The organism is Bradyrhizobium sp. USDA3516 (assembly GCF_057651995.1).
The window spans coordinates 278925-333184 of record NZ_JBYGYN010000004.1 but is presented as its reverse complement, the minus strand read 5'-3'; the positions used below and the strand labels follow the sequence as shown (position 1 = coordinate 333184).

Here is a 54260-nt window from a genome sequence, read left to right as displayed (position 1 = left end):
TGGGCGAGATCGCGCGCACGGTCGATCCGATCTTGAGCAAGCACGGGCTATCCTACCGCTTTCGCGTGGCCTCGGAACTCAATCAGCCCGTCAAGGTGACGTGCATCGTCTCGCATCGCGACGGGCATTTCGAGGAAACCACCCTCACGGCCGGGCGCGACGATAGCGGCAAGAAAAACGCCATTCAGCAGGTGGGATCAACCATCACCTATCTGCAGCGCTACACGCTCAAGGCCGCCCTTGGCCTTGCCGCCGCCCAGGATGACGACGGTCGCGCGAGCGAAGCGGAGGAAGAGGCGCCCGCGGTGCCAGAGGGCTCAATCACCGAAGAGCAGGCGGCATTCCTCCGCGAGGCTTTGGAAGAGAAAGGCGCCAGCGCCACCGCCTTCCTGCAATGGGCGGCCACCAAGGGGTGGTTCAAGGATCGCGAGCGCAAGCTTTCGCACCTGCCCGCTGTCCATTACGCCGCCGCCGTCAACGCAATCGCCAGCTTCAAGAAGGCCTGAGCCATGAACGCTATCGTCACGCTCGAATCGATCCTTGAGCCGGTTGCGGCTCCCCTCACCGCCGAGACCCTGTTTGGCAATGGCAGCATCGAAAACATCCTCAGCGCGATCGAAACGCAGGTTCGTGGCGAGGTAATCGACATTTCGACGGCCGCCGGCCGCGAAGCGGTGAAGTCGCTCGCCTACAAGGTCGCGCGGTCGAAAACGATCCTGGACGATATCGGCAAGGAGCACGTTGCCGAGATCAAAAAGAAGTCAGCGGCGATCGATGCCGAGCGCCGCACCATCCGCGACCGGCTGGACGCCCTCAAAGAGGAAGTGCGCCGGCCAGTGACAAAGTGGGAAGAGGCCGAGGCAAACCGCGTGAGCGGGCACGAGCGCGCCCTGATCTCCGTCATCGAATGGGGCCAGATCGGCGGCGTTCCGCTGGAAGGCCTCCGCAATCGCCTCGCAAGTGTCTCAGCGCTTCACGCCGGCCGCGACTGGCAGGAGTTCAGCGACCGCGCAAATACCGCGGTGCTTGAGACGCTGCAGAAGCTTGGCGCGGCGATCACCGCAGCCGAACAGGCGGAACGCGACCGGCTCGAGCTCGAAGCGCTGCGAGTCGAGGCGGAAGCGCTCCGCGCCGAAAAGGCCGCACGAGACGCCGCCGCCGAGCAGGCACGGAAAGACCATGAGGCCGCCGCGCGCGCCGAGCAGTTGCGCCAGGCTGAAGAGGCCCGGGAGAAGGCGCGCGCCGAGGAACTCGCGAAGTGGAAGGAAGAGCAGGCTGCCAAGGCGGTGCGCGATGCGGAGGAAGCCGCCGCGCGTGCGGTCGAGCAGGAACGCCAGCGCGTCGCCGCCGAGCAGGCCGCGGATGCTGCAGCCGCGCAGAAACGCGCCGAGAACAAGCGCCGCCGCGACAAGGTGCGCGCTGAGATCGCAAACGCCATCACCATGGAGGGCGGCTTGACCGAAGAGCAGGTGAATTGGCTGCTCGACGCGCTCCTCAATGGCCGCGTCCCCCATGTCACCATCAATTTCTGAGGCTGATCACATGCAGATTTTCGACGTCGAACAGAACTCGCCCGAGTGGCTCCGCGCTCGCATGGGCATCCCGACCGCGTCGCAATTCGCGACTGTTCTTGCCAAGGGCGAAGGCAAGACGCGGCGCACCTACATGCTCAAGCTGGCCGGCGAGATCATCACGGGCGAGCCGATGGAGAGCTTTTCCAACGAGCACACCGAGCGCGGCCACGCGATGGAGGATGAGGCCCGCGACCTCTACGCCTTCCAGACCGGCGCCGAGCTGCGCCGCGTCGGCCTCATCCGCAACGGCCGCGCCGGCTGCTCGCCCGATTCGCTGAGGGGAGAAGACGGCGGGCTCGAGATCAAGACGAAGCTGCCGCACCTGCTCATTGAACTGATGCTCAGGGACGAATTTCCGCCCGAGCACAAGGCCCAGGTGCAGGGAACGCTTTGGCTCACTGAGCGGAGTTGGTGGGATTTGACGGTCTACTACCGCGGGATGCCGCTGTTCACGAAGCGCGCGACCCGGGACGAGGCCTATATCCAGCGGCTCGCAACCGAAGTCGATCGGTTCAATGACGAGCTTGACACCGTCGTGGCGGAGATCCGGCGGCGCGGCGAGGCTCTCGCAGCATGAGCAGCCCGGTCCAACTCGTCTTGAACGACATCGACACCCGGCGCCGGGCGATCAACTGGATCAGCAAGGCACCGCCGGCAACCCGCGTCGTGTTCAAGGCGCCTCAGCGGACCATCGAGCAGAACGACCGGATGTGGGCGATGCTGACGGACATCGTCACGCAGCATCCGCGATTCAACGGCGCGGACGGCCGCAAGTACACCACCGACGAAGCCAAGGTGGTGTTCATGCACGCTTGCGGCAACGAGGTGCAGATCCTGCCCTCGCTCGATGGCCGAACCTTCATCCCCTACGGTCAATCATCGTCGGACTTGAGCGTGCGCCAGATGTCCGACCTCATCGAGTTCATGTTCGCATGGGGCGCGGAAAACGGCATCGTCTGGAGCGACCCGAAGGAAAAGGCGCTGATGGCAGCCGCGGAGGCTGCCGCTTGAGCTGGACCGATCGCGCCCGCGACCACATTCGGACCATTACGGCCAACCTGCCGGCAGATACGCGCTTCGCCGATCGTGTGAAGCTTCTGCGGGATAACTACCCGTTCGCCCAGCGCCAAGGCTGGGCCTACAAGGCGTGGCTGAAGGAACAGCGCATCTATCTGGCGCAATTCCAGCCGCCGACCGACAACAAGCGTTTTCCGCTTTCGCCGATGGAACGGATGATGCTGCAAACGGCCAAGCACGAAGCGTTGCTGGCCCACTGCACGAAGCCAGCAAAGCTGGGAGGCTCGATTTGAGCCTCCGCGGAGAAAAGCGGACGGAATTCCCGCAATCAGTCCGGAAGAAGGCGTTCGCCCGGTGCTGCCTCGGCTGCTCGGTCGATGGCGTCGCGAACATTCCGGGCGTGCCGCAATGCGAGGGCTGCGGTGCGGTGCTGCGGCCCGGCGGCTTCATCTATGAGCATGACCAGGCGGACGGGCTCGGCGGCGAACCGACCTTCGAGAACTGCAAGGTTCACTGCACCGTCTGCAAAAAGACGAAGGACAAGGTGGACAACGCCGTCATGCGCAAGGCCGATGCCGTGCTGAAGGGCACGTTCGGCCTGAAACCCGCGCCTCGGCAGAAGATCAAAAGCCGGGGTTTCAACCAGGCGCCGCCGCAGCGGAAGGCGTCATCACCGGTCAACAAATGGAGGGGGTTTTGACGATCACAGCACAGACCAACCGGCCGCGCGAATTCCTCGCGTGGGCCGTCGAGACTTTCGGGCCCGTCGCGACGTCGCGGTCCGAGCGACTGATGCGCTTCATTGAAGAGGCGATCGAACTTGCACATGCCGAAGGGATGACGCCGGAGACCATCTCCGCGATCCGGCAGCGCGTTTACGGGCGTCCGCGCGGCGACACCAAGAAGGAAATCGGCCAGGTACAGGCGACCTTGGAAACCTTTGCCGAGAACATCGGCGAATCGGCCGGCGCTCTGGCGCAAGCCGAATTCGAGCGTGTGCAGGCGATCCCGCGTGCGGAATGGGCACGTCGGCATGCAGCCAAGCAGGCCATCGGCATAGCCGAGCCGGCGCGGGACTATGACTTCCCGATCGTCTCCGACCATGCAAGCCGTGCGCAGCCGGTGGAGATGGTCTCCCGGTACAAGGGCCCCTATTGATGCGGGTTCTGATCGGTTGCGAGACCTCGGGCGTGGTCCGCCGCGCCTTTGCCGCGCTGGGGCATGATGTCTGGTCCTGTGACCTTCTGCCGGCCGAGGACGGCAGCAATCGGCACATCCGCGACGATATCCGCAACGTCCTCAATGAGGGCTGGGATTTCCTCGCCGTCATGCACCCACCCTGCACCCGGCTTTGCAACAGCGGCGTGCGCTGGCTTACCGTGCCGCCGCCCGGTCGCACGCTGCAATCCATGTGGGATGAACTCGACGAAGGCGCGGCGTTGTTCTCAGCGTGCTGGAATGCGCCCATCGAGCGCATCGCCGTCGAAAACCCCGTGATGCACAAGCACGCGCGGGCGCGAATCGCCAACTACCGGCCGGCGACGCAGACGGTGCAGCCATGGTGGTTCGGAGATCCAGCTTTCAAGGCCACGGGCCTCTATCTGAAAAATCTCGAACCGCTGACGCCGACGAACAAGCTCACGCCGCCCAGGCCGGGCACCGCTGAGCACAAGGCCTGGTCTCAGGTTCACCGCGCTAGCCCTGGAGCTGACCGCTGGAAAATCCGCAGCCGCACCTATCCGGGGATCGCCAACGCCATGGCGTGGCAGTGGGGCGGCGACATCAGCGGGCAAGGAGAACTATTCGCATGAACCGCGCCGCGCTGATCGTGAAAATCAAAGCGCTGTTGGCAAAGACCGTCGCCAACGGCTGCACCGAGGCCGAGGCGCTGGCCGCGCTGGAGAAGGCCCGCGCCATGATGGCGGAATACGCCATCGGCCAGGACGATATCACCTTCGGCGGCGAGCAATGCGCCCGTGAAGGCCGCGTGGCGGAGGATCGCAACCGCATCCGGCAATCGCTCGCCGTCGGCGTAGGGAAGTTCTGCGAATGCCGGACATGGTCCGGGCCGCGATTCGAGCAGATCAACTTTTGCGGTCTCGAAAGTGACGTCGGCTTCGCGCACTGGCTGCTCGACATGCTGGCCGATTTCGTCGGCCGCGAGCTTGCACTATATCTTGAGCGGACGTGGAAGCCCGGAACGCCGCGCGTCCGCCGGCTCGAGAGCAACGGCTTTGTGAGCGGCTGTTGCCACCGAATCGGCGAGCGCCTCGCCGAGCTCGCGCCCAAGCCGCAGCCCGGCAATGGCCGGGACCTCGTGATTGCGAAAAACGCCCTCATCGAGCGCGCCATGTCGCAAGCCGGGATCAAGCTGAAGAGCAACAACTGGCGCAGCCAGCGCGTCGACAACCGCGCCCATGCAGCCGGCGAGCGGGCCGGCGATCAGGCGCAGTTTAACCGGCCGGTCGACGGCCGCGCTCCCGTGGCAGCGATCGGCCGCCGATGAAGGGCCGCCGTTGCAAAATTGCCGATGCGGTGGAAATCTTGGGCGAGACGCCCAGGACCATCCGCAACCACGCCGCCGCCGGCAAGATCCCCGGGGCGGCGAAGCCGTTCGGAACATGGACTTTCGACACTGCGCTGTTGCATGCCTTTGTCGCTGAGAAGGAGAAGGAACGGTGTCAAAGCGGCCCAAGGCCCCGCGCGGCTGTTACTGGCGAGGGGGCACCCTCTATGGACGCATTCAGGTCTCCGGCGGCCCGGACATCAGATGGTCACTACGTACGGACGATCCAGAAATTGCGCGCGAACGCCGCAAGAAAGAGCGCGGGCGCGTAACTGGCGCGCAGCGCTACGGGGAGCACCGCCGGACTTTCGCCGAGGCCATGGCGGCGTGGGGCGAAGCGACCGGGGACAATGTGAGCCCGAAGACGTTGACGCGATACCTGGGCTCGCTGGCCGTGCTGCAGTCCCAGCTGGACGGGCTCTATCTCGACGAATTCGACAAGCGCGCCCCGCCGGACGATCCGGAGGCGCCGAGCGGCGTGAAGCTGATCGGCGCCATCGTCAAGGCGCGGCGCGAGACCTTCTATGTCCCCACCGGCAAAAAGAAGCCCATCAAACCGACCATCGCCACCGTCAAGCGGGACCTCACCGCCCTATCGAGCGTCTTCGACTTCTGCATTGACGAAGGGTGGATGACATCGAATCCGGTGCGAGACTGGCTCAATCCAGCCGGCCGCCGCAAGTCGCGCCTCAAAGAGCGGCGCGACCCGATCGTGCTGCCCGAGCCCGGCCATATCCAGATGGTGATTGCGGCAGCGCCAGGCCTGTTCCGGAAAATGATCGAAGCCGCCTTAAAGACCGGCGCGCGGGAAGATGAACTCGGCAAGGGCCAGCGCCAGCACTTCGACCAGGACCGACGGCAGCTCACCGTCATAGGCAAGCGGAACAAGCTGCGCGTCATCGATCTTGAGGACGGCGGCGAGGACTATGGCTATGAGCTCTTCCGAACCCTGCCCGCCTCGATGGAGACGAAGGCCCTATTCTGGCACCAGCCACCGCCCGGGAGGGCCGCCAAGCCCGGCGAGCAGCCGAAGGCGCAACGCTATAAATCGATCGCCAGCAACTTCCGGCGCATCGTGGCGGCCGTCGCCAAGCAGGCACAGAAACAGGCACAGGATTTCCGGCCGTTCCGCTTCCATGACCTGAGGCACGTCCACGCAGTAAATTGGCTGAAATCAGGCCGCAGCATCTATGTTTTGCAACAGCGGCTCGGCCACACCAGCGTCAAGACGACAGAGATTTACCTGCAGTTCCTGACGCCCGAGGAGAAGCAAATAGCCATGTTCGGGCGTGTCCAGGCAGGCACAAATGCAGGCACAAGTGCAGCGGTGCAGAAGCGTCAAAAACGCAAGAAACCCGCATAAATTAGTCACTTCTCGCAACAGGCAAAGGCACAGCTTACGGGTTTTGTAAACCGAAGGTCGGGGGTTCAATCCCCTCAGCCGGCACCAGCTTCTGACGCGCAAATGTTCTCCGGCAGCTCATCCAGCCGCCACAGCCCGAGGCTCTTGTCGCGCCAGCCGCCATTGCCCTCCTCGCAACGCTCGTTGATCAGCGCCTGCGGTGCCGGCCAGTCGAACGGTGCCTTCTCCATGTTCAGCGCGCGCCAGTCGCCATCCTCGCAGTCGTGGTTGTCTTGCCATTCCGGAAAAGTCGTGACGAGCAGGAAGCGCGCGCCGCTCATCCGAAATTGCACGAGGGCGCGATAGATGTTCGCAAAGCTGAGATGCACCAGGCAATCCCGGCAGAGAATGACGTCGGCCTGCGGCAGCGCATCGCGCGTGATGTCGGCGACGAGAAACCGACCGGACGAACCGTCGGCTGCGACACGCCGGCGGTTTATCTCGATCAGCGACGGTACGATGTCGATACCGGTGTAATCGATATCGAGCTCGAGCCGGCCGATCCAACCTGCATCGCCGCAGGGCGCATCGAGCAGCGAGCGCGCGCCGAGCCGTTGCAGCAATGCAGGCAGCGCCTGCTGGAGCGCGGCGGTGGCGACATCCTCCGAGCCGAGGCCGGACACCGAAGTCGCCGCGCCCCAGAGGTTGGTGCGCTCGATCCGCGCGAAGCGCGCGGCGAGATCGAGGCCCGCGAAATTGTCACGGTCGGCAACGAAGCGTTCGTGCGCGAGCACGGGGGGACGATCGGCGATCATTGAGCGAGCCCTTTCGGCGCAGGCACACTATACAGCCCAGGCGAATTGTTGAATGTCTGGCAGCGAACCTACGCACGTCATTCGTCTCGTCGAGACCCATGCGCTCCACCAGCCCCAAAGAGAAGGCCAAGATCGTCGCCGGCGCGGTGACGGCCGTCGTCGCGACGGCCATGCTGATCGTGTTCGCGCTCGGCCCGGTGCTGGCGCCCTAGGCGATCCCGTTCGCGCATCGAATCGCCGGCCCGGAACCGGCTCCCGCGTCAGCCGTTGTCGGGGCATGCGCATCCGGGAAGAAAACCGAAACATGATTCTGCTGGCGACGGTGACGCTGTGCTGTAGCGCCGTGGCGGGGACGTTGGCGCTGTTCGAGCCGGCGCCTGGACGGACGCCCGATAAGCTGGTCGCCGATCGAGCCGTGATCGACCTCACCCCGCGCATGCCGGTTCAGATCCCGGTTCGGGTGGTCGGCGCGCCGTTCGAGCCCAACGTCAATCCGCGCGAGCGCTAGCCCTCACCTCAGCGAGGCCTTGGTTACCTCGGCGAGGCCTTGGCGCCCTCCTCGGGCCGGCCGTGGACACGCGCCAATTCCTCGACAAACGCGATCACCTCCGCCCGCTTGTCGGGCGGCAGCGTCAGGAACGCGCGGATGAGCCTCAGGCCCTCCGCCTCGTTCGGTCGTTCTTTCGGTGCATCCATCCGCCCAGTGTCGGGCTGCCGGGAAAAATATGCAATCCCCTTGCAAACAGCCTTGATTCGAAGCAGCCGCTTTGCTGGAATACGCGCGGCTGAGGTGGATCATGAAATGGATCAGGGAGCGCGACGCACTGATCGCGCAGACACTGGCCTTCGTCCAATCGGTGACCGGCAGGAAGGATGACGTCCTTCAGCCGGAAGCGCCCGCATCTGGCCCGGCCGTCGCGATGGAGATCGTCACCGTGGAGGCGGTCGCCGTCGAGATCGAACCGCCGCCAGCCCCCCTTCCGCCGCGGCCCGCACCTCTGCCGTTGCGGACGAGCGGCGATTTCCGCACCGAGATGCAGGCCCGCATCGCCAATTTTCGCAAGCACCAGGAGCGCTTCGAGCGCGAACGTGAGGAATATTGTGCGGCAACCCTGACCAAATTGCGTGCCGCCATCCGCGACGCCTCCGGTCCGCCGGCCGAAAAATAAAGGCCCGGCAGGGATCTATAGCCAGGACCAGACCAGCCAGAGATTGGCCGCGCAGGCTCCGAACAGCGCCAGCGTGAGCGGCAGGAGCATGTGCCCGCAGGATGTGTTCAGGTCGCTCGTCATGGGCGAAAACATCCGCTGATTCCGGCCGACGAGTCCCACGGATTCTTTTTTCCGGGATTCAGGACTCGTTAAGGACTCAAGGGCCGCCCAATCGATCACGCCCCCGTGATCGCTCCGGTGGTCGGAACCCTACCCCCCGTGAGCCCGTTAACGGGCATTCGTGGAGTCGGGATGCATGCCCTACGCCCTCTTCTGCAATGATGCCCAAATCAGCAAGGCCTATCCAAGCGAGGCCGACGTCTGGAAGCTTGCCGAGCGAAGTGGTCTCGTCGTGGACGTGACGGCGGACGACGAGCGGCCGGGACCGCGCCGGGTGCTCGACAACGATTACAAGATCGAGCCGTGCCAAGCGGCCAAGGGCGAGGACCCCGCCAAGAACAAGGCGGAGGCCGATCGGCAGTCGCGGATGGAACTCGAGCTGAATTCCTGAGCTCCGGCACGGGAGCCGAAGCCAAAGCTCAGGGGGTGGCGGCCACAAGCGAGGCCTGCTCGCCCGGCATAGTCACGCAGGCCTTGCGGCGGTGCAGTCCACGGATGGCGCCGGTGACCTTCATGACCTTGCCCGACGGACATGAGGCGTCCTTGACGAAGGCGACCTCGTACGGTGCCAACATCAGAGGCTCGGATCTGAGGATTGTCTGAGCAGAACACGGCAGGCAGGCGAAGCACGAGAGCACCACTGCCGACACCAAGATACGCATGTCCGTCGTCCCACCTGCCCGGTAATTGTCATATAACGCGTTCCGGAGCGCGAGTTCCGTAAACTGCAAAAATTATTTTTGCTTTACGCCAGCCCCATGACGCGCGTGAGAAGGCGCGCGCCAGTATCGTTTGCAAGCAAATGACGCGCCAGATGGTTCACGGAATGGAAAGACGGCGCCGGAGGCGGGAGGCCGGCAAACGAAAGGCCGGCGGAGCCGGCCTTTGTCAGGTCTTGGACCGTCAGGTCTTGGACCGTCAGGTCTTGGACTGTCAGGTCTTGGGTCGGCGCTGACCGTCAGTACCGCGAGGCCGCCGGGCCGCCCCAGCCGAACCGGTAGTTCACCCCGACCTTGGCGGTATGCTCGTCCTCCCGGCCACGAACCCCGACGATGTCGGCCGGACCGGAGGTGAAGGTGGTGCTGCCAAAATTGTAGTATTGGTACTCGGCCTTGGCCGACCAGTTTGGCGCAAACATGTATTCCAGGCCGGCGCCGACCGTATAGCCGTCCTTGTTGTTGCCGGTCGTGGTGAAAGCCTGCGGCACCCCCGCGATGTTCACGCCAAGGCCGTTATTGCGCCAGGCATAACCGCCCTTGGCGTAAAGCAGCGTCGGTCCCCAGGTGTAGCCGATGCGACCGGTCACCGACCCGATCTGGTCGGTGTTGGAGGTCACCTGGGTGCCCAGCGGGAAGGTGACACCGTTGTTGTTGGTCGGCAGCCAGGAATACTGGGCCTCGATACCCACCACCCAGTTGGGCGCGAACTGGTAGTCGAAGCCGCCCTGCACGCCGCCCAGGAAGCGAGCGTCGCTCGACTGGAAGCTGTTGTCGCCGGCAAACGCGCCGCCGAGATGGCCGCCGATATAGAAACCGGTCCAGTTGTAGATCACCTGCGGCGGCGTATAGGCCGGAGCCTTGGTATAGGTGCGCGGCTGCACGTCCGCCGCTGCGGCCGGCGCCGCCAGCGCCAGCAGAGCTGCTGCACCGATCAAAATCGACTTCATGATCATCCCCGTTCTTTCATTACGACACTCGGGAAACAACGTGGCGTGAATTGGGTTGCTCCGCGGCGATGCCGGAACGTTGATCGTTCGTTACTGTGACGGGGTGGCAACAACGCGATTTTGTTCCATCACGCCGCCCTGCTCCGACTGTTTTCGTCGCCAGAACAAGCCCCGCCGTAACGTTTTGTCGCAAGTCGGCACCACCCCGTTCAAAGCTCGCCAACATGTGATCCAGCGGCTTCGGTCTAACACCGGGCGATGAAGGCTGCCTTTGCGTTACCGCGTCATCTTTTCCAGTTCCGGAAAGGGTGCGTAAACCGCACCGCCGCAGAGATCGCTGGTCTGGTCGACCACGCGGTCCGCACGGCCGTTGACGAAAATTACGGCCCGCTCGCGCACGCCCTTGTAGCTGCCGTCGGTCTCGCGCGGGGTGAAGTGCAGGCAGCTCACATAGAACTGCCGGCCGCCGACCTCGCGCTGCACCGGCTCGGCCATGGCGGCATTGCGCACGCCGACCGGATTGTTGAGATAGGCCCGCATCAAGGCCAGCGTGTCGCTTCGGAAATTGTCGGGAAACGGCTGCGGCCCACCGGCCTGGGTCCCGCCCATGAAAGTCGGACGGTCAGCGTCGCTGCCGAAACATGCCGCAAGCGGCAACGCCAGGAATACCGCACATCTCGCCAATCGCCCCACAGGCCCCGCTCTCCGCTCGAACAGATCAGGAGACGTTCTAGCCCCTGGCCTGCATGAAGGGAATTCACTTGCAGAGGCTTAGAACAGCGCACCGGCCAGCCGCCGACACCTCGGGCTTTCGCACGAGGCATGGCGACGGGCCAGGCCTGACGTCCGCGCGCGGCGACGGGCAATGCCAGGGATGCCGCCGCGCGGGATCAGTCGTCAGTTGCGCTTGTCAGACGTCGCGGGCTTGGTCACATCCGGCTGCGCCTTGTGCGACTCCTTGGCCGTGACCTGCTTGTCGTCGTGGCGATGCTTGCTCACACTCTTGTGCTGGTCGGTGGTGACCGCGGCGTTCGCGTCCATTGCCTTCGGCTTGCCATCCGTCCTGGTGTCGGCAGCCTTCGCGTCCGTCGACTTCACGTCCGTCGTCTTGGCGTCCGTGGTCTTGGCGTCGGCCTTGACGCCGGCTTCCGGCTTCGCGGCGGTGGTCGCCGGCTTGGTCTGGCTCTGGTCGGCCTTGATCACCGGCGCGGCCGTGGTGGTCTTGCCGGCCTCGGCGGCGAACGCCGGGGCTGCGATCACGCAGGTTGCGAGCAAGGCTGCAGAAATGGTCTTCAACATGGTGGTCTCCTCTTGGAAGGATCATCCAGGCGGCGCCCTCTCTCGCCTACCCATCGATCGTGGGGAGGAGCCTAGGCGGGGGGCACTGAACCCAATCTGAAGTCCTCAGCAGGCTTCCGTTCATCTCGATGACAAGTTTGTCATCCGCGGCCGGGCGAATAGATCGTGCGAGGAGGGAATGTTTTTGCCCGAGAGGTGTTCCGGTCTTCGGGCAATCGTGTAGGATCGCCACGTTCCATACCGGAGAACTTAGATGCGCAAACTCTCAATGCTCGTTGTGCCGGGACTCGTCGCCATGACACTGGCGGCCGCGCCGGTGCTGTCCAGCGCGTACGCCGCCGGCGGCGACGACCCTTCGTCGCCACCGAAATCGGACACCTCGACCAAGAAGGGCAAGAAGAAGAGCTCTTCCGTCAGCGACCCCAAGTTCCTCGCGGCCTACCGCACCGCCTATGCCGCGATCTACGACAAGCACGATTACACGGGCGCGATCGACCAGCTGAAGTCGCTCAAGCGCAACGACGTCGCCGACGTCGCCAACCTGATCGGCTACTCCTATCGCAAGCTCGGCGACTATCAGTCGTCGAAGGTCTATTATGAGCTGGCGCTGAAGGACGATCCGAACCACGTCCGCACCTGGCAATATTACGGCCTCTGGCAGCTCGAGCAGGGCAACCGCGAGCAGGCGCAATATCACCTCGACAAGATCGCCTCGCTCGCCGGCACCGGCAGCTCGGAATATCGCTCGCTCGCCGAAGCGCTCGACAAGCCGACCGGCGCGACGCTCGTCTACTGAAGGCGTCGCATCTTCGAACGACGCGAACGGGCACGACCTTTCAGGTTGTGCCCGTTCTGCTTTCTCGGCTAGCCTTTCGCACCGTCTTCCCTCGCAAACCGGTAGCGCAATGGACACGTGGCTGCGATCCGCGATCGACTACATCGGCTCCTGGGTCGAATACCAACTGACGACGATCCAGCAGCCGGGCGTCATGGTGGCTTTCGCCCATCGCGGCGAGGTCGTCGCCGAGCACGCGTTCGGCCTCGCCAATCTCGACACCGGCGAGAAGCTCACCCCGCGGCATCGCTTCCGCATCGCCTCGCACTCCAAGAGCTTCACCTCGGCCGGCATCATGAAGCTGCGCGAGCAGGGCAAGCTCCGGCTCGACGACTATGTCGGCCAATATGTCGGCGGCCTCGATCCGCGCGTGGCCGAGACGACGATCGCGCAAGTGCTGTCGCACAGCGCGGGGCTGACGCGCGACGGCGCCGATTCCGGCCAGTTCATCGACAGCCGTCCCTATCTCGATGCGAAGGAGCTGCTTGCGGAATTGAAGCTGCCGACCGCGATCGACCCCGGCACACGCTTCAAATATTCCAATCACGGCTTTGGCCTGCTCGGCCTCGTGATCGAGGCTGTCGCGAAGGAGCCCTACTCCGTCTGGATCAAGCGCGAGATCATTACGCCGGCCGGCCTGCGCGAGACGGAGCCCGACGCACCGCTTCCGAAGGGCGCAGCGTTCGCGCGCGGCCACACGCGCAAGGTGCCCTTTGGCGAGCGCTGCGTGATCCCCGGCGACAATCCCGCACATGCAATGGCATCTGCAGCAGGCTTCGTCGCAACCGCCGCCGACACCGCCCGCTTCTTCGCGCAGCTCGCGCCCAACGCGAAGAAGAGCGTGCTGTCGGTCGCCAGCCGCCGCGAGATGACGCGAAACCATTGGCGCATCCCGCAGAGCTTCGAGGCCTATTACGGCTTGGGGGTCAATGCCGGAAAGACCGACGGCTGGGACTGGTTCGGCCACGGCGGCGGTTTCCAGGGCTATATCTCGCGGACCTGCACGATCCCGGCCTGCGAGCTCTCGATCAGCATGCTCAGCAACTCGATCGACGGCGCGGCGCCGTTCTGGATGGACGGCGCAATGCAGATCCTGCGCGTCTTCCAGAGCCGCGGCGCACCCGATCGGCGCGTGCGCGACTGGACGGGGCGCTGGTGGACAATCTGGGGCGCGACCGATCTGGTCCCCGCCGGCAACCGCGTGCTCGTCGCCAACCCGCAGTTCAACAACCCGTTCATGGATGCCGCCGAGATCGAGGTGACCGGCCGCGACACCGGCAAGCTCGCCTGGGCTGCCGGCTATTCCAGCCACGGCGAGCCGGTGCGCCGGGTCCGTGACAAGCGCGGCAAGGTGAGCGACGTCTGGATCGCCGGCGCGAACGTGAAGCCGGAAAAAGTCGTCGCACGCGAGATCGCGCGCCGGTATCCGCCGCGCAAGCGCCGGCCTACTCCCGAATGAGCGCCTCGACCTCGCTGCGGAGCGCCTGCCGCGATCCGTCGCGCGAATAGAACATGTGGCCGCCCGGATAGACCACGAACTTCACGCGCTGCGTCACGAAGGCCGGCAGCTGGTCGAGCACCCGCCTCGTTGCGAAATAGGGGGTGGCGAGATCGAACAGGCCGTGCGTGACCAGCACGTTTAGCTTCGCATCGGTGGCGAGGATCTGGCGTAGCTCGGAGACCGATTGCGGCGGGTTGATGCCGCGGCCGAAATCCCATTGACCTTCGACGGCACCGTTCAGGACTTCATACGAGCCGCCGGGCCGCCAGTTGAGCTTGCGCGAGAGCACGTCGACCGCCGCGCTCGTCAGCGGTGCCTGGAGCGCATCGCCGGAGGGATCGCCGAACCGCGAGCTGCTGGAATCCGGATAGGGATCGAAGCCGCGCACCGAGGCATCGTAGCGTCCGGTCACCTTGCCGTTCTTGCGGTCGAATTCGCGGCGGAATTCGCCGACGTCGAAGCGACCGGCGAGGCGGCGGCTCACCGCCTGGTCGATGCCGGTGAGCTCGGCGACCTTGTCGGCCAGACGCGTCGTTGCTTCCTTGTCCGCCTCGCCCTTGACGAGGTCGGTCAGGAATTCGCCGCGCGCGTAAGCCTCGACGTCGGCGAGGTCAGCGCGCTTGACCGGACGTTTGGCTTCGCGCGCCACCGCCACGTAGCTCGGCAACGACGCGACATATTGCAGGAGGCTCGTGCCGGTGAACTCGCGGAAATCCAGGAGCGGCGAGACCAGGATCAATCCCCTGACGCCGACGCCGTGCTGGAGCTGCAACTGGCGCACGACCTTGGGGCCGCGAATGCCGCCATAGCTTTCGCCGGCGACGTATTTCGGCGAGGTCAGCCGCTCGTGCTTTTCGAGCCAGCGGCGGATCACGAGCGCGATCGAGTTGGCGTCGCCATCGACGGAGTAGAACGATTTGCGCGCGTCCTCGCCACTCGCCACGAACCGGCTGTAGCCGGTGCTGACGGGATCGATGAAGACGAGGTCGGTGAAGTCGAGCCAGGTCTCCGCGTTCGGCTTCACCTCGGGCGAGGCCGACGGCGACAGGGCCTCGCCATCGAGCGGTAACCGCCACGGCCCGGCCGCGCCGAACTGAAGCCAGGCCGACGACGCACCGGGCCCGCCGTTGAACAGGAACGTCACCGGACGCGTGGCGCGCTCGGCACCGTCGAGCTGGTAGGACGTATAGGCGATGTCGGCCAACGGCTCGCCTTTGCCATCGAACACGCGGATCGAGCCAGCGGTGGCCGTGAAGTTGAGGGTCCGGCCGGGCAGATCGAGCGTCTGCTTCGTGGTCGAATCCGGCGGCAGACGGTGCGGCTCGGCCGCGGACGACGCCGTCTGCGGCGCGCCTTGCGCGCCACCGCGCCCACCCTTCTGTCCGGCCGGCGCGGCCCCCTCCGAGCGCGGCTGCGGTTCATCCGCATGCGCAAAGCCGGCGAGCGCGAGCAAGGCGAGTGCCAGACCTACGCGACGCAGCGCCGATCGACGCTTGACCATGACAGCTCTCCCTGTTCGGCGGCGCTCGACGGCGGCCCGCTCGCACGGGAGACCTTATCCGCAAATTGCGACGCTTTGGGGAATCGGAGCCCTAAAAGCCGATGCCGAGTATCAACACGAAATCGCGACGACACCAGAACTCGCGGCAGGAGGTATCCGTGGCTAGCGAAGCAATTTGGGTCGGCGGGCGGACGCGCACGATGGCCGGCCGGGCTGCATGCAAGGCCCGATGCCCCGACGCGAAGGGTCGCGCGATGCGTCCCTCGCTCTGATCGGCAGCCGCAGGCGCTGCCACCGACATCGTAACCGCCGCCGATGCGGCCGCAGCAAGCATCAGCGAATGAAACCGTTTCATATCCCGCTCCATCCCTTGCCCCGACACCAGCCAGCTAACGCCGCCGGCCGCCGATCGTTTCAGAACCCGACGCCGATCATGGTGCTATGACCGCCGCCGCCGCCACTCACGATGCTCGGACGTGCGACGGCCTGTTGCCGGGCACGCGGCGCATCATTTTCCGGCCTCGCGCGCCTGGCCGGCTCGCGGTCGGCTTCGCGGCTCGTCTGCTTGCGGCGCGGCTTGTCCTCGTCCTCGTGCTTGCGCGAGGCGGTCGCGGCCGGCGCCGGTTTCTCGTTGGCGACGCAGAGCTCGCCCTTCAGCGTTTCGTCGCCCTTGCACTGGATCGGGCAGACGCGCGTGGCGCGTTTGGCGAGCTCCCCGACGAGATCCTGAGTCACGCTGATCTTGTCGGCCTCTGCCGACTGGCCGCCGATGGCGAGATAGCGGACGAGCGCGGCCTTTGTCGGCTCGCTCAGCTTGCCGTCGGGCTTGCCGGTCAGACATCCCAGTCGGACCAGCTCGGTCTGCGCCGAGGCGACGAGCTGGGGCGAGTTCGGCTGGGTCGCCGCCCGCTTGGCGGCCTCTGCATTGAAACGGTCGATCGCCGCGACGACGAGCGGCCCGAGCCGGTCGCAGGTCACCGTCCTGGAGAATGCTCTGAGGTCGTCGATGCCCGTGCCCTCGCTGCCCTTGGCGATGATCGCGTCGAGCTTGCCCTGCTGGTCTTTGCAGGCCGCTTCCCTGGACGCCGCGAGCTCGGCCGCCTTGCGCGCCTCCTCGGCCTCCCTCGCCTGCTTCTCGGCCGCCGCCTTCGCGGCGGCAGCTGCGGCTGCCGCGCGATCGCGCTCGGACTGCTCGGCCTTCTGCCTGGCTTCCTGCGCCTTGCGCTCGGCCTCGGCCGCCTTGGCAAGTCGCTCGGCTTCGGCCGCAGCGGCGCGGCGTTCATCGTCCTGGCGCTTCTTCTCTGCGGCAGCGGCGGCCGCAGCCACCCTCGCCTTCTCGGCCGCCTCGGCTTCGCGGGCGCGGCGCTCGTCGTCCTCGCGCTTCCTCTGTGCGGCGAGCTCGGCCTTCTCCGCGTCCACCTTGCGCCTGGCCTCCTCGGCAGCCTGACGCGCCGCCTCGCGTTCGGCGCGCGCCTTGTCCTCGCGCTCCTGGATCGCCTGCTTCAACAGATCGATGCGCTGCTGCGCGGTGATCGCGAGCGGCGCATCGGGAAAACGCCTGATGAAACGCTGCAGCACGGGGATGTCGACGCTGTCCTTGATCTTGTCCCACTCGATCTGCTCCCGGGTGGGCGGCGCATCGCGGCTTGGCGGCGCCGATTGTGGATAGGCTGCAACCTGGATATTGGCCTGCGGCGCTTGCGGCTGGCTCGCCAGCGCCTCGATCTGCGCGCGCGCCAGCTCGGCATAGAAGCCGGTCGGATGGGTCGCAAGGAAGACCTCCCATGCCCTCCGCGACCCGATCTTCTGCACCAGCTCGTAATCCGCCTTGACGTCACTGACCGGAGCCTCGCGCGGCACGGCCGGGGCCGGCACCAGCGAGATCGTGCCGCCGCCGAGCGCGCCGTAAACATAGGGCTCCTGGCGATTGGCCGTCGCCTTCAGGACTTCGTCCCTGACGCGACCGAAGGCAAGGCGAATGTCGAGACCAGGGACGGGAAGATTCTTGAGGATCGACGTGGTGAACGGACTGTGATCTCCGTCGCCATCATCCGCCGTCGAGCCGGCCTTCGCCGCGTAGGCGATCAGCGTATCGGTCATTGTGGGCTCGACCTTGCCGAGACCGCCGCTGACCGCGCGGGTCGCCATGTTGCGCCGCTCGCGCTTCATCGTGCCGACGAACGGATTGTCGCGGCAGGCATCGAGAATGACCAGACGAAGCCGCCTTGCGCCATCGGCCGAGGAGACAAGCCGCTCCAGCGGGATGGCCTCGTCCTCGGCGTCGCGGTCGGAAGCCAGCCTCGCATCGACCGGGATGAGGTAATTGGTGCCGCCGATCTCGAGCCCATGCCCAGCATAATAGACGACCGCGATGTCGGCTTGGTCCGCCGTGGCCTCGAACTTGCGGATCGCGCGCTTGAATTCGAGGTTGCCGACATTGTTCAGCGTCTCGACGGTGTCGAAGCCGGCGTCGCGGAACATCTTCGCGACCGAGGTGGCATCGCGCGATGGATTGGGCAATTGCGGCACGGAGTGATAGAGCGAGTTGCCGACCACCAGCGCCACGCGCCGCTCGGCGAACGCGGAATCGCTCGACAGGACCACGAACGAGAGGGTCCCGACGATCGTCGCAGCCGCTGCGATAAAGCGCCTGAGCATCAAAATTCCATGTCGGCAGGCACCCGTACCGGACGTGTTCCGGTCCCGAGGTGACGTGCAAGGGACCCGGATGCTGGAAACGCGAAACGCGGCCTGTCCGAAAAACTATAAATCTGACCGGACTTTATCTTTACGTCGTCAACCGATCAATGCGCGATATCGACCGTTGCCGGAAGGTATTCTATTCCCCGCCGCCGCTTCCGTGCGTGACCTGCGTCACAACTCGACCTCGGAAATCGCTGTGACGTCACATCACATGTGTGTCTTCGCAGGTACAACCTCGCGAAAATCCGCTGTGGAGCCACCGGTCGCCGACGGATCGAGCTTTCGAGCGCCGACCGGGTGATCTACGTTTCCGGAAGTTTCAAGCGTGCTCAAGTCGATTCTTTTTTGTTTTGGGGACTGGGATGGCATCGTTTGTGCCCTCGCTGATCGGGCGGATCAGCAACGTGAAGATCGTTTCTGGAACGGCGGTGGCTCTTGCGCTGAGCTCCTCGACAGTGTTCGCGCAATGTGCGCCACCGGTCCAGACCGGCGTGCCGCTGGCCAATCAGGGCCTGCTGGTCATTCCCCCCTCTGCCGCGGCCTCAGCGATCTCGGCCGCGATCGGCAACGTCAACACCGCCTTCCTGACCCAGCAGGGCAGCGCCTTCGTCTCGGCGCCGGCGAATCCTGCGCCCGACCAGCCCGGCGGCGGCGTGTGGGGCCGCGCCATCGGCGGCGAAGTCACGCTGAAGTCGACCTCCAGCTCGAGCAGCACCAACGTCCGCAACGACACCGGCGCGGTGGTCAACACCTCGACCACGAACTGCGCCAACTCGGTGAAGGCGAGCTTCGCCGGCGTACAGGTCGGCGCCGACATCGCACGGCTGAACTGGAACGGCTGGAACGTCCATCTCGGCACCACGGCCGGCTATCTCGGCTCAAAATCGGACGACAGCTTCGGCTTCAGCAACAAGTATGAAGTGCCGTTCTTCGGCACTTACGTGGTGGCGACCAAAGGCCGGTTCTTTGCCGACCTGATGGTCCGTTCCGAGTACTACAACATCACCCTCAACAATCCCGGCCTCACCTACTTCAACCAGCCCGTGGGTGCGCATGGCTATTCCGTCTCGGCCTCGGCTGGCTACAATTTCGACCTCGGCAACAACTGGTTCGTCGAACCCTCGGCCGGCTTCATCTATTCGAACACCTCGGTCGACAGCTTCGTCAATCCCGGCACGGCCCTGCTGAACATCCCCGGCACGGTTTCCACCAGCGACATCAAGAGCGAAATCGGCCGCCTCAGCCTGCGCGCCGGCACCACCATCGCGACTCCGAACGTGATCTGGCAGCCGTTCGCTTCGGCAAGCGTCTTCCACGAGTTCGCGGGCAGCGTCACCACCAACTATACCTCGCTGCCGAACGGCGCCTTCCTGACCGGCGGGCCGTTTGGTCCCGGCCTTGTCCCGCAGACCTTCAGCCAGACGACCTCTACCTCACGCGTCGGCACCTACGGGCAGTACTCGCTCGGCATCGCCGGGCAGATCGTGAACACCGGCTGGCTCGGCTATGCCCGTGTCGACTACCGCAACGGCAACAACATCGACGGCTGGACCGGCAATGCCGGCATTCGCTACCAGTTCACGCCCGAGACGATCGCTGCCGTGATGCCGACCAAGGTGCCGGTCAAGGCGCTGCGGCCGGCCGTGACCATGGTCAACTGGACCGGCTTCTATGTCGGCGGCGTCCTCGGCGGCGCGGGCGGTCGGACCGATATCGGCTTCGGCGGTAACCCGCCAGGCTCGGGCACGAAGCCCTGGACCTTCGGTGGCCTCGGGGGCATCGAACTGGGTTACAATCATCAGCTTGCCAACAATTGGGTGCTCGGTGTCGAAGGCGATATCGTCGCGACGAACCTGCACGGCAGCCGCACGGCCGGCACGGCCAACGGGTTCGATCCCGTCACCGGCAACAGCGTGGCTTTCAGCCCTGCCCTCATGACCGCGACCGATCGATCCAACTGGATGGCAACCGTGACCGGTCGCGTCGGCTATTCCTGGTACCGCACCCTGCTCTACGGGAAGGCCGGCGTTGCGATCGAGGACGGCAATGTCTCGGTGAACTGCATTTACGGATCGACCGGTACGCTCGGTGGCCGCGCCTGCCTCAACCAGGCCGGTGCGATCACCCCCGGCTTCGCGACGTCCGGCTATACCCGGGTCGGCTGGACGATCGGCTTCGGAAGCGAGTTCGATCTCGGCAAGGGCTGGTCGGCGAAGACCGAGTATGACTATCTCGCCTTCGGCCGCCGTTCGGCGCTCGCAAGCGACGGCACCACCACGTTGACCGACAAAGCAGATGTCAGCCAGGTGAAGGTCGGCCTCAACTATCGCTTCGCGCCCCAGGCGGTGGTTGCCAAGTACTGAGACGATCGGGCGATCCACCTGCTTTTCACCCTGAATTGAACCGGGCGGCCGCTAAAACGGCCGCCCGTTTGCTTTGCAGAGTGCGTCCTCGACAATACAGGCCGATCTCGTATAGACGAGCCCGGCGGAACTTAATCGAGCCAGCGGCACCTGCCTGGGAAGCCATGACCAAGTCCTCGCGATACGACCGGATCGCCTTCGTCGCCAGCCCGAGCAACGAGGCGCAGGCCGCCTTTGGCCAGCTGACCAGGGATTATGGCAATTGCGATCCTGACGAGGCCGACGTGGTCGTCGCACTCGGGGGCGACGGCCTGATGCTGCAGACGCTGCACCACCACATGCGCACAGGAAAGCCGATCTACGGCATGCACCGCGGCACGGTCGGCTTTCTGATGAACGAGTACTCGACGCATGATCTGCGCCAACGGCTCGAGACGGCGCATGAATCCGAGATCAATCCGCTCTTGATGCGCGCGACCGACGTCAACGACCGCGTTCACGTGCACCACGCCATCAACGAGGTCTACCTGTTCCGCCAGACCTCCCAGGCGGCGCGCTTGCGGATCCTGATCGACGAGCGCGAGCGCATGCCGGAGCTGATCGCCGATGGCATTATCGTGGCGACGCCGGCCGGCTCGACTGCCTACAATCTGTCGGCGCAGGGGCCCATCCTCCCAATCAACGCCGCCCTGCTGGCACTGACGCCAATCAGTGCCTTCCGGCCGCGGCGCTGGCGCGGCGCCCTCCTGCCCAATACCGCCTATGTCGTGATCGAGGTGCTGGAAGACGACAAGCGCCCCGTCGCCGCGGTCGCGGACCACGAGGAGGTTCGCAGGGTCCGGCGCGTCGAGGTGCTTTCGGACAAGAGCATCTCGATGCGGATGTTGTTCGACCCCGGCCACAGCCTGGAGGAACGTATCTTGCGGGAACAGTTCGGCTACTGAGCGTCGTCCTGCCGCCCGCCTGACCGCAACCCTTCGTTAACTCCCGGCACGATATGGTTAATGAAGGTTGACCCGCTTCTGGCCCGGGCGTCATGTTCCGTATCGACTTCAACAAGCTGCGCTTCCTCGTCTGCGACGACAATCCGCACATGCGCCGCATCCTGCGGACGCTGCTGCATTCGTTCGGCGCGCGCGAGGTCTACGAGGCCGAGGACGGCGCCACGGCGCTGGAAATGTACAGCCATTACGTGCCCGACATCGTCATCACCGACTGGGCCATGCCGATCTTCGACGGGCTCGAACTCGCACAGATGATCCGGCAGCCGGAATCCAAGGGCAATCCCTACGCCCCCATCATCATGCTGACCGGACATTCGGAGAAGCGTCGCGTCACGGTCGCGCGCGATGCCGGCGTCACCGAATTTCTGGCCAAGCCGATCTCGGCCAAGGGGCTCTATCAGCGGATCCTCAACGTCGTCGCCAATCCCCGCCCCTTCATCAAGACCAAGACCTATTTCGGCCCCGACCGGCGCCGCAACACCAACTCCGCCTATATGGGCCCAGAGCGCCGCGTCGGCGAAAAGCACGAGGTGCTGCAGCAGCCCTCGCTGCTCGACAAGGCCCGCTCCTCCATCTAGCGCAACCTCTTCAGACGAGGCAGGCATCATGGCGAAGAACAGCGCAAAGGACATCGAGGTCAAGGCCTTCGCCACGCACCAGGTCATCACGCAGCCCAATCCGCTGCGCAAGGTCCTGCGCCGCGTCGAAGAAAAAGACCTGGACGACCCGGTCGGCCGCGCCGAGCAGGCGCTCGCGGGCCTCGCCAGTGAGTTCAAGGACTGGATGGCGATCGAGGTCCAGCGACTGTCCGCCGCCTGGACGGCCGTGCAGAAGGACGGCTTCACGAAGAAACTTCGCGACGAGCTGTTTCACGCCGCGCACGACATCAAGGGCGATGCGGCGACGTTCGGCTTTGCTTCAGCGGCAGGCGTCGCCGAAAGCCTTTGCCGCGTCATCGAGCACGCGCCAGACCTGGACAAGGTGCCGGCCGAGCTGTTCACGCACCACGTCAATGCCATTCTCGCCATCGTGCACGAGAACACCAGGCTGGACAGGATCAGCGTCTCGGCCGAGCTCAGCCGCCGCCTGCGCAAGGTCGCCGACGATTATCTTGCCCATGTCAACCGCGATCGCCCCGAGCATCTCGAGGTGATCCTGTCCCCGAGCATCGCGCCGGGGGAATAAGGCCTCACTCTCTCCTCTCGTTGGAGAAGCGCGCCTCAATCACCACGATCGAACTCGTAGGGTGGGCAAAGCGGAGCGTGCCCACCATCTGTGGCTATCATGGATTGATGGTGGGCACGGCGCTTTGCGCCTTTGCCCACCCTACGGCAGCTCGTTACGCTGCAATCAGATCGTCGTATATGATCGCATCATCCGCGACGAGCTCGTCGCAGAACAGCCGTGCCTCTTCGCGCGCGGACTCGGTGGCGAAGCGGCGCAGCAGGACCATCAGCGGCTCCGTGGCGCCGCGATCGGACTCGCAATGAGTGAGCACGCGTTCGACCATGCGCCGGCGCAGCCGCACCGCGCCGTCGTCGCTGTCGACGAAGCCCTGCTCGTGGCAGGCATCGAGCGCGACCTGGAACGCCGCAAATGTCGCCTCCGGGAGCCCGGCGCGACGGAGCAGCGCGTGCACGCTGTTGCCGCCGCGCTCGTGCAGCAGCGCCGAGACGCGCGCCAGCGGCAGATCGGCGAGCTCGGCGAGTGCCGCGTCGAACAAGTCCAGATTACCCGACAGCAGTGCGCGCAGGATCAGGCCCGCGGTCAGCTGGCCGGTGATGCGCAAATGCCGGACCAGGCCCTGCATGTCATCGCCGCGCGAGCGCGCCGCAATGTTCATGGTGGAGCGATCGCGCGCTTCGATGGTGATGCGGTCCGCGCGCTCGGCGCTCAGCCAGTTCCGCGCCACGACGAATTGCGCCAGCGTCTCGGACAGCTTTGCCACCAGCGCCGCACGCGTTGCGGCCGGCAGATCCTCCAGCACCAGCATCGCCTCGCGGATCGCGGCGAGATGACCGTGACGCTCGACGATCCGGTCCCAGGAGAACGGGGCGAGCTCGGCATGGGGATTCTCGATCAGCTCCAACGCGGCAGCGGCGCAGCCGACTTCGGCGATCGCGGCGCACACCGACACCGGCAATGCGATGCGGCGGGCGACGGCGCATTGCACCTCCTCGCCGCCGGTCGCGACGATGTCGACGAGATCGGCGTCGATCAAGAGCGGGGAATGTTCGAGCACCGGCAGCGCGACCGTCGGCTGATCGGCTGACAGCGCCCGCACGATTGCGGCCGGCGCGTCGAGACTGCGGGCAAAGGCTTCGGCCATCGCCTGCCGCACCAGCGGCGAGGGATCGTCGAGCAGCATCAGAAGCGCGCCCTCGGCGGCGATGCGATCGTCTGCAGAAAGGTCCGAGATCAGCCAGGCCCGGGCCAGCGCCCGTGTGGCCTCGGCCCGCTCGCCTGCGGGTGCCGTCCTGATCCAATGAATGAACTGCCGAACAATCATGCTGCTTCCGGCTTACACAACAAACGAAAAACGATGACGCTCGTCACCTGCAACACAAAATAAACCACGACGCTTAACAAAGCGTTCACCATAACCGGCTGGTTTCATTGATGATTTGTTAAGGGGAGAAAGCCGCCTTGGTCTCGTGCCGCGGACGCAGCGCAGCACGCAGGTGATGCGTTGCCGAGCCGGGGCCCAGATGGTCGAGAGCAGTCTTGTTGCATGGGTCCCGACTCTGCGCCGCAGCGCTTGCGCGCCGCAGCGCGTCCGGGACACGAGATCTCGACTAGCTTGAGAACGTACCGCTGCGATCACTGAAGAGATCGAGCGGTTGCGGCGGCCGCACGTCCGGCGTCACTGAGGCGACCGAGGTGAGCGAGGCATTGTTGCCCCATAGTTTCTGCACCGTGGTCGAGACCGGCTGCGTGGCATCGCCGGGTTGATAGATCGATCGAAACACCGGCGTGCCCGGCGCATTGTCCGCAGCATGTGTCGACGCCGTCGCGCTGACGGGCGTCACCGTGCGGTTATTCGGGAAGGTCTGGAGATAGGCCGCGTTGTCCATGACAGGCGCAGTCGGCACCACTGCATTGGCACTCGCGACCTGAGTGGTCGAGGGCGTAGCGCCATACATCGCCATCGCGCTGCGGGTCACCTTTGAATTGGCCGCGCTGGCATAGCGGCTGTCCAGGACCGAATAGACCTCGGAGACGCTGCGGGCGCGGCCGTCCTTGGCGTAGAAGATCGGGCGGTTCGCGGCCGCCGCGTTGGGAAACAGCCGCGCGCCGACGGCTTGCGGATTGTCCTCGGCATTGGCGATCAATTTCGCCGCGCCGCGGACGCCCATGAAATGGGCCATGTAGAGTTCGCTGTCGCTCGGCCTGCGCCCGAGCAGGCCGGTGAGCTTGAAGCTGTTCGACTGCGTCAGCGCCGCGGCCATGGCGGAAGCGGCTTCGGGATCGTCGCGCAGCTTCATGATCGACCGCTTCTTGACGGGATCGTCGACGGTGTAGGACCCCGATGACGTCCTGGTGATGGCGTCGGCGTAGCTGCCATAGCCGAGCTGGGCACCCGCTTCCTTCACCGTGCCGAGCCAGGTCTGGTCGATGAACTGGTAGAGCCCCTGCGCGGACGAGGTGGTGGCGGCGGCCGTCGGATTGAAGTCCGATTCCATCTTCGCCGTGGTCAGCATGTACTGGAAGCTGACGCCCGTGACGTTCGAGGCCTGCTTGATCGCACCAGCGACACGCGCCCGCGACGGATCAAGGCCGGCCGTCTGCGTGACACTGAAGCTGTCGATCGACATGGTGGAGGGCCCGCCCCGCGCGGCGCTGAGCGACGCCGGCAATTCGGCGCCCGTCGTCTCACCGTGGGACAGGTATGGTTAAGGCGGGGTTAATTGACGCTCATTCCGGGGCATCGCGAAGCGATGAACCCGAACATCCATTGAGCTGTCCGTATGCCGTGCGATGGATCCTCAGGTGCGAATTGCGCACGATAGCTCGCGCTGCGCGCCCCGGAATGACGGAAGACTACTTCTTGTAGACGTCGCTGGGATCGAACAGCCGATCCGCATTGGTGAAGACCAGCCTGGTTCCCCCACCCTCCGCCTCGACCTTGCGGTAGAAGCACGACCGCCGGCCGGTATGGCAGGCCGCGCCGATCTGCTCGACGCGGATCCAGACCGCATCCTGATCGCAATCGGTGCGCATCTCGACGACGCGCTGGGTCTGACCTGACGTCTCACCTTTTCGCCACAAGGCATTGCGCGAGCGGCTGAAGTACCAGGCTTCGCCGGTCGCAATCGTCTTGCGCAACGCCTCCTCGTTCATGTGCGCGACCATCAGCACGTCGCCGGTAGCGACGTCGGTGGCGACGACCGTCACGAGGCCAGCGGCATCGAACCTGGGCAGGAAGGCAAGGCCCTCCTCGATCTCGTGGGAATGAGCGGACACGGCAACTCTCGCCGGTTGTCGCGAGGTCAGCGCGTCGTGCCTCGCACCAGGGACAGGAAACGGGCCTGCTCCGCCGGATTGTCGCGGAACATGCCGGTGAAGCGGCTCGTGAAGGTGGAGGCGCCATGCTTGGCGACGCCGCGCACCGACATGCAGGTATGCTCGGCCTCGATCAGCACGGCAACGCCGCGAGGCTTGAGGACCTCGTCGATCGCGGCGGCGATCTGCGCGGTCAAGTGCTCCTGGGTCTGGAGCCGGCGGGCAAAGATGTCGGTCAGGCGGGCAAGCTTGGACAGGCCGACGACGCGCTCCACCGGAGTATAGGCGATATGCGCCTTGCCGTAGAACGGCATCATGTGATGCTCGCATTGCGAGGTGAACTCGATGTCGCGCACCAGGACGAAATCGTCATAGCCTGCGGTCTCGCCGAAGGTGCGATCGAGCACCTCGGCCGGGCACTGGTGGTAGCCCTGATAGAGCTCGTCGAAAGCCTCGACGACGCGGCGCGGCGTGTCGAGCAGGCCCTCGCGCTCGGTGTTCTCGCCGATATAGGCGAGCAGCGTCTTCACCGCCGCTTCCGCCTCGGCGCGCGCGGGGCGCGGCTGGTCGGCGCGCACGGCGGCCGCGAGGAATTCGGCAGGATCAAGCTCGGCCGGACGGCTCTCTGGCTGCCGGTCGGAGGGCTTGCCCGGGCGGATGGATTTGATTGCAGCGTCCATATCTTCTCCGTTCGACGGCCTAACGGCCGGAGTGTCACCGGCAGACGGGGCGGCCAAGCCGCCAGACGCCTGAACAGAACAGTTTCGGTGCAAAAGTCCCGAGGTCACAACGCCGGCAGCGCAGATCTGGATCACGGCCACCGCATCGCTGGACTGTTTTTCCACCAGTTCCGCCCCTATATAGGACCGTGGGCGGCGCCCGCCAAGGCCGATCCGGCGGGAAGCGGGTGCGGACGTGTTGGACTCCATCACATGCTGAACGACATTTACAACAAGCGGATCATCGAGCTGGCCGGGAATATTCCGCGCCTCGGACGGTTGTCGGACCCCGATGCCTCCGCCACCGCCCATTCCAAGCTGTGCGGCTCGACCGTGAAGGTCGATCTGAAGATGAGCGGGGACATCGTCACCGACTTCGCCCATGACGTGAAGGCCTGCGCCTTGGGCCAGGCCTCTTCATCCATCATGGCAAGTCACGTGGTTGGCTCGACTGCGAGCGAACTCCGTGAGTTACGCGAAACCGTTCGCAAGATGCTGAAGGAGAATGGTGCGCCTCCTCAAGGCAAATGGGAGGAGATCAAGTTCCTTGAGCCGGTCCGCGACTACAAGGCGCGCCATGCCTCGACGCTTCTCACCTTCGATGCCGTGGTCGATGCCATCGGCCAGATCGAGGTCAAGGCCAAGCAGCCGGCCGCAGCGCAGGGCTGAGCCCCTCTCCCGTCATTCCGCGGCGATGCGCAGCCTCGACCCTGATGCGCAAGTGCGCACCAGGGGAATCCCGAGCCGAATTGCATCGTGAGATTCTCAGGTGCGCACTTGCGCACCAAGGTCCGCGCTGACGCGCGCCCAGGAATGACTGCCAAGAATTATGGGCTTACTTCGGCGTCGCAGCAACAGCGGGCGTGACGACGCCACCGGTCGGCACCACAGCTTCCGCCGTCTTGGTCGACTTGTTCGCCTGCTCCGGTTCCGTACCGAACCTGGCTTGCGTCTTCGGGGCGGCCTCCGCCATTGCCGGCGCCGAGATGTCAATATACGGGAGCACGTCGGCCACGAGATCGGTCGTGACCAGGTTGGTGAGCTTGAGTTCGCCGGCGTCGAGCTCGTGCAGGTCCTCCCAGGGCGGGACGCTGAGCGCAAGCGACAGCAGGTCGCCGGCGCCACCCATGTCGAAGGTGTATTTGGCGAGGCGGCCGATGTCGCGCTCCACGATCATCAGGTCCTGCGCGCTGTAGCTCGCTGCCCTGGCATCGTCGGCGCGATCACCCATCCAGATCTGGTGAACCCGGACATGGGCGGCTTCCGGCACGTAGCGCTTCTTGCCGGCCAGCAGCAGGAACACGCACATCGATTCGCAATAGGCTTCCGGCGCAACCGCCGGGCGCGTCGATGGGCCACCACGAAGGCTTACGCCGACCGTGGTCAAAAGCCCGAGATTGCGGAAACGCCGGCCGAGGGTGATCGCGTCATTGACGGAACCGCCGCTGGAATCGAGCACCACGGTGGCGCCGCCGAGCTGCCGACCGCGCGAAAACTCCTCGAACTCCTTAGGGGTATCGGCAGTGATGATGCCGACCGCGCTGATCCAGCCCCGGCAGTTCGGCTCGCAGGCGACCCAGCTGAACTTCATCGGCAGCTTGCGCTCTTCGAGGGCAGCGCCGGCGCGGGCCGACGATCCGAATGTTGCGACGGCGCCAGCCAGCGCGACTCCACAAACGGCGGTTCCCACCAGCAACCAGCCGCGAAGATTGAGCGACGTCAGAAGTTTCAAACTGGTCCCTTCCCCAAGCCCCAAAGCGATTCAGGCAAGCCCCGACAGCGTCCGATGAGTCTACACACGGACGTCACAAAAATGGTATCCGGGGGAATACAGTTCGTCCATAGATACTTGCTGCACTGCTCCCAAAAAGCATGCAAAATATGGCCGCGGAAACAATAGCTTACGGTTCCCTGCGCCGGAACCGTGCAACACTGCGCCCAAGGTCGCAGCAAGCGCTCATGAAGCATTCAGCCTGCCAGCGCTGTTCCAGTTCCGTCGATGGTGTGCTCCGGCTGCCGCGCAGATTCGGCCGTGGGCTGATCTGGCTGTATCGCCACACGCTGTCACCCCTGGTCGGGTACAACTGTCGACACCTGCCGACCTGCTCCGTCTATGGCGATGAGGCGATCGAACGGTTCGGGCTGTGGGCCGGCAGTTGGATGACGCTCGCGCGCCTGCTCCGTTGCCATCCCTTCGGCACGTCCGGCATCGACAACGTGCCTCTCACCGCGCCCAAAGGCGCGCGCTGGTATCTGCCCTGGCGCTATGGCCGCTGGCGCGGAGTCAATGCATCCTGAAATTTGGTGCAGCGCTGCCCGACCGGAACCTAAGACTTTCCGCTCGCGTTGTTGCGACACTCCCACGGGAGGAAACAACAATGCGCTGGAAAATCAGCCCGCATTTTCACGTCAAGCCTGGTCCGAATCTCGATCACCGGGCGCACGATCCGCGAACCATCGACCTGCTCGCCATCATCGCTTTGCTTGCACTGGTCCTCGGCTCAGGCTGGTATCTTGAGCGGAGTCTTGCGACACAGCCGAGCACGACGACGTTCATCGTGCCAAGCCAGAGCGTGCATTGGTGATCACCGGTACCAGAAAAAGCGTCCCTGTGACGGCGGGACCGATTCCGGCGGCCGCAGCCGCTTCGGGCGCGGCGGCTTCGGCGCCGGCTCGGCGGCCGAAGTGGTTTCCGCGGCCGGTGCGGTCTCGCTGCCCGGCACTTTCACCGCCAGCAGCAAATTCGATTCACGCATGCGCCAGCGATAGCCGACGCCGAAATCGATCGGCTGGGCGCGCGTGAACAGCTCGGCGTAGCGCTCCTGGTAGCGGCCCGGGAATTCGTCGATGGGGCCGAGATAGCGACCGAACGGGAAGAACCGCCATTGCCGTGCATTGTAGTTCGCGAGCGGAATGCCGGAATCGTCCTGGATGATGGTGGCGCTGTTGGCGAGCAACCAGTCGCGTGCGACGGTGAAATTACCGGAGTGCAACAGGTAGGACGCACTCTTGATCAGGCTGTTGCCGGGCCCGAGCGTCTCGCAGAATTTCAGGAAGCCCGCGGCACGTGCGCCGGAATTGGAGAGGTCGGTGGAGAAATAATACAGCGTGCGCGTTTCCCCGTCGCTGCCTGCGAAGCTGATGCGGACACCGCGCGTCGCGTTTCGTCCGGGATTGTCGTCGCCGACATGTAGCCCGCCCTTGTCGTCGAGCGCGACCATCTCGACGTTGCGGATGGTCTTGCCGGAGCGGGCGAGGAAGACATAGAGGATCGGCAGGGTGCCGTTGACCTGGTTGGCGCTCAGGTCGACCTTCATCTGCTTGGTGATGAAGAACGAGAAGCTCAGGATCGAGCCGAGCGAGCGTTCGACGTTGTAGAGCGCAGCGCCGACCGAACCACGCGGCAGCCGCGTCAAATCCGGGACCGCGCCGACCGGCTCCAGCGCGCCGAGCACGTAGCTGCTGGCCTTGGAATAGAAGGCGTTGGCGTAGAGGAAATCGGGGCCGCTGAACAAATAGAACATGGTCGGCCGGGGCGCGGCCAGATTGACGTCGGCCCAGTTGCGGATCTTCGAGATCTGACGCTGCTCGAGCTGAGCGAAGGCGCCGTCGAAGAATTTGGCGTGACGCTGCCAGGCCGGGTCCCTGGTGAGCGGCACCAGCGGCGAGTCCGCCGAAGGCTGCATGCCGGCAAGGAAGCGCGCCGTGTCGTCGAAAGAGACGTCGGCGGCACGCGCGGACGAGACCGCCGCAGCGAGCAGGGCAACAGCAACGGCCGCAATTCTAAAGGAGCGGAGCATATCTATTCGCGATGCGGTGATGCGGCAGCGGCGACGGGCCGCCTGCGGAAAACAGCGTAAATGAAAAGGCCGGAGAGCATGACGAGCATTCCCGACAGCGACTGAAGCGGCCGCTCCGTCAGAAGGTAGTACATCATGAACGCGGTCACGAGCAGAAACACGAGCGGCGTGAACGGGTATCCCCAGGCGCGATAGGGCCGCGGCAGATCGGGATCGGTGATCCGCAGCTTGATGACGCCGGCGACCGTGAAGAACGAGCAGAACAACAGCGCGAACTGGATGAAATCGAGCACCGCCTCGAAGCTGCGCGTGAACAGCAGAAGATTAGCGATGGCCAGTTGGAACAGGATGGCATAGGCCGGCGCGCCGCTCACCGACCGCTTGGAGAAGACGCGCAAGGCGGGAATATCCTCCCCCATCGTCATCATCACGCGCGGGCCGATCCACATCATCGCGCTGATCGAAGAGATCAGACCGAAGCAAATCATGGCGCCGACGATCCGACCGCCGAGACTGCCGAAGATGGCCGTGCCGGCGACACTGGCGACGTCGAGCTGGCCGGCGAGCGCGCTGACCGGCGTCGAATGGAGAAATACCGCGTTGAGCGCGACATACAGCACGAGCACGATCAGCGTGCCCGCGAGCAGCGCGCGCGGCAGATTCTGCTGTGGCGTCCTCATCTCGCCGATGATGTAGGTGGCGGCATTCCAGCCCGAGAACGAATACATCACGAAGACGAGCCCGATGGCGAAGGGCGCGCTGACGATGTGGGCGATATCGCCCGGCTGCGGCGTGAAGCTGATCGGCTGCGGCACGGCGATGATGAAGCCGGCGACCAGGAAGCCGACGATCAGCACGACCTTGAGGACGGTCGAGATCAGCTGGAATGTGGATGAGTGCCTGACCCCGGTCAGTTGCACGAGCGAAACCAGCCACACCACGCCGATGGCGAGCGGAATCGCCGGCAGATCAGGTACGACCGATTTGGCATACTCCCCGAACGCCATCGCGGCGAGCGCGACCGGCGCTGCGAAGCCGACCGTGGCCGACACCCAGCCGGCGAGGAAACCGAAGGCCGGGTGATAGGCGCGGCCGAGGAAATTGTACTCGCCGCTCGAGCGCGGGAACATCGCACCCAACTCGCTGTACGCGAACACACCGCACAGCGCGACGACGCCGCCGACCGTCCAGAGCAGCAGGATGGAGAAGCCGGACGGGATGTCCTTGACCTGGAAGCCGAGGCTGGTGAAGACGCCAACCCCGATCATGTCGGCCACGACGATGGCGGTGGCGACCGGAACGGAGACCCCGGCCCCCTTCCCGGTCAGCCGGTCCGTCCAGGGCGGGGTACCCGCATCTGATGCCGTCATCGGGGTCCTTAAACCTCAGGCGCTTCGCATCGTGGGCCCATCGTGCACTTTGGCCCAGTCAATTCAAGCAGGGTTAACAAGGGTTAAATGAGGCATCGGAAGCAGGTATCGAAACACCGTAAGCCCGCGCTTTTGGACGATGTCTGTGAATTTACCCGGATTTGCCCGTTCCACTTCCCCACAATCAGGACACGATTGCATGGTCCTTTCGAGCGTTCCGGATGTGGGGAAGTTTCTCCGGACGCTTAACGTCGCCTAAACGCCAGTCGGCTCAATTGTTTCAAGATTGCCGATGGACGTAAGACTTGGGTCGTGACTTGGGGTCATGGGTGGATGGTTGGGGCCGCTCTTAAACTGAGAGCTGATGATCGTGCCGATCGGACAATGTCCGGTCGGCATGGTCGCGCGCTCCGGGGCGGTCTGATCTCAGCCTTGGTGCCTTTGTCGCTGACTCTGGTTCAATGCGGCAAGGCGCCGGATCCGGCTGCGCTGGCGGCGAACTCCCAGGCGAATGTCCAGGTGGTCGCCAAGACCAATTCGCAGGCGTCGAACGCGCGCGTGGCAAGCGGCGACACGTTCGAGGACCGCTTTCCTGCCCCGCAGTTCAGGGAGCGCTTTCCCTCGGCGAGTGAAAGCTTCCTGCAACGGCAGATGTCGGACTTCTCGCCGAAGAGCGCGGTCCAGCGACAGGCACCGGACCAGACGCCCTACAAGGTGGCCTCGCTCGAGCCGCAAGTCCCGTACAAGCGCCCCGCCCGCGAGGATCTGACGACACTCGTCAGCATGAAATCGTCGGCCTTTCCCTATTTCGGCAACAACCCCGCCTCCGACGCGCCCTTCCTCAACATTTCCAAAGGCGACCGCCGCGGCCACCGCAGCTATTCCGGCCGCGTCTACTGGCAGAACGAGACCTACAGCGACAGCCGCGTACTGGTGCACGTGCCCGAGCATTTCGACCTGCGCAAGCCCGGCGTGATCGTGGTGTTCTTCCACGGGAATGGCGCAACGCTCGAGCGCGACGTCCGCGACCGGCAGATGGTGCCGAAACAGGTCACCGATTCCGGCGCCAATGCGATCCTGCTTGCGCCGCAGATGGCGGTCGACGCCGCCGATTCCAGCGCAGGAAAATTCTGGCAACCCGGCGGCTTCAAGCGCTTCATGGAAGAGTCGGCGACCCATCTGGCCCGGCTCACCGGCGATCCCAACAGCGCCCGCGCCTTCGCCAACATGCCGATCGTGATCGTCGGCTATAGCGGCGGCTTCCTGCCGACGGCCTGGAGCCTGGAGGTGGGCGGCATCAGCGACCGGGTGCGCGGCGTGGTGCTGCTCGATGCAGTCTATGGCGAGATGGACAAGTTCGCGTCCTGGATCGAGCGCCACCGCTCCGGCTTCTTCGTCAGCGCCTACACCCGCTACACCGCGCGGCGCGACCGCGAGCTGATGAGCATGCTCCGCCAGAAGGGCATCGGCGTCGCCGAAGACATGGACGGGCCGCTACGACCCGGCAGCGTGGTGTTCGTGGAGACCGGCGAGGGCATCACCCATCGCGACTATGTCACCCGCGCCTGGACGCGCGATCCGCTCAAGGACGTGCTGGTGAAGATGGCGGCAACGCCGGCGCTCGCGCTGACGCGCGTCGCCTCCACAAATCCCTAGCCGGGCTAAAATTAGTTCCGAATATCAGTTCTTGGGCAGCTTCGGGATGCTCTCGGCAAAGCCGTTGAAGCAGGCCAGCCGCTCGTCCTCTTCCTTGAAGAAGCGGCAGTCGGCGTAGCCCTTGGCCTTGGCCGGCTTCGGCTTCGGCGCCGGCGGGATCACCGCGTCGTAGCAATTGAGGCGATCCTTGGTGCCGTCGTCGATCTCGAGGCAGGCCTGAAGGCGGACGGCGACCGATTGCGGTTTGCCCTTTGGAGCGGCGGCAGCCTCCTTGGTGCCTTTCGGCTTGACCTGCACCAGCGGCTTGTCCCCCACCATGGGTGGTTTCTCGGTCTGGGCAAATGCGGAGGCTGAATAGAGCACCGCGGCAACCGCCAGAATCATCCTCATCTCAGTCAACTCTCTTTGATCCCCACGCCGGCCTTCTACCGCTCCGGCGCGAGGTTTGCCAAGCGCCTTGCGCATGCGACCTGCTGCGTTCAGGCAGTGGCGGCAGCGGCCCGCCTGGGCCGGGTCACGACCACCAGGATCAGTGCCATCGCGACGAAACCGACCGCGACGAAGCCGAGCGCGTGCAGGAGATCGCGGGCGAACAGCAGCCCGCCGACGGCGGAGCCGACCGCCTGGCCGATATAGAGAACGGACGTGTTGAGGGCGACGGTGGCCGACGCCAGCGGCGGCGCAGCCGCGACCAGCCGCACCTGTTGCATCGAATTGGTCGAGGCGAAGCCAAGGCCCCAGATCGCCACCGCGCCCGCCATCATGACGAGCGAGCCGGCGCCGAGGGCCCACCCGCTCATCCCGGCAAGCAGCAGGCAGGTGAACAGCAACGAGGCGCGATAGGGCCCCCAAGTGTCGACGATGCGGGTCGCGACGACGACGCCGAGGAAGCCGCAGATCCCGTACAGCGCGAACACCGAGCCGATCGCATCGGGACCGGCGCCGGTGAGCCTGTTGAGCAGCGGCCCCATATAGGTGAACACGACGAACTGCCCCGACATTTGCAGCATCGTGATCGCAAGCAGCAGCACGATCGTCCTGCTTCGGCCGACGGCGGCCCATGTCTTCAGATCGACCGGTGCGCCCTGCAGACCCGCCGGCAGACGCAGCAGCAACAGCAGCAGGCTGACGCAACCGAGCGCGCCGACCCCGCCATAGGCTGCGCGCCAGCCGTAGCGGCTGGAGATGAAGGTGATCAGCGGCAGGCCGACGGCGGCGGCGAGCGACCAGCCGAGGAAGATGTACGCAATGGTGCTGCCACGCCGTTCCGCCGGCACGATCAGCGCGGCCGTGCCGGCGGCCTGCGGGGTGTAGAGCGCGCCGACCGCGAGCATCGCGAGGCGAATGATCAGCAGGCTGGTGTAATCGGACGCAAACGCGGAGGCGAGATTGCCGAGTGCGATGACCGCCAGCGTCGTGGCGAGCAGGGTCCGCCGTTCGATGCGGCTGGTCAGCCACGCCGTCAGCGGCGAGCCGACGCACAGCATCACCGCGCCGAAGGTGATCAGGAGCCCGGCCGCATGGATGCTAACCCCAAGCCCCGCCGACAACTCCGGCAGCATGCCCGCCGGCGCCAAAACCGAGCAGCCGGTCACGAGATTGCCGAGCATCAGAGCGGTTGGCGCGAAACGGCCAGCGGCTGGGGCACTCTTCATGCAAACGCATGTAGCGGTGGCCTGCGACCGGTTAAAGGGTACAACGTCAAATAGTTGCGGGCTTCGCCCCGGCTTTTGCGCGCCACTTTCTTGGAAATGCCGGATTGCGCAGGCCGAATCGCCTGATATATCGCTCGTTCCCGCTTACCTGCGCTCGTTCGCAGGAGTGAGCCTCAGGAGAAAAGCATGACCGACCAGCCCAAATCCGAGTCCGGCTTCCAGTACAGCCTCTCCAATCTGAAGCCCGTGACCCCCGCTCCCAAAGTCACCCTCACCTTCCCCGACGGCGCCCGGCGTGAATATGACAAGGGCATCACCGGCCTCGACATCGCCAAGGGCATCTCGCCGTCGCTGGCCAAGCGCACGGTCGCGATGGCGCTCGACGGCACGCTTGCCGATCTCAACGATCCCATCGAGACTGACGCCAAGATCGAACTCGTCAACCGCGACGATCCGCGCGCGCTCGAATTGATCCGCCACGATTGCGCGCACGTGCTGGCGGAAGCGGTGCAGACGCTGTGGCCGGGCACCCAGGTCACGATCGGCCCCGTGATCGAGAACGGCTTCTATTACGACTTCTTCCGCAACGAGCCGTTCACGCCGGAAGACTTTGCCGCGATCGAGAAAAAGATGCGCGAGATCATCGCGCGCGACAAGCCTTTCACCAAGGAAGTCTGGGACCGCGAGAAGACCAAGCAGGTGTTCCGCGACAAGGGCGAGGCCTTCAAGGTCGAGCTGGTCGACGCCATCCCCGGCAACGAGCCGATCAAGATCTACTACCAGGGCGACTGGTTCGACCTCTGCCGCGGCCCGCACATGACCTCGACCGGCAAGGTCGGAGGCGCCTTCAAGCTGATGAAGGTGGCCGGCGCCTATTGGCGCGGCGATTCCAACAACCCGATGCTGACCCGCATCTACGGCACCGCCTTCGCCAAGCAGGAGGACCTCGACGCTTACCTGAAGCAGATCGAGGAAGCCGAGAAGCGCGATCATCGCAAGCTCGGGCGCGAGCTCGACCTCTTCCATTTCCAGGAGGAAGGTCCGGGCGTCGTGTTCTGGCACCCGAAGGGCTGGACCATCTTCCAGCAGCTGATCGCCTATATGCGCCGGCGTCTCTCCGGCGACTACAACGAGGTCAACGCGCCGCAGATCCTCGACAAGGTGCTGTGGGAGACCTCGGGCCATTGGGGCTGGTATCGCGAGAACATGTTCGCGGCGCAATCGGCCGGCGACGAGGCCGAGGACAAGCGCTGGTTTGCGCTCAAGCCGATGAACTGCCCCGGCCACGTCCAGATCTTCAAGCACGGCCTGAAGAGCTACCGCGACCTGCCCTTGCGCCTCGCCGAGTTCGGCGTGGTGCACCGCTACGAGCCCTCCGGCGCCATGCACGGCCTGATGCGCGTGCGCGGCTTCACCCAGGACGACGCGCATATCTTCTGCACCGAGGACCAGCTCGCCGAGGAGTGCCTGAAGATCAACGATCTCATCCTGTCCACCTACGCTGATTTCGGCTTTACCGGCGACCTCACGGTGAAGCTCTCGACCCGGCCGGAGAAGCGCGTCGGCACCGATGCGATGTGGGATCACGCCGAGCGCGTGATGGCGACGGTGCTGCGCGAGATCCAGTCGCAGAACAATCACATCAAGACCGAGATCAACCCGGGCGAAGGCGCGTTCTACGGGCCGAAGTTCGAATATGTGCTGCGCGATGCCATCGGCCGCGACTGGCAGTGCGGCACCACGCAGGTCGACTTCAACCTGCCGGAGCGGTTCGGTGCGTTCTACATCGACCATGACGGCGGCAAGAAACCGCCGGTGATGGTGCACCGCGCGATCTGCGGCTCGATGGAGCGCTATATCGGCATCCTGATCGAGCATTATGCCGGCAACTTCCCGCTCTGGCTCTCGCCGGTGCAGGCGGTTGTCACGACCATCACCTCGGAAGGCGACGAATACGCCAAGGTGGTGCTGGAGCAGGCACGGCGCGCCGGGCTTCGCGCCGAGATCGACCTGCGCAACGAAAAGATCAACTACAAGGTCCGCGAGCATTCGCTGGCCAAGATCCCGGCGCTGCTCGTGGTCGGCAAGAAAGAGGCCGAGACGCATTCGGTCTCGGTCCGCCGCCTCGGCAGCGACGGCCAGAAAGTGATGAGTACGGCCGAGGCGATCGCCGGCCTGGTCGACGAGGCGACGCCGCCGGATGTCAAGCGGATGCGCGGCGCCGCTTGATCCTGAAATCGATCTAAATTCGCTTCCGGTTGCGGGCGTGCATGCTTATCTCGGCATGGCACGCCCGCCGACCATTTGAAGAGGATATCCCAGTGCCCGACGCCATCGAACTCCTGAAGACCCGCCGCTCGGTCAAGCCACGCGAGATGACGGGGCCCGGCCCTTCGGCGGCCGAGCTCGAGACCATCCTCACCATCGGGGCGCGCGTGCCCGATCACGGCAAGCTCGCGCCGTGGCGCTTCATCATCTTCGAGGGCGACGCCCGCGCACGGGCCGGCGAGGTCATCGCGCGGGTCTTCGCCAGGAAGAATCCGGGCGCGCCGGCGGCCGACATCGAGACGGAGCGCAAGCGCCTGATGGACGCGCCGCTGGTGATCGGCATCGTCAGCTTCACCAAACCGCATCCGAAGGTGCCGGCGTTCGAGCAGGAATTGTCGGCGGGCGCCAGCGCCATGAACATCGTCACTGCCGCCGCCGCGCTCGGCTACGGCGCCTGCTGGCTGACGGGATGGTTCTCGTTCGACCGCGACGTGCTCGACGGCCTCGGCCTCAAGCCGGATGAGAAGCTCGCCGGCTTCATTCATGTCGGCACGCCGACCAAGCCAAGCGAGGACCGTCCGCGCCCGTCCCTTTCGGACATCGTGACTCGTTTTTAATCGATGTTGTGTTGACGCACCGAGCGTCTTGCGGCTTGATCCCGCCCAGGGAGGAAGCTGCGGATGAGACGCCGTGAATTTCTGGTCGGGGCCGCGATGCTCGCCGGGACCATGGCGCGAAGCCGGGCAGCGGACATCCCCGCTCCCTCGCCCGAGGGGCTCGAGCGCATCACGGCGTTCTTCGACAACGAGGTGACAAGCGGCCGCCTGCCGGGCGCGGTGATCCTGGTTCAGCAGCACGGCAAGCCGGTCTATCTGAAGTGCTTCGGCGTGCGCGACACCAGGACCGGCCTTGCCATGACGCCGGATACGATCTTCGCCATCCACTCCATGACCAAGCCTATCACGTGCCTTGGCGCGATGATGCTGATCGACGACGGCAAGCTTGCGCTGACCGACCCCGTGTCGAAATACGTCCCGCTGTTCGCCGGGACCAAGGTAGGCCGCGAGGTGACCCTGCCCGGCGGCATGGTCGAGCTGGACCTCGACCCACCCGACCGCCCCGTCAACATCGAGGATCTGCTGCGGCATACTTCGGGCATCAGCTACGATTACATCGGCAGCGAATGGGTCGAGCACGCCTACAAGATGGCCAACATTTTCGCGGGCCATTTCGACAACAGGGAATTTGCCGATCGCATCGCCAAGCTGCCGCTGGCGCGGCAGCCGGGAACGCTGTGGCGCTACGGCCATTCCACCGACGTGCTCGGCAGCGTCATCGAGATCATCTCGGGCCAGACGCTGTACGAGTTCCTGAAAGCGCGCATCTTCGATCCGCTCGGCATGAACAGCACCAAATTCGCGCTCGCGACCGAGGGCGAGCTGGCGCGGATGGCGCGGCCGCTGCCGAACGATGTCATCCTGCTCGCCAGCGAGCGGGACCGCCTTGACCATCCCGAATGGCAGTCCGGCGGCGGCGGCCTGCTTTCGACCATCACCGACTATCAGCGCTTCGCGCAGATGCTGCTCAACGGCGGCGAGTTCGAGGGCAGACGCTATCTCAGCCCCGCCGCATTCAAGGCCATGACGACCGATCAGATCGGACCGGGCTCCGGCGTCGGACGCGACTATTTCTATTTTCCGGGCGACGGCTTCGGTTATGGCTACGGCCTTGCGGTGCGCACCGATCCCGGCAATGCAAAACCGCCGCCACCGGGCTCGCTCGGCGAATTGAAATGGGACTCGGGGAGCGGCACCTATTTCGGCGTCGACCCCAAGCTCGACATGGTCTACCTCATGATGCAGCAGACCCAGAATGAGCGCGGCCGCATCACCCCTGCGTTCAAGGCGCTGGTCTACGATTGCTATCCGCCCGCATTACGCCGCCCGTGAGGTGCGCTGGCCGAAATCGGCGAGGAGCTTTCCGATCTCGGCCGCGGGCCGCGCGGCGCTGAACAGAAATCCCTGCACCTCGTTGCAGCCTTCGGCGCGTAGCCAGTCGAGCTGATCCTCGGTCTCCACACCCTCGGCGGTCGTGGTGATGTTGAGGCTGCGCCCCAGCCCCGAGATCGCGCGCACGATCGCACCGCAATCGGGCCGCTCAGCCAGATCCTTGACGAAGGAGCGGTCGATCTTGATCTTGTCGAATGGAAAGCTGCGGAGATAGCTCAGGCTGGAATAGCCGGTGCCGAAATCATCCATGGAAATGCCGACGCCGAGCTCGCGCAATTGGTGCAGAGTGGCGACATTGGCATCGGTCTCAGCCAGGAAAATCGACTCGGTGATCTCGAGCTCGAGCCGCTTCGGCGACAGGCCGGACTGCGCCAGGGCCGAGATCACGACCTGGACCAGGTTGCGGCTGCGGAATTGCGCCGACGACAGGTTGACGGCGACCTTGACGTCGACGGGCCATTTCACCGCCTCGGTGCAGGCTTCGCGCAGCACCCATTCGCCCAGCTGGGCGATCAGGCCGATGTCTTCGGCGACGGGTATGAACTCCGCGGGCGAGATCATGCCCTTGTCCGGATGACGCCAGCGCAGCAGCGACTCGAAACCGGAGATGCGGTCGGAGGCGATCGACACCAGCGGCTGATAGTGCAGCTCGAACTCGCCGTTGGCGAATGCCCGGCGCAGATCCAGCTCCATGTCGCGGCGCCTCTGCGCCTGGAGGTCCATCTCACGCTCGAAGAAGTGGTGCACGCCGCCGCCGTCGGCCTTGGCCCGGTACAGCGCCATGTCGGCATTGCGCATCAACTCTTCCGGCGTCGTGCCATCGCCCGGCGACAGCGCGATGCCGATGCTGGCGCCGATCACCATCTCCTGTCCGTCGACGTCGTAAGGCGCCTTCAGCATGTCGATCAACAGGGACGCGCAGGCGCTGGCCTCGTTCGGCGAGACGTCGGCAGCCAGGATGACGGCGAACTCGTCGCCGCCGAGCCGCGCGGCGAGATTGGTGCCGCGGACCGCGATGGTCAAGCGCTCGGCGACCTGCTTCAACAGGCGATCGCCGACGGGATGACCGAAGGAATCGTTGATGTTCTTGAACAGGTCGAGATCGATGTAGAGCACGCCCACCCGTTTTCCCGCGGCCTGGTCCAGCGCCTGCTTCAGGCGCTCCTGGAAGTGTTCGCGGTTCGGCAGATCGGTGAGCCCGTCATGATGCGCCATATAGGCGATGCGCGCTTCGGCCTTGCGCCGTTCGGTGATGTCGACCACCGCCACCAGATAGCCGTCGCGCTCGTCGAAGGCGACCCGGCGGCCGAAGGTGAGCACCTCGATCTCGCTGCCGTCGGCGCGCAAGTGTCGCCAGTTGCGCGAGGAGTGATAGGCGTCGCCGAGGCGCTCCAGCGCCGCGGCGTGGCTGTCCCACTCGTCCTCCGGCCATATCTCGTGCAGCTTCATCCGCAGGAAGGTCGCGCGGCTGTAGCCGTAGTGCTGGACCGCGGCGTCGTTGACGCTGAGGAATTCCTTGGTCTCTGCGTCGAACACCCACATCGGCATTGGGTTGCTGTCGAACAGGAGGCGGAACGAGGCATCGCGCCGCTTCATGACGGTGACGTCGGAGATGGTCAGCGAGACCACGTCGGCGAAGGCCGTGGCGCTGAGCCTGAGATAGCGCCCTTCGCTCTCGAGCTCGAGCTGCTCGCAGCGGCTGCCCGAAACGGCCTTGAGCAGGAATTCCATCACCTCGGGCAAGGCCAGCAGCGTGCCGCCCTCGCCGATCCGCCGCCACAACAGGCTTGCGCCTGCAACCTTCAGCAGCTCACCCGCACTCTTGTTGTGGTGCACGACCTGAAGGTCGAACGGCTTGCCGGCGGCATCGCGCAGCGTCGCCAGGGAGACCACCGCGTCGTCGGTCGCGGAAAAGACGGCGTCGAGGAGATTGTATTGCGCGCCGCGCTCGTTGACATAGGCGCCGATCAACGTCGCGCCCCAGCGCGAGGACGTCGGCAGCGCCAGCACATCATACGTCCTGACCATGCCGTCGCGCACGCAATGCGCGCTCGCTTGGTGCGGCCGTCCGGCCGCCAGCGCGCTCGCCGCCGCTTCCGACAGCGCAGTGGCGCAATCGGGCGACAGCTCGGCAAGGGGAATGTCCCAGCGCTCCTCGCCGAGCCATTTCTGCACGTAACGTCCGCTGCGCGACAGCTCCAGCACGCCATCGCTCTTCAAGAGCGCGATGTGGTCGGCAAGCCGCCCGAGACTGCCGAGCATGACGTCCTCGTAGCGCGGCAGCCGCTCGCCCGGCTTCAACGCCGCACGCCATTTGCGCTGAAGCACCGGGATGTCCTCGAACATTTCGGTGGCCGGTTTTCCCGGCATCTTCTTCGCGGCAGTCATTGCAGTCCCCAACGCACTTTGCCGCCGCATCCAAAGCAGGCGCGCTTAATGACGTGTAAAAAGCGCGCAGGCGCGGGTTCCATTCAGTGATTATGACGGTTTTAAGTCAGGTGTTGGTTAGTGCGTGTTAGAGACTGTGACAGTTGCGCGAAGGCGATGCTCTCGTGTCCCGGATGCGACGCGTCAAGCGGTGCGGCGCAGAGCTGGGACCCAGGAAGTCACGGCACGCGCTGCTGCATGGGCCGTGAGTTTTCACGCACACGTGCCTCAACATCGTCATTGCGAGCGCAGCGAAGCAATCCAGAATCTTTCCGCAGAGGCAGTCAGGATTGCTTCGCTGCGCTCGCAACGACGGAGCAAGTGGCGTCGGCGGCGTTCTTGCAGCGAGCATCTCATTTGCGGACACGCTTCCGCGTCCTCGCGGCACATCTCGCCCGAGCTTTGCTTGTCGCCTCACCCCCAATTGAAAGAGGGCGCAGGGAAGACCGAGTGCCGGCCGGGCACCCACGGTCCACTGTGCGAAAGGTGGCAACGAAGAATTTGCACAGCGGCATACAGGTGAAGCCAAACATCCGGCCTTCCCTGCGCAGTGGCTTTACGGCTTATGTCGTGCTCTCCCTGGGGAGCGATGCACTATTGCCCCCATCGCCTTGCGGATGGCTGATGCGCGCACCGGTTGGCCGCCACATCACCGCAAGACTTGGCGCACAGACCCCGGGGGCCAGGACCACACGATTTTGCCGTACGCGAACCGCACCCGTCGTTGGCGCGAGGTCTTCGCTCACGGTTACCCGCCCTGCGAAGCTTTTCGCGCCGATGTGGCCCGCGTCCACCGCCGCCCGGCCCGCGTTCGTGACGATCGCGATACGCCCCTCTTCCTTGGGCAGGGTTGCGCGACACATACGCAATTTCCGAATTTCGGTAAAGCGGAATATTTTCGACCGCGTGCGTTGACCTAGCGCTCGCGTGTTTTGCCCGTCGGGCAACGCAAGGGATGGTGGCCTACCCCGCTAATCCTCGCTGGAGGCGGCCGAGCGGTTACGCAAATAGGCCTGGGACAGCAGGAAGAACAACGCGCGCTCGCCCTGATATTTGGCGGCCGGGCGCGTGCGCTCGAATCCGTCGGCAAATATCTTGCCGGACTGGTCGCACACCTGCCACCGCCAGCCGAACCGCTTGCGCCTGGTGAGGATCACTTCGAACATGCCGACGAGCCTGGTCCCTTGCTCCATGCCGGTCCTGCAAGGCATGCGCCTGCTCCGGCTTCCCCCGTTGGACGGACGCCAGACATATAGCCTAGCGGGATGGAAAGAGAATAAAATTGATTATCGGAAATACGTATCGTCCACGGTCGTAAGCAAGACGCGCTGCTGCTGGAATAAGCCGATGCCGCCGGTGTTTCCTCGCCCCTGCAATGATGACACTACCAGTGTTCACAACAGAACACAGAGAGGGGCCCGAGGTTACCTGGCAGAAACCCGCTGAAGGTGACGGTAACAGAAGATGCACATCCGTGCGCGCGATGAGAATCGTCGTGGCGGAGCCTCTCGCCGCCGGCTGCCCCTAGCGCGCGATGACTTCGACTTCGCCATCGACGCCGTTGACGACGTTGAATCCGCGCTCGTAGACCTTGCCCTCGTTCTTGGCGATGGCGCGGTACTCGCCTTCGGACAGCACGACACGCGGGAACGCGCCGATCGATTCCTTGATGACGTCGCCACCCGGGGTCAGCACCGACCAGGCGGTGTTGGCGAGCGCCTCGCCACCCCTGTCGCTGACCAGCTTGAGCGTGATGACGGCGGCGCGGTGGGTGATGGTGACGTCGGTGAGCTTGCCGGCCTGGACGCGGATGTCCGAGCGCACCACCGAATTGGCATCGCCGTAATTGGAGACGATGTAATAGGTGCCCTCCGGGATCAGCACGACGTCGCCGGCGGCGACGTTCGGCACCAGGGAAGCGCGCTCGCCGGATTCGAACTGGCTGCCCTTGTAGATCGCGAACGAGATCTGGTTCTGCGGAATGCGGCTGGTGCCGACGCGGCCCTCGATGCGCAGGCCGCCGGCCGGCAGCACGAAGGATTCGCGATTGGTCTCGGACTTCAGGCTGACGGTGCGCACCGCGCTGACGAGCCCGAAGGCAACGTGGACGACATAATTGCCAGGCGGCAGCACGATGTTCGGCGTCCCGCTGCGGTCCTCGCGGATCAGCTTGAAGGTGCCGTTCTCGTCGGGCCGGTCGGCAAACACGCGCCAGACCAGGCCGCTGGTGATCGGCGCCGAGTCCTTGCCGTATTTCGCCGTCAGCGACAGCACACCCTGTCCGGGCACGGCCGCATTCAGCGGGGCGGCCGGCGGCACGGTCGAGACCGCCGGCGGCGGCATGCTCGGGGTCGCCGGCTGCATCAAGGTCGGCGGCAGGCTTGGGGGTCCCGCGCCAGGTCCGGAGGGCGGCGCCAGGCTGACGGCGTTGCCTGGGTCGGGCACCGAAGCCGGCGGGACCGGCGGCGGACGATCGGAGAAAAGCTGTGCCTGGGCGGAATTTTGGCCGGACGTAAAGAGGCATACGGCAAGGATCAGCGCCGGCAGCAGCCTGCCGCTGCGCCGCCATCCGCTGATGCCGTCACCCCCGCGTGTCATGCTTCCTGCTTTTCACTGAAAACGCGGCAAATTCAAGCCTCTGAAACCCCAGGAAATACGGCCCCGCACTTCGCTGGAACCGGCTTGACGGCTGCGTGATTAGCCCTGCGGCAACGGCCCCTCGCCATATTCCTGCCCCGTGCCCTTTCCAAAGCGGCATAAACCATGCTTCACGCCTGATATGGCGGCGGGCAAGTACGGTGCCTAGTCTGGCGATTGCGGGCTGGCCGGGCGTAGGAGAGTTTTGGTGCTGGACAGATTGAAAGGCCGGGGCTCGAACGGCGAGAAAGTCGGCTTGGGCAGCATCCGCCGGCCGGTCATCGGCCTAGCCCTCGGCGGCGGCGCGGCGCGCGGCTTTGCCCATATCGGAATCCTGAGGACTCTGATTGCCAATGGGATCGTGCCCGATGTCGTGGTCGGCACGTCCATCGGAGCCGTGGTCGGCGGCCTCCATGCGGCCGGCCGGCTCGATACGTTCGAGGAATGGGGGCGCAGCCTGCAAGGGATGCGCAACATCCTCGGCTATCTCGATATCCGTCTCAACGGCTCCGGCCTGCTCGGCGGCGAGAAGCTCGCCACCCGGCTCGAGGAGGCAATCGGGCAGATCCTGATCGAGGACCTGCCCATCAAGTTCGCGAGCGTCGCGACCGAGGTTCGCACCGGCCACGAGATCTGGCTGACGCGCGGCCGCGTGGTCGACGCCATGCGCGCGTCCTACGCCCTGCCCGGCATCTTCGCGCCCGTGCTGATCGGCGACCGCTGGCTGGTCGACGGCGCGCTGGTGAACCCGGTGCCGGTCTCGGCCGCCCGCGCGCTCGGTGCCGAAATCGTCATCGCCGCAAATCTTTCCAGCGACATCTTCACCCATTCCACCACGATCTATTCGCACGGCGCAGAGCCCGCCCCGGTCGTACCGGTGGCCGAGGAGCCGACTGCGAAGCGGCGCTTCCCGCGCCTGTTCTCGCCCGAGAAGACGATGAAGCGCGAGTTCTTCGGCGGCAACGGCCGGCCCGGCATCTCCTCGGTGATGGTGGATGCCTTCAACATCATGCAGGACCGCATCACCCGCGCCCGTCTCGCCGGCGATCCGCCCGACATGCTGATCACGCCGCGGGTCGGCCAGTTCGGCTGGTTCGACTTCCACCGCTCCGAGGACCTGATCGCACATGGCACGCGCGCCGCCGAGCGTGCACTGGAGTCCATCCAGGAGGCGATCCACGTGCTGGCGCCGGCGCCGGCGGGCACCGCGCCGAAAGCGGACGAGTCGAAAGCGGGAGACCTGGCCTGATCAGGCGGTCTTGATGTAGTCGCGCAGGGCTTCCTGCTCGGTCTCGTATTCCTGGACGCGGCGCTTGACGATGTCGCCGATCGAGATCAGGCCGACCACCTTGCCGTTGTCGATGACGGGCAGATGACGGAACTTGCCGGTCGTCATCATCTCCATGAGCTCGGCTACGGTGTCGGTCTCCTTGCAGGTCACGACCTTACGGGTCATCACCTCCGAGACCGGCGCCTCCAGCACGCCGGCGCCGCGCTCGCCGAGCACGCGCACAATGTCGCGCTCCGACAGGATGCCCTCGAGCCGGCTCTGGTTCATCACCAGCACCGCGCCGATCTTTTTCTCGGCCAGCAGCTTGATTGCGTCCGCCAGCTTGGCGTCGGGCTCGACGCTCATGATCTGGTGGCCCTTGGTGTTCAGAATGGAACGTACCGTCATTGTCGCCTCCCTGAATCGGAGCCGTCCGCCTTTGGCGGTCCGGACTTGTTCGCGGGTCTTCAACTAACAGTTACAGCGCCGGTTGCACGCTCGTGCGCTTTGCGAAGCATCGTCGCTAAAGACGTGCCGCTTCGGAACATTCTCCGCGGGAATGATGGATGAATTCGGGCCGCCTCGCAAGCGCCGCTTCAAATGCGGTCTGAAACGTCCCGTGATGACGCATCCGCAGCATCGCTTCGCACGCGCGGCACGGGATCGAACAGCGCGAACAACAACAGGCCGGCGAAGAAGCCGCCGATATGCGCCTGCCAGGCCACGCTCGTGGTTTCGGCATCGACCCCGATCGCGCCCACGCCGAAGATGATGTTGACGCCGAACCACACGGCGAGGAAGCCGACCACCCGCCCGTCGCGCAGCGCGCGCGACAACGGCAGCGCCGGAACTTTCGCGGCGGTATCGGCATCCGACCGGCTGAACGACAGGAAGCTGCCGCGGACGAAGGCAAAACGGATTGCGGCTGCCATCGCGCCCGACACCGAGGCTGAGGCGCCGATCATCGGCGCCACCGCATGCTCATGGGTGATGAGATGGGCGAGCGCACCGGCCGCCGCCGTCACCGCCAGGAAGACGAAGAACCTGACGGTGCCGAAACGCCGCGCCAGCGCGCTGCCGAACGGCAGCAGCCACAGCACGTTGAAGCCGAGATGGGTGAGATTGGCGTGCAGCAGCGAATAGGTGACGAAGGTCCAGACCTTCGCCCCCGTCCCGCCCGGGATCTGCAGATTGAGCAGCGAGGAATCATAGCGCTTCGGGATGAAGCCGAACACGTCGATAGTCCAGTTCTCGAGCTCCGGCGGCAACAGCACCCGCAGATGGATCGCCGCCAGCAGCATGATATAGGCGGTCAGCGCCGGAGGCAGCGTCAGGATCGGCTCGCGCGGAGCCTCCACGGCGGCCGGCGGGCCCGGCTGAGGACCTTGCGGCGACGAATCTTGCGGGGAATCCAAGGCAGCTTCGCTTTCGGGCGACATCGGGGCGACAGGCTTGGAGATAGTCGCCTTTGCCGTCCCTGCGCAAGTGCACAAAAGGAAAAGGCAGGGCCCTGGGAAAGCCCTGCCTGTCCGTGTCGGTCTTCCGGTAACCGGAGAGATAAGGCGTATCCCCACCCCTCCCCGCGGCCCGTGACCAAACTGTTTGACGCCCTGTACAGGCCCCGCCGAGAACCTGGAGAAAAGCGGCGAGGCTTGCGACCGCGGCCACCATAGCAGGCGCGCGGCCGGCACGAAGCCCATAGTTAATTTAACGTTAACGACGCAAAGGCCGGCCCGAGACGGCTGAAAGCGCGCCCGCGGCATGGACGCTGCAAATCCCCTCCTGCACAACAACAGTAGGGATCGCGGGTGCACTGAAGCGGGACAGGTCTGTCCCTTCGAGGGTGCACCCCGGGGCGAGCGTTCAGTCATGAAACATCCGTCGAGCCGCGCGTTCTTCGCGTATTGGGACAAGAAGCGCGGCACTGCGCGGGCCCCCGACCGGGCCGACATCGACCCGGCTGCGGTCCGCGGCCTGCTCGGCGACATCTTCGTGCTGTCCTGCGAACCAAACCTGGGCTTCCCGTTCCGCGTCGCCGGCACGCGCGTCTGCGCGCTCGCAGGAACAGACCTCAAGGACCAGAGCTTTGCGGCGCTGTTCACAGCAGCAAGCCGCAGCGAGATCGAGGAGATCACCACCATCGTCGCCGACGAGACGCTGGGCGCGATCGCCGGCCTCACCGCGGCGCGCGAGGACGGCAGCAAGGCGCATCTGGAGCTTCTGCTGCTGCCCTTCAACGCCCGCCCGCATACGCCGGTGAGCGTCACCGGCGTGCTCGCGCCATTCGACGACGAATGCGGCACGCTCTCCGCCTTCACCCTCACCTCGTGGCGCTACCTGCACCAGCCGGAAAAATTGCTGCCGCGCGCCATCCGCAAATTGCAGATCGCGCGCGGGCTGATGGTGTATGAGGGGCTGCGATAATCTCCGCCCAACGCGCGGCATCGCGCGAAACGGGAGGCCGCAGCGCGACGATCAACGCGGACGCAGATGGCCGTTTTTGCCGGATCTGCGTCATTCCTGATGCCGTTGCCAAGCGTTAGCTTGCGCCTCGCGAAGCAACGAGGATCGGCTGACATCATCATGACGTGGCGCATTCTGGCGTTGAGCGGCGTCGGTTGCCTGGCATTGCTGGCCGCGATCGGCGGAACCTGGCTGTTGCTGCTGCCGGGCTCGCCGGCTCGGGGAACCGCGCCCGTGATATCCAAAGACGAGACCGAGGCGACGCTTGCAGCGCTGAAGCCGCCCAAACGCAAACGTCCCCTGATCGCCATCGTCGGCATCAACGACATGACCGAGACGACGGACTATCTGATGCCATACGGTATCCTCGCGCGCGCCGATGTCGCCGACGTCCAGACCTTGGCGACGCAGCCTGGTCCCGTCGCGCTCTATCCCGCGCTGAGAGTGCAGCCGCACGCGACCATCGCCGAGTTCGACGCCGCGCATCCGGACGGCGCCGATTACGTCATCGTGCCCGCGATGAGCCCCGAAGACGATGCCACGGCCTTGAAGTGGATCAGAAGGCAGGCCGGCAAGGGCGCGATCGTCATCGGTGTCTGCGTCGGCGCCAAGGTCGTCGCCAACACCGGGCTGCTCGACGGCCGGCAAGCCACCACGCACTGGTATTCGGTGCGCGATCTGCAAAAGCATGCCGCGATCCGCTATGTCGCGAACCGCAGGCTGGTGGTCGACCGCGGGGTTGCGACGACGACCGGCATCACCGCGTCGATGCCGATGGCCCTGACCTTGATCGAGGCGATCGCCGGTCGCGCCAAGGCCGAGGCGGTCGCCAGCGACATCGGCCTTGCGCGATGGGATGCACGCCACCGCAGCGAGGCGTTCCAGTTCACACGCCCCTTCGCGCTGACCGCGATCGCAAACACGCTCGCATTCTGGAAGCGCGAGCAGCTCGGCATCGCGTTGACGCCCGATGTCGACGAGGTCTCGCTCGCCTTGATCGCCGATGCCTGGTCGCGCACCTACCGCTCGCGCGCTCTCACCTTTGCCGCCACGGCCGAGGCGCAGGCGAGCCGCGGCGGTCTTCGCATCCTGCCGGACAAGGTCGCAAGCGATTGGCCGGCAAAGCAGACGCCGCCGGCCGTGGCCGATCTGCCGCCGGCGCGGGCGCTGGACCAGACGTTGCACGACATCGAGGCGCGCTACGGACAGCGCACGGCCGACTTCGTCGCGATGCAGCTCGAATATCCGAGATGAAGCGGGAGCGCCGTTACGGCATCGCCCGATGCCAAGCGCCGTTCAAGAAGCCGTCGCCGGTGACGTCGCCGGGCTTCTGGTCCTTGGCGAAGGTGTAGAGCGGCTTGCCCTTGTAGGCCCATTGCTTCGAGCCGTCGTCGCGCGTGATGATGGTATAGCCGTCGCCGGCCACATCGCTCGCCTCGGCCTTCAGCACCGGCCAGTTCGTCGCACATGGACCGTTGCACGCCGACTTGCCGTCGGCATCCTTGTCGAAGGTGTAGAGCGTCATGCCCTTGGCATCGGTGAGCACGTTGCCCTTGTCGGTTTTGCCCGTCTTGGTCGGCGGTGCGGCGAAGGCGGCGGGCACGATCGCGAGAGATATGGCCAGCGTGAGCGCGAGGCGGATCGAGGACGTCATGGTATCTCCTGTCATGCAATTGGCTTGCATGGATAGGACGCCGCGTACGGCCAGGTATTCCTGGGATGGCGGCAAAGATATTTTTCGCTGCGCGCGCCGGCACAGCGGAATAAACTGGACCGACCGAGACGGACCGACAAAGAGACATGAGCAAGCCGCATTGGCGTCCCGCACACGCATCCGACCTGCCCGCGATCAGCGACATCGCGGCGCGGATACATCCCGACCTTCCTGAAGGACCCGAGGTGTTCGCCGAGAAGATGCGGCTCTATCCCGGCGGATGCCGCGTGCTGATCGCCGGCGACGGGATTGCCGGCTACGGGCTCGCACATCCCTGGAAGCAGCACCGGATTCCGCCGCTCGATGCCTTGCTCGCACGATTGCCTGACGATGCGGATTGCCTCTATGTCCACGACGTCGCCGTCTTGCCGGATTTTCGCGGCGGCGTTCTGCGCGTCTATATCGCCGATATCGAGGAGCTGGCGCGTGCCGCAGGCATCGCAACGCTCGCATTGGTCTCGGTCTACGCGACGCGGCCGCTGTGGGAGCGCCTCGGCTTTCGAGCCGTCACGGCGGAGACGGAACTACGGGCAAAGCTCGCATCCTATGGCGAAGGCGCGACGTACATGCGGCGCGACCTCGCCGGGCCGTAACCTCGCCCACGCGCCGTTCGGGTCCCCCCGAGGGGCATTCAACCGCGATGCTTCTTCTTCGCCTTTTTTCCCGGCGCGCCCTTCGCAGGCCATGGCGTGACCGACGGCTCTGCGTGGCCGGGCCTGTTCTTGTGCTTCTTCTTTCCAAACGAAGGCGCATCGCCGAATTTCGGCGCGCGGTCGGCGTGAGGCTTGCTGCGTGGCTTGAATCCAGCTGCCTCGCGCGGGCGATCCTCGCGCCGTTCGTGATGCCCGCCGGCCTCCCGCTGCGGCGCGCGGGAGCGCTCCTGAGGAGCTTCCTGCCGGTGCGGCGCGTCCGCCATCGGCTCGATCCGGATGCTGTCTTCCTTGTCCGGACGCTTGATCTTCGCCGCAAAGGATTCGGCGACCCGCTGCGAGATCTCGAACTCGGTGGTGGTGTCCATGATCTTGATGGCGCCGATGTCGCGCTTGTCGATGCCGCCGCGGCGGCAGATCATCGGCAGCAGCCAGCGTGCTTCCGCGTTCTTACGGCGCCCGATGGCGGCGCGGAACCAGACGCTGCCCTCCGCCATGCCGTGCTTCGAGGATTTCCCAGCCTTCGACCGCGGCTTGGCGCGGTCATCGCCCTCTCCGGATCTATCACGCCCGCGTTCCGGCTTGCCGCTTCGCTCGCCGGGATCGATGATGTCCTCGGGCGACGGCAGCCGCGCACGGTAAAGCCGTGCCAGTGCCGCGGCGATATCCTCGGCCGATCGCTCGGCCAGCAGCGCCTGGGCCAGCGCCAGATCGTCCGCCGTCGTCTCCTCGGTGAACAACACGTCCTTCATGCGAGCGTGATCGAGCTTGCGGATCTCGTCCGCCTGCGGTGCCGTGCCCCAGACCGCGTCGACACCTGCGAGATTGAGCAGCAGCTCCGCGCGCCGCCGACGTGCGGGCGGCACCAGCAGGACGCTCGTCCCCTTTCGCCCCGCGCGCCCGGTGCGGCCCGAGCGATGCTGCATCACCTCGGCGTCGTTGGGCAGGTCGGCCTGAATGACGAGGTCGAGGCTCGGCAGGTCGATGCCGCGGGCGGCGACGTCGGTCGCGACGCAAACGCGGGCGCGTCCGTCCCGCAGCGATTGCAGCGCCAGGGTGCGTTCGTTCTGCGTCAATTCACCCGACAGCGCAACGACCGAAAAGCCGCGCTCCAGGAGCGCGGCCTGCAAATGCCGGACGGCATCGCGCGTGCTGCAGAACACCAGCGCGCTCGGCGCCTCGTAGAACCGCAGCACGTTGACGACGGCATGCTCGACGTCGGCCGGCGCGATGCGGATCGCGCGGTATTCGATATCGGCGTGGCCGCCCTCGTCGCCGGCAACCTCGATCCGCAACGCCTGCCGCTGATACTGCTTGGCCAGCGCCACGATGCCGCGCGGGAACGTCGCCGAGAACATCAGCGTGCGGCGCGTCTCCGGCGTGGTCTCGAGGATGAATTCCATGTCCTCGCGAAAGCCGAGATTGAGCATCTCGTCGGCCTCGTCGAGAACGACCGCTTTCAATTCCGAAATGTCCAGACGGCCGCGCCGCAGATGATCGCAGAGCCGCCCGGGCGTGCCGACGACGATGTGCGCGCCGGCGGCGAGCTCGCGCTGCTCGCGCCTGGGATCCATGCCGCCGACACAGGAGACGACGCGCCCGCCGGCATGCCCATAGAGCCAGGCAAGCTCGCGCTGCACCTGGAGCGCGAGCTCGCGGGTCGGCGCCACGATCAGGGCGAGCGGCGCGGCCGCCTGCCCGAACCGCTCGGCGTCATCGAGCAGATTTTTGGCGATCGCCAGCCCATAAGCGACGGTCTTGCCGGAGCCGGTCTGCGCCGAGACCAGGAGGTCGCGGCCAGTAGCTTCGTGGGCGAGCACCGCGAGCTGGACGGGCGTCAGTGAATCATAGTTCCGCTCGGCCAAAGCGCGGGCGAGCGGCGGGGTCAGGGCCGGAAGAGACACGAGATGGGAAACCTTGGTTAATTCAGGCGCGGCACAGCGAGCCGAGGCGCCCAAAGCTGCGTGCGCGGCAACGGCCCGGCCGCACGCTGGATTTGATCTGGCCGCTCTTTACGCCAACAGGCCCGAAATCACCAGCGCCTTGATGCATGGCTTGGCGGAGAGTGCCGCGCCGAGGTTGCAGCGGATTTCGGCGTTCGTACCGTGCGGGCACCTCAGATCTCCGCGTAGATCTCCAGCAGGTTGCCGTCGGGATCGCGGAAGAACAGCGTGCGATGACCAAAGGCCTGGTCCGTCGGCGGCGACAGGACCGGCACGCCCTGGCGCAGGAGCTCGTCGGCGCAGGCATCGACCTCGCTTGCCGACACCTTGAAGGCCAGCTGCAGCGAGGCGCTGCCCGGCGGCGTCGGTGGATCGCCGGCGGTGCGGCTCGGCCTTGCCAGCGCCAGCGTGTTGCTGCCGAGGCCGTACTCGATCCAGTTCGGCGACAGCTCGCGCGAGAGTGGAAGGGCGAGGATGTCTTCGTAGAAGCGGCGCATCGCCGCCATGTCGCGCACGAAGATGACGGTGTAGTCGATTGCGCGGATGGCGTGGAAGGGCGAGCGGGCGTGTTGAGCTCGTTCGCCTGCTTGATCACCCATCATAGTACCCCTCATCCTCGTATCATCGCAAAACGACAGCTCCAACGCATGCTGCTGGCTGCCGAACAGCACATGATTTTGCGGTGCAACCATATACGTACTTAATCTTCGGCGAAGAACAGGACCTAAGTCGACTTGCACTCGATAACGCCCTCTGGTTGAATCAGCATATTTCACCCTTCAACCACCGCGCGACCTAAAAAATGAAGCTCCGAACCATTTGCTTGAGAAATTATAGACTAATCGACAACGCTGAAATTCACCTTGAAACTGGTACTAAAGCCACCATTTTGGTCGGCCCCAACAATAGCGGAAAGACATCGTTCGTCGAATCTGTCGCAGCCTTTCTGAGCGGCAACATAAGATCCTTCGCGATCAGCGACTTCTCAATCCGCACTCAACCGGCGTTCACTGCCTTTCACAAGGCAGCACTTTCAGAGCAGACGGGCATATCTTCTCTACCTCCCCTACCATCACTACAGCTTGACCTGAATTTCGCGTACGATGATTCCGCTGAAGATCTTGTCGTCGCTGACTCGCTCCTGATGGACCTCGACGAGACCTCGACTGAAGTTCGGTTTAGAATAGAGCTGCAATCGATCAATACCGACGAGCTAGCCGTCGCCTTCAAGGCTTTTCACGAGAAGAATCCCAAAAGGGATTTGCGCGATTTTTTGGCTACAAAGCTCGCTCAATACTATGAATTTCGATACTTCAAGGTCGCCAAAGACGGCGCGGTTCAATCGATCCCCTCCGACAAAGTAGCGTCACTGATCGAAAGATTGATTCGCGTAGACTTTCTTCCTGCGCAACGGCACATGGAAGATCAAGAAGGAACCCGACAAGCGACGAAGCTCTCCCGCCTGCTCAATATCCACTACGAACACCGATACAAGTCTACTCAGCCCGACAGCTATGAGGAATTAGAGACTGCCGTCCGAGAGCAGGCCGAGGAACTGACTATCAAGTATGGGGCAGCCTTCGCTGAACTGAAGCAAGCTCTGCAAACATTTGGATACCCGGAGACGCCCGATCTGAGCATCCGCGCGGAATTATCCGC

Annotated in this window: 56 protein-coding genes and 1 pseudogene (2 of these 57 cut by a window edge); 32 read left to right on the top strand and 25 right to left on the bottom strand. The window is 65.0% G+C overall.

Going from position 1 to position 54260, the window contains the following annotated elements:
- The 11 genes and pseudogenes from AC24YW_RS15850 to AC24YW_RS15800 all read left to right on the top strand — a co-directional run.
- A protein-coding gene (locus AC24YW_RS15850; protein ID WP_487483614.1) for an ERF family protein crosses the window boundary here: on the top strand, positions 1-506 show its 3' portion. Its footprint begins 292 nt before the window's first position; only the last 506 of its 798 coding nucleotides appear in the window; the start codon falls outside the window, past its left edge; its stop codon occupies positions 504-506.
- Positions 507-509: 3 nt separating this feature from the next.
- Positions 510-1532: a hypothetical protein gene (locus tag AC24YW_RS15845; protein WP_487483613.1), complete on the top strand. Its 1023-nt coding sequence runs from the start codon at positions 510-512 to the stop codon at positions 1530-1532.
- Positions 1533-1542: 10 nt separating this feature from the next.
- Positions 1543-2151, top strand: coding sequence for a lambda exonuclease family protein (locus tag AC24YW_RS15840; protein WP_487483612.1), 609 nt, complete (start codon positions 1543-1545; stop codon positions 2149-2151).
- On the top strand, positions 2148-2585 hold the full coding sequence (locus AC24YW_RS15835; protein WP_487483611.1) for a recombination protein NinB: 438 nt from the start codon (positions 2148-2150) through the stop codon (positions 2583-2585). Before AC24YW_RS15840 ends, AC24YW_RS15835 begins: the two co-directional genes overlap by 4 nt.
- The gene (locus tag AC24YW_RS15830; protein WP_487483610.1) at positions 2582-2884 is read left to right on the top strand and encodes a hypothetical protein; all 303 of its coding nucleotides are present in this window, start codon (positions 2582-2584) and stop codon (positions 2882-2884) included. The genes AC24YW_RS15835 and AC24YW_RS15830 overlap by 4 nt, the downstream gene beginning before the upstream one ends.
- Positions 2881-3291 (top strand): hypothetical protein, encoded by a 411-nt coding sequence (locus AC24YW_RS15825; RefSeq protein ID WP_487483609.1) that lies wholly within the window; start codon positions 2881-2883, stop codon positions 3289-3291. The genes AC24YW_RS15830 and AC24YW_RS15825 overlap by 4 nt, the downstream gene beginning before the upstream one ends.
- Entirely contained in the window at positions 3288-3749 is a 462-nt protein-coding gene (locus AC24YW_RS15820; RefSeq protein ID WP_487483608.1) for a hypothetical protein, read from the top strand. Before AC24YW_RS15825 ends, AC24YW_RS15820 begins: the two co-directional genes overlap by 4 nt.
- A complete protein-coding gene (locus AC24YW_RS15815) occupies positions 3749-4402 on the top strand; it encodes a hypothetical protein (RefSeq protein WP_487483607.1) in 654 nt (217 codons plus the stop codon). The genes AC24YW_RS15820 and AC24YW_RS15815 overlap by 1 nt, the downstream gene beginning before the upstream one ends.
- The gene (locus AC24YW_RS15810; RefSeq protein ID WP_487483606.1) at positions 4399-5097 is read left to right on the top strand and encodes a DUF7168 domain-containing protein; all 699 of its coding nucleotides are present in this window, start codon (positions 4399-4401) and stop codon (positions 5095-5097) included. Before AC24YW_RS15815 ends, AC24YW_RS15810 begins: the two co-directional genes overlap by 4 nt.
- Positions 5094-5246 (top strand): annotated as a pseudogene (locus tag AC24YW_RS15805) (helix-turn-helix domain-containing protein); the annotation flags it as partial. The gene AC24YW_RS15810 and the pseudogene AC24YW_RS15805, both read left to right, overlap by 4 nt.
- A gap of 23 nt (positions 5247-5269) precedes the next feature.
- The gene (locus AC24YW_RS15800; protein WP_487483605.1) at positions 5270-6520 is read left to right on the top strand and encodes a tyrosine-type recombinase/integrase; all 1251 of its coding nucleotides are present in this window, start codon (positions 5270-5272) and stop codon (positions 6518-6520) included.
- Positions 6521-6594: 74 nt separating this feature from the next.
- Here AC24YW_RS15800 and AC24YW_RS15795 read toward each other — a convergent pair whose 3' ends face one another.
- Entirely contained in the window at positions 6595-7314 is a 720-nt protein-coding gene (locus AC24YW_RS15795) for a class I SAM-dependent methyltransferase (RefSeq protein WP_487483604.1), read from the bottom strand.
- A 304-nt stretch (positions 7315-7618) separates the two neighbouring features.
- Here AC24YW_RS15795 and AC24YW_RS15790 point away from each other — a divergent pair, with 304 nt between their 5' ends.
- Positions 7619-7822: a hypothetical protein gene (locus AC24YW_RS15790; protein ID WP_487483603.1), complete on the top strand. Its 204-nt coding sequence runs from the start codon at positions 7619-7621 to the stop codon at positions 7820-7822.
- 23 nt (positions 7823-7845) lie between these two features.
- Here the strand turns inward: AC24YW_RS15790 and AC24YW_RS15785 are convergent, their stop codons facing one another.
- Positions 7846-8010: a hypothetical protein gene (locus tag AC24YW_RS15785; protein ID WP_487483602.1), complete on the bottom strand. Its 165-nt coding sequence runs from the start codon at positions 8008-8010 to the stop codon at positions 7846-7848.
- Positions 8011-8111: 101 nt separating this feature from the next.
- Between AC24YW_RS15785 and AC24YW_RS15780 the strand changes: the two genes are divergently transcribed.
- Complete coding sequence (locus tag AC24YW_RS15780; RefSeq protein WP_487483601.1) at positions 8112-8483, top strand: hypothetical protein; 372 nt, start codon at positions 8112-8114, stop codon at positions 8481-8483.
- Between the two features lie 298 nt (positions 8484-8781).
- Entirely contained in the window at positions 8782-9036 is a 255-nt protein-coding gene (locus AC24YW_RS15775) for a hypothetical protein (protein ID WP_487483600.1), read from the top strand.
- Between the two features lie 28 nt (positions 9037-9064).
- Here the strand turns inward: AC24YW_RS15775 and AC24YW_RS15770 are convergent, their stop codons facing one another.
- From AC24YW_RS15770 to AC24YW_RS15755, 4 genes are all read right to left on the bottom strand, one after another.
- Positions 9065-9307 (bottom strand): hypothetical protein, encoded by a 243-nt coding sequence (locus AC24YW_RS15770; protein WP_487483599.1) that lies wholly within the window; start codon positions 9305-9307, stop codon positions 9065-9067.
- A gap of 296 nt (positions 9308-9603) precedes the next feature.
- A complete protein-coding gene (locus tag AC24YW_RS15765; RefSeq protein ID WP_487483598.1) occupies positions 9604-10317 on the bottom strand; it encodes an outer membrane protein in 714 nt (237 codons plus the stop codon).
- 270 nt (positions 10318-10587) lie between these two features.
- Positions 10588-11004 (bottom strand): hypothetical protein, encoded by a 417-nt coding sequence (locus AC24YW_RS15760; protein ID WP_487483597.1) that lies wholly within the window; start codon positions 11002-11004, stop codon positions 10588-10590.
- A 204-nt stretch (positions 11005-11208) separates the two neighbouring features.
- The gene (locus AC24YW_RS15755; RefSeq protein WP_487483596.1) at positions 11209-11610 is read right to left on the bottom strand and encodes a His-rich protein BRANT; all 402 of its coding nucleotides are present in this window, start codon (positions 11608-11610) and stop codon (positions 11209-11211) included.
- Positions 11611-11863: 253 nt separating this feature from the next.
- On the opposite strand from AC24YW_RS15755, the gene AC24YW_RS15750 reads away from it, so the two are divergent.
- Together AC24YW_RS15750 and AC24YW_RS15745 are read left to right on the top strand one after the other, a co-directional pair.
- Positions 11864-12406 (top strand): tetratricopeptide repeat protein, encoded by a 543-nt coding sequence (locus AC24YW_RS15750; RefSeq protein WP_487483595.1) that lies wholly within the window; start codon positions 11864-11866, stop codon positions 12404-12406.
- Between the two features lie 109 nt (positions 12407-12515).
- The gene (locus AC24YW_RS15745) at positions 12516-13904 is read left to right on the top strand and encodes a serine hydrolase domain-containing protein (protein WP_487483594.1); all 1389 of its coding nucleotides are present in this window, start codon (positions 12516-12518) and stop codon (positions 13902-13904) included.
- On the opposite strand, the gene AC24YW_RS15740 is transcribed toward AC24YW_RS15745, so the two are convergent.
- Positions 13891-15447 carry a S10 family peptidase gene (locus AC24YW_RS15740; RefSeq protein ID WP_487483593.1) on the bottom strand — a complete coding sequence of 519 codons (1557 nt, stop codon included), beginning with the start codon at positions 15445-15447 and terminating at the stop codon, positions 13891-13893. The two genes, AC24YW_RS15745 and AC24YW_RS15740, sit on opposite strands and share 14 nt — an antisense overlap.
- A gap of 414 nt (positions 15448-15861) precedes the next feature.
- Positions 15862-18105 (bottom strand): caspase family protein, encoded by a 2244-nt coding sequence (locus AC24YW_RS15735; RefSeq protein WP_487483592.1) that lies wholly within the window; start codon positions 18103-18105, stop codon positions 15862-15864.
- A gap of 407 nt (positions 18106-18512) precedes the next feature.
- On the opposite strand from AC24YW_RS15735, the gene AC24YW_RS15730 reads away from it, so the two are divergent.
- The 4 genes from AC24YW_RS15730 (at position 18513) to AC24YW_RS15715 (ending at position 22702) form a co-directional block, all read left to right on the top strand.
- A complete protein-coding gene (locus AC24YW_RS15730; protein ID WP_487483591.1) occupies positions 18513-20513 on the top strand; it encodes an autotransporter domain-containing protein in 2001 nt (666 codons plus the stop codon).
- A 164-nt stretch (positions 20514-20677) separates the two neighbouring features.
- Entirely contained in the window at positions 20678-21457 is a 780-nt protein-coding gene (locus AC24YW_RS15725; RefSeq protein ID WP_487483590.1) for an NAD kinase, read from the top strand.
- Between the two features lie 92 nt (positions 21458-21549).
- Positions 21550-22095 carry a response regulator gene (locus tag AC24YW_RS15720; protein ID WP_008549760.1) on the top strand — a complete coding sequence of 182 codons (546 nt, stop codon included), beginning with the start codon at positions 21550-21552 and terminating at the stop codon, positions 22093-22095.
- A gap of 28 nt (positions 22096-22123) precedes the next feature.
- Positions 22124-22702, top strand: coding sequence for an Hpt domain-containing protein (locus tag AC24YW_RS15715; RefSeq protein WP_487483589.1), 579 nt, complete (start codon positions 22124-22126; stop codon positions 22700-22702).
- A 154-nt stretch (positions 22703-22856) separates the two neighbouring features.
- Here AC24YW_RS15715 and AC24YW_RS15710 read toward each other — a convergent pair whose 3' ends face one another.
- The 4 genes from AC24YW_RS15710 to folE form a co-directional block, all read right to left on the bottom strand.
- Entirely contained in the window at positions 22857-24026 is a 1170-nt protein-coding gene (locus AC24YW_RS15710; protein ID WP_487483588.1) for a DUF2336 domain-containing protein, read from the bottom strand.
- Positions 24027-24312: 286 nt separating this feature from the next.
- The gene (locus AC24YW_RS15705; protein WP_487483587.1) at positions 24313-25332 is read right to left on the bottom strand and encodes a transglycosylase SLT domain-containing protein; all 1020 of its coding nucleotides are present in this window, start codon (positions 25330-25332) and stop codon (positions 24313-24315) included.
- A 226-nt stretch (positions 25333-25558) separates the two neighbouring features.
- Complete coding sequence (gene hisI, locus AC24YW_RS15700; RefSeq protein WP_487483586.1) at positions 25559-25981, bottom strand: phosphoribosyl-AMP cyclohydrolase; 423 nt, start codon at positions 25979-25981, stop codon at positions 25559-25561.
- 26 nt (positions 25982-26007) lie between these two features.
- Positions 26008-26700 carry a GTP cyclohydrolase I FolE gene (gene folE, locus AC24YW_RS15695; protein ID WP_036010520.1) on the bottom strand — a complete coding sequence of 231 codons (693 nt, stop codon included), beginning with the start codon at positions 26698-26700 and terminating at the stop codon, positions 26008-26010.
- 252 nt (positions 26701-26952) lie between these two features.
- Here folE and AC24YW_RS15690 point away from each other — a divergent pair, with 252 nt between their 5' ends.
- A complete protein-coding gene (locus AC24YW_RS15690) occupies positions 26953-27408 on the top strand; it encodes an iron-sulfur cluster assembly scaffold protein (RefSeq protein ID WP_487483585.1) in 456 nt (151 codons plus the stop codon).
- 166 nt (positions 27409-27574) lie between these two features.
- Here the strand turns inward: AC24YW_RS15690 and AC24YW_RS15685 are convergent, their stop codons facing one another.
- Positions 27575-28471: a COG3904 family protein gene (locus tag AC24YW_RS15685; RefSeq protein WP_487483584.1), complete on the bottom strand. Its 897-nt coding sequence runs from the start codon at positions 28469-28471 to the stop codon at positions 27575-27577.
- A gap of 227 nt (positions 28472-28698) precedes the next feature.
- Here AC24YW_RS15685 and yidD point away from each other — a divergent pair, with 227 nt between their 5' ends.
- Positions 28699-29037 (top strand): membrane protein insertion efficiency factor YidD, encoded by a 339-nt coding sequence (yidD, locus tag AC24YW_RS15680; protein ID WP_487483583.1) that lies wholly within the window; start codon positions 28699-28701, stop codon positions 29035-29037.
- 80 nt (positions 29038-29117) lie between these two features.
- Positions 29118-29324, top strand: a complete 207-nt coding sequence (locus AC24YW_RS15675) for a hypothetical protein (RefSeq protein ID WP_036044035.1) — start codon at positions 29118-29120, stop codon at positions 29322-29324.
- Here the strand turns inward: AC24YW_RS15675 and AC24YW_RS15670 are convergent, their stop codons facing one another.
- Both AC24YW_RS15670 and AC24YW_RS15665 read right to left on the bottom strand, forming a co-directional pair.
- A complete protein-coding gene (locus AC24YW_RS15670; protein WP_487483582.1) occupies positions 29325-30539 on the bottom strand; it encodes a hypothetical protein in 1215 nt (404 codons plus the stop codon). It abuts the gene before it with no gap.
- 2 nt (positions 30540-30541) lie between these two features.
- The gene (locus AC24YW_RS15665; protein ID WP_487483581.1) at positions 30542-31909 is read right to left on the bottom strand and encodes an APC family permease; all 1368 of its coding nucleotides are present in this window, start codon (positions 31907-31909) and stop codon (positions 30542-30544) included.
- Positions 31910-32242: 333 nt separating this feature from the next.
- On the opposite strand from AC24YW_RS15665, the gene AC24YW_RS15660 reads away from it, so the two are divergent.
- Positions 32243-33565, top strand: coding sequence for an alpha/beta hydrolase (locus AC24YW_RS15660; RefSeq protein WP_487483580.1), 1323 nt, complete (start codon positions 32243-32245; stop codon positions 33563-33565).
- Positions 33566-33589: 24 nt separating this feature from the next.
- Here the strand turns inward: AC24YW_RS15660 and AC24YW_RS15655 are convergent, their stop codons facing one another.
- Together AC24YW_RS15655 and AC24YW_RS15650 are read right to left on the bottom strand one after the other, a co-directional pair.
- Entirely contained in the window at positions 33590-33955 is a 366-nt protein-coding gene (locus tag AC24YW_RS15655; protein WP_487483579.1) for a hypothetical protein, read from the bottom strand.
- An 89-nt stretch (positions 33956-34044) separates the two neighbouring features.
- Positions 34045-35220, bottom strand: a complete 1176-nt coding sequence (locus AC24YW_RS15650; protein ID WP_487483578.1) for an MFS transporter — start codon at positions 35218-35220, stop codon at positions 34045-34047.
- A gap of 186 nt (positions 35221-35406) precedes the next feature.
- Between AC24YW_RS15650 and thrS the strand changes: the two genes are divergently transcribed.
- From thrS to AC24YW_RS15635, 3 genes are all read left to right on the top strand, one after another.
- The gene (thrS, locus tag AC24YW_RS15645) at positions 35407-37449 is read left to right on the top strand and encodes a threonine--tRNA ligase (protein ID WP_487483577.1); all 2043 of its coding nucleotides are present in this window, start codon (positions 35407-35409) and stop codon (positions 37447-37449) included.
- Positions 37450-37541: 92 nt separating this feature from the next.
- Positions 37542-38105 carry a nitroreductase family protein gene (locus tag AC24YW_RS15640; RefSeq protein WP_487483576.1) on the top strand — a complete coding sequence of 188 codons (564 nt, stop codon included), beginning with the start codon at positions 37542-37544 and terminating at the stop codon, positions 38103-38105.
- A 63-nt stretch (positions 38106-38168) separates the two neighbouring features.
- Positions 38169-39437 (top strand): serine hydrolase domain-containing protein, encoded by a 1269-nt coding sequence (locus AC24YW_RS15635; protein ID WP_487483575.1) that lies wholly within the window; start codon positions 38169-38171, stop codon positions 39435-39437.
- Here AC24YW_RS15635 and AC24YW_RS15630 read toward each other — a convergent pair.
- From AC24YW_RS15630 to AC24YW_RS15620, 3 genes are all read right to left on the bottom strand, one after another.
- Entirely contained in the window at positions 39423-41885 is a 2463-nt protein-coding gene (locus tag AC24YW_RS15630; RefSeq protein ID WP_487483574.1) for a putative bifunctional diguanylate cyclase/phosphodiesterase, read from the bottom strand. The two genes, AC24YW_RS15635 and AC24YW_RS15630, sit on opposite strands and share 15 nt — an antisense overlap.
- A gap of 1010 nt (positions 41886-42895) precedes the next feature.
- Positions 42896-43135: a hypothetical protein gene (locus AC24YW_RS15625; RefSeq protein ID WP_487483573.1), complete on the bottom strand. Its 240-nt coding sequence runs from the start codon at positions 43133-43135 to the stop codon at positions 42896-42898.
- A 313-nt stretch (positions 43136-43448) separates the two neighbouring features.
- Entirely contained in the window at positions 43449-44522 is a 1074-nt protein-coding gene (locus tag AC24YW_RS15620) for a hypothetical protein (protein ID WP_487483572.1), read from the bottom strand.
- A gap of 247 nt (positions 44523-44769) precedes the next feature.
- Between AC24YW_RS15620 and AC24YW_RS15615 the strand changes: the two genes are divergently transcribed.
- Positions 44770-45810, top strand: a complete 1041-nt coding sequence (locus AC24YW_RS15615) for a patatin-like phospholipase family protein (protein ID WP_487483571.1) — start codon at positions 44770-44772, stop codon at positions 45808-45810.
- Here AC24YW_RS15615 and AC24YW_RS15610 read toward each other — a convergent pair whose 3' ends face one another.
- Positions 45811-46239, bottom strand: coding sequence for a CBS domain-containing protein (locus tag AC24YW_RS15610; RefSeq protein WP_487483570.1), 429 nt, complete (start codon positions 46237-46239; stop codon positions 45811-45813).
- A 188-nt stretch (positions 46240-46427) separates the two neighbouring features.
- On the bottom strand, positions 46428-47246 hold the full coding sequence (locus AC24YW_RS15605; RefSeq protein ID WP_487483569.1) for a rhomboid family intramembrane serine protease: 819 nt from the start codon (positions 47244-47246) through the stop codon (positions 46428-46430).
- A 454-nt stretch (positions 47247-47700) separates the two neighbouring features.
- On the opposite strand from AC24YW_RS15605, the gene AC24YW_RS15600 reads away from it, so the two are divergent.
- Complete coding sequence (locus AC24YW_RS15600; protein WP_487483568.1) at positions 47701-48255, top strand: PAS domain-containing protein; 555 nt, start codon at positions 47701-47703, stop codon at positions 48253-48255.
- A gap of 159 nt (positions 48256-48414) precedes the next feature.
- On the top strand, positions 48415-49548 hold the full coding sequence (locus AC24YW_RS15595) for a DJ-1/PfpI family protein (RefSeq protein ID WP_487483567.1): 1134 nt from the start codon (positions 48415-48417) through the stop codon (positions 49546-49548).
- A gap of 13 nt (positions 49549-49561) precedes the next feature.
- Here AC24YW_RS15595 and AC24YW_RS15590 read toward each other — a convergent pair whose 3' ends face one another.
- On the bottom strand, positions 49562-49948 hold the full coding sequence (locus AC24YW_RS15590; RefSeq protein WP_487483566.1) for a COG4315 family predicted lipoprotein: 387 nt from the start codon (positions 49946-49948) through the stop codon (positions 49562-49564).
- A 146-nt stretch (positions 49949-50094) separates the two neighbouring features.
- On the opposite strand from AC24YW_RS15590, the gene AC24YW_RS15585 reads away from it, so the two are divergent.
- The gene (locus tag AC24YW_RS15585) at positions 50095-50601 is read left to right on the top strand and encodes a GNAT family N-acetyltransferase (protein WP_487483565.1); all 507 of its coding nucleotides are present in this window, start codon (positions 50095-50097) and stop codon (positions 50599-50601) included.
- A gap of 38 nt (positions 50602-50639) precedes the next feature.
- On the opposite strand, the gene AC24YW_RS15580 is transcribed toward AC24YW_RS15585, so the two are convergent.
- Positions 50640-52562, bottom strand: a complete 1923-nt coding sequence (locus AC24YW_RS15580; protein WP_487483564.1) for a DEAD/DEAH box helicase — start codon at positions 52560-52562, stop codon at positions 50640-50642.
- Between the two features lie 212 nt (positions 52563-52774).
- Positions 52775-53200, bottom strand: coding sequence for a VOC family protein (locus AC24YW_RS15575; protein ID WP_487483563.1), 426 nt, complete (start codon positions 53198-53200; stop codon positions 52775-52777).
- A gap of 203 nt (positions 53201-53403) precedes the next feature.
- On the opposite strand from AC24YW_RS15575, the gene AC24YW_RS15570 reads away from it, so the two are divergent.
- Positions 53404-54260: the start of an ATP-dependent nuclease gene (locus tag AC24YW_RS15570; protein ID WP_487483562.1), read on the top strand. 1132 nt of this gene lie beyond the right edge of the window; 857 of the gene's 1989 nt are visible here — the first part of the coding sequence; it begins with the start codon at positions 53404-53406; the stop codon falls past the right edge of the window.

What these genes read in the sequence shown, in the direction of transcription:
- AC24YW_RS15845 (WP_487483613.1), top strand. Translation starts at nt 510, where the DNA reads ATGAACGCTATCGTCACGCTCGAATCGATCCTTGAGCCGGTTGCGGCT.
- AC24YW_RS15840 (WP_487483612.1), top strand. Translation starts at nt 1,543, where the DNA reads ATGCAGATTTTCGACGTCGAACAGAACTCGCCCGAGTGGCTCCGCGCT.
- AC24YW_RS15835 (WP_487483611.1), top strand. Translation starts at nt 2,148, where the DNA reads ATGAGCAGCCCGGTCCAACTCGTCTTGAACGACATCGACACCCGGCGC.
- AC24YW_RS15815 (WP_487483607.1), top strand. Translation starts at nt 3,749, where the DNA reads ATGCGGGTTCTGATCGGTTGCGAGACCTCGGGCGTGGTCCGCCGCGCC.
- AC24YW_RS15810 (WP_487483606.1), top strand. Translation starts at nt 4,399, where the DNA reads ATGAACCGCGCCGCGCTGATCGTGAAAATCAAAGCGCTGTTGGCAAAG.
- AC24YW_RS15795 (WP_487483604.1), bottom strand. Translation starts at nt 7,314, where the DNA reads ATGATCGCCGATCGTCCCCCCGTGCTCGCGCACGAACGCTTCGTTGCC.
- AC24YW_RS15790 (WP_487483603.1), top strand. Translation starts at nt 7,619, where the DNA reads ATGATTCTGCTGGCGACGGTGACGCTGTGCTGTAGCGCCGTGGCGGGG.
- AC24YW_RS15785 (WP_487483602.1), bottom strand. Translation starts at nt 8,010, where the DNA reads ATGGATGCACCGAAAGAACGACCGAACGAGGCGGAGGGCCTGAGGCTC.
- AC24YW_RS15780 (WP_487483601.1), top strand. Translation starts at nt 8,112, where the DNA reads ATGAAATGGATCAGGGAGCGCGACGCACTGATCGCGCAGACACTGGCC.
- AC24YW_RS15775 (WP_487483600.1), top strand. Translation starts at nt 8,782, where the DNA reads ATGCCCTACGCCCTCTTCTGCAATGATGCCCAAATCAGCAAGGCCTAT.
- AC24YW_RS15770 (WP_487483599.1), bottom strand. Translation starts at nt 9,307, where the DNA reads ATGCGTATCTTGGTGTCGGCAGTGGTGCTCTCGTGCTTCGCCTGCCTG.
- AC24YW_RS15765 (WP_487483598.1), bottom strand. Translation starts at nt 10,317, where the DNA reads ATGATCATGAAGTCGATTTTGATCGGTGCAGCAGCTCTGCTGGCGCTG.
- AC24YW_RS15755 (WP_487483596.1), bottom strand. Translation starts at nt 11,610, where the DNA reads ATGTTGAAGACCATTTCTGCAGCCTTGCTCGCAACCTGCGTGATCGCA.
- AC24YW_RS15750 (WP_487483595.1), top strand. Translation starts at nt 11,864, where the DNA reads ATGCGCAAACTCTCAATGCTCGTTGTGCCGGGACTCGTCGCCATGACA.
- AC24YW_RS15745 (WP_487483594.1), top strand. Translation starts at nt 12,516, where the DNA reads ATGGACACGTGGCTGCGATCCGCGATCGACTACATCGGCTCCTGGGTC.
- AC24YW_RS15740 (WP_487483593.1), bottom strand. Translation starts at nt 15,447, where the DNA reads ATGGTCAAGCGTCGATCGGCGCTGCGTCGCGTAGGTCTGGCACTCGCC.
- AC24YW_RS15735 (WP_487483592.1), bottom strand. Translation starts at nt 18,105, where the DNA reads ATGCTCAGGCGCTTTATCGCAGCGGCTGCGACGATCGTCGGGACCCTC.
- AC24YW_RS15730 (WP_487483591.1), top strand. Translation starts at nt 18,513, where the DNA reads ATGGCATCGTTTGTGCCCTCGCTGATCGGGCGGATCAGCAACGTGAAG.
- AC24YW_RS15725 (WP_487483590.1), top strand. Translation starts at nt 20,678, where the DNA reads ATGACCAAGTCCTCGCGATACGACCGGATCGCCTTCGTCGCCAGCCCG.
- AC24YW_RS15720 (WP_008549760.1), top strand. Translation starts at nt 21,550, where the DNA reads ATGTTCCGTATCGACTTCAACAAGCTGCGCTTCCTCGTCTGCGACGAC.
- AC24YW_RS15715 (WP_487483589.1), top strand. Translation starts at nt 22,124, where the DNA reads ATGGCGAAGAACAGCGCAAAGGACATCGAGGTCAAGGCCTTCGCCACG.
- AC24YW_RS15710 (WP_487483588.1), bottom strand. Translation starts at nt 24,026, where the DNA reads ATGATTGTTCGGCAGTTCATTCATTGGATCAGGACGGCACCCGCAGGC.
- AC24YW_RS15705 (WP_487483587.1), bottom strand. Translation starts at nt 25,332, where the DNA reads ATGTCGATCGACAGCTTCAGTGTCACGCAGACGGCCGGCCTTGATCCG.
- folE (WP_036010520.1), bottom strand. Translation starts at nt 26,700, where the DNA reads ATGGACGCTGCAATCAAATCCATCCGCCCGGGCAAGCCCTCCGACCGG.
- AC24YW_RS15690 (WP_487483585.1), top strand. Translation starts at nt 26,953, where the DNA reads ATGCTGAACGACATTTACAACAAGCGGATCATCGAGCTGGCCGGGAAT.
- yidD (WP_487483583.1), top strand. Translation starts at nt 28,699, where the DNA reads ATGAAGCATTCAGCCTGCCAGCGCTGTTCCAGTTCCGTCGATGGTGTG.
- AC24YW_RS15675 (WP_036044035.1), top strand. Translation starts at nt 29,118, where the DNA reads ATGCGCTGGAAAATCAGCCCGCATTTTCACGTCAAGCCTGGTCCGAAT.
- AC24YW_RS15670 (WP_487483582.1), bottom strand. Translation starts at nt 30,539, where the DNA reads ATGCTCCGCTCCTTTAGAATTGCGGCCGTTGCTGTTGCCCTGCTCGCT.
- AC24YW_RS15665 (WP_487483581.1), bottom strand. Translation starts at nt 31,909, where the DNA reads ATGACGGCATCAGATGCGGGTACCCCGCCCTGGACGGACCGGCTGACC.
- AC24YW_RS15660 (WP_487483580.1), top strand. Translation starts at nt 32,243, where the DNA reads ATGGTTGGGGCCGCTCTTAAACTGAGAGCTGATGATCGTGCCGATCGG.
- AC24YW_RS15655 (WP_487483579.1), bottom strand. Translation starts at nt 33,955, where the DNA reads ATGAGGATGATTCTGGCGGTTGCCGCGGTGCTCTATTCAGCCTCCGCA.
- AC24YW_RS15650 (WP_487483578.1), bottom strand. Translation starts at nt 35,220, where the DNA reads ATGAAGAGTGCCCCAGCCGCTGGCCGTTTCGCGCCAACCGCTCTGATG.
- thrS (WP_487483577.1), top strand. Translation starts at nt 35,407, where the DNA reads ATGACCGACCAGCCCAAATCCGAGTCCGGCTTCCAGTACAGCCTCTCC.
- AC24YW_RS15635 (WP_487483575.1), top strand. Translation starts at nt 38,169, where the DNA reads ATGAGACGCCGTGAATTTCTGGTCGGGGCCGCGATGCTCGCCGGGACC.
- AC24YW_RS15630 (WP_487483574.1), bottom strand. Translation starts at nt 41,885, where the DNA reads ATGACTGCCGCGAAGAAGATGCCGGGAAAACCGGCCACCGAAATGTTC.
- AC24YW_RS15625 (WP_487483573.1), bottom strand. Translation starts at nt 43,135, where the DNA reads ATGCCTTGCAGGACCGGCATGGAGCAAGGGACCAGGCTCGTCGGCATG.
- AC24YW_RS15620 (WP_487483572.1), bottom strand. Translation starts at nt 44,522, where the DNA reads ATGACACGCGGGGGTGACGGCATCAGCGGATGGCGGCGCAGCGGCAGG.
- AC24YW_RS15610 (WP_487483570.1), bottom strand. Translation starts at nt 46,239, where the DNA reads ATGACGGTACGTTCCATTCTGAACACCAAGGGCCACCAGATCATGAGC.
- AC24YW_RS15600 (WP_487483568.1), top strand. Translation starts at nt 47,701, where the DNA reads ATGAAACATCCGTCGAGCCGCGCGTTCTTCGCGTATTGGGACAAGAAG.
- AC24YW_RS15595 (WP_487483567.1), top strand. Translation starts at nt 48,415, where the DNA reads ATGACGTGGCGCATTCTGGCGTTGAGCGGCGTCGGTTGCCTGGCATTG.
- AC24YW_RS15590 (WP_487483566.1), bottom strand. Translation starts at nt 49,948, where the DNA reads ATGACGTCCTCGATCCGCCTCGCGCTCACGCTGGCCATATCTCTCGCG.
- AC24YW_RS15585 (WP_487483565.1), top strand. Translation starts at nt 50,095, where the DNA reads ATGAGCAAGCCGCATTGGCGTCCCGCACACGCATCCGACCTGCCCGCG.
- AC24YW_RS15575 (WP_487483563.1), bottom strand. Translation starts at nt 53,200, where the DNA reads ATGGGTGATCAAGCAGGCGAACGAGCTCAACACGCCCGCTCGCCCTTC.